Annotated in this window: 39 protein-coding genes (1 of these 39 running past the window's edge); 17 read left to right on the top strand and 22 right to left on the bottom strand. The window is 71.8% G+C overall.

What is annotated here, in order from left to right:
- Nucleotides 1-788: 788 nt before the first annotated feature.
- Together AB0D01_RS22500 and AB0D01_RS22495 are read left to right on the top strand one after the other, a co-directional pair.
- On the top strand, nucleotides 789-1,331 hold the full coding sequence (locus AB0D01_RS22500; RefSeq protein WP_363057897.1) for a PH domain-containing protein: 543 nt from the start codon (nucleotides 789-791) through the stop codon (nucleotides 1,329-1,331).
- On the top strand, nucleotides 1,328-2,905 hold the full coding sequence (locus tag AB0D01_RS22495) for a PH domain-containing protein (RefSeq protein WP_363057895.1): 1,578 nt from the start codon (nucleotides 1,328-1,330) through the stop codon (nucleotides 2,903-2,905). The genes AB0D01_RS22500 and AB0D01_RS22495 overlap by 4 nt, the downstream gene beginning before the upstream one ends.
- Nucleotides 2,906-3,033: 128 nt before the next feature.
- Here the strand turns inward: AB0D01_RS22495 and AB0D01_RS22490 are convergent, their stop codons facing one another.
- Nucleotides 3,034-4,245 (bottom strand): pyridoxal phosphate-dependent aminotransferase, encoded by a 1,212-nt coding sequence (locus AB0D01_RS22490; RefSeq protein WP_363057893.1) that lies wholly within the window; start codon nucleotides 4,243-4,245, stop codon nucleotides 3,034-3,036.
- A 115-nt stretch (nucleotides 4,246-4,360) separates the two neighbouring features.
- Here AB0D01_RS22490 and AB0D01_RS22485 point away from each other — a divergent pair, with 115 nt between their 5' ends.
- Complete coding sequence (locus AB0D01_RS22485; RefSeq protein WP_363057891.1) at nucleotides 4,361-5,011, top strand: helix-turn-helix domain-containing protein; 651 nt, start codon at nucleotides 4,361-4,363, stop codon at nucleotides 5,009-5,011.
- Nucleotides 5,012-5,215: 204 nt separating this feature from the next.
- Here the strand turns inward: AB0D01_RS22485 and AB0D01_RS22480 are convergent, their stop codons facing one another.
- Nucleotides 5,216-8,005: a tetratricopeptide repeat protein gene (locus tag AB0D01_RS22480; protein WP_363057889.1), complete on the bottom strand. Its 2,790-nt coding sequence runs from the start codon at nucleotides 8,003-8,005 to the stop codon at nucleotides 5,216-5,218.
- 177 nt (nucleotides 8,006-8,182) lie between these two features.
- On the opposite strand from AB0D01_RS22480, the gene AB0D01_RS22475 reads away from it, so the two are divergent.
- The 6 genes from AB0D01_RS22475 (at nucleotide 8,183) to AB0D01_RS22450 (ending at nucleotide 14,525) form a co-directional block, all read left to right on the top strand.
- Nucleotides 8,183-8,383, top strand: coding sequence for a hypothetical protein (locus AB0D01_RS22475; RefSeq protein ID WP_363057887.1), 201 nt, complete (start codon nucleotides 8,183-8,185; stop codon nucleotides 8,381-8,383).
- Nucleotides 8,384-8,563: 180 nt separating this feature from the next.
- Entirely contained in the window at nucleotides 8,564-10,210 is a 1,647-nt protein-coding gene (locus AB0D01_RS22470) for a glycosyl hydrolase family 18 protein (protein ID WP_363057885.1), read from the top strand.
- Between the two features lie 317 nt (nucleotides 10,211-10,527).
- Entirely contained in the window at nucleotides 10,528-11,460 is a 933-nt protein-coding gene (locus AB0D01_RS22465; RefSeq protein WP_363057910.1) for an endonuclease/exonuclease/phosphatase family protein, read from the top strand.
- A gap of 38 nt (nucleotides 11,461-11,498) precedes the next feature.
- Complete coding sequence (gene cseB / locus AB0D01_RS22460) at nucleotides 11,499-12,257, top strand: two-component system response regulator CseB (RefSeq protein WP_363057883.1); 759 nt, start codon at nucleotides 11,499-11,501, stop codon at nucleotides 12,255-12,257.
- Between the two features lie 15 nt (nucleotides 12,258-12,272).
- Complete coding sequence (locus AB0D01_RS22455; RefSeq protein ID WP_363057881.1) at nucleotides 12,273-13,559, top strand: HAMP domain-containing sensor histidine kinase; 1,287 nt, start codon at nucleotides 12,273-12,275, stop codon at nucleotides 13,557-13,559.
- 162 nt (nucleotides 13,560-13,721) lie between these two features.
- Nucleotides 13,722-14,525 (top strand): alpha/beta hydrolase, encoded by an 804-nt coding sequence (locus tag AB0D01_RS22450; RefSeq protein WP_363057879.1) that lies wholly within the window; start codon nucleotides 13,722-13,724, stop codon nucleotides 14,523-14,525.
- Between the two features lie 108 nt (nucleotides 14,526-14,633).
- Here AB0D01_RS22450 and AB0D01_RS22445 read toward each other — a convergent pair whose 3' ends face one another.
- From AB0D01_RS22445 to AB0D01_RS22435, 3 genes are all read right to left on the bottom strand, one after another.
- Entirely contained in the window at nucleotides 14,634-15,893 is a 1,260-nt protein-coding gene (locus tag AB0D01_RS22445) for a DUF6357 family protein (protein WP_363057908.1), read from the bottom strand.
- Nucleotides 15,894-15,980: 87 nt separating this feature from the next.
- Nucleotides 15,981-16,997, bottom strand: a complete 1,017-nt coding sequence (locus AB0D01_RS22440; protein ID WP_363057877.1) for a DUF6357 family protein — start codon at nucleotides 16,995-16,997, stop codon at nucleotides 15,981-15,983.
- A complete protein-coding gene (locus tag AB0D01_RS22435) occupies nucleotides 16,895-18,361 on the bottom strand; it encodes an NUDIX domain-containing protein (protein ID WP_363057875.1) in 1,467 nt (488 codons plus the stop codon). Before AB0D01_RS22435 ends, AB0D01_RS22440 begins: the two co-directional genes overlap by 103 nt.
- 1,434 nt (nucleotides 18,362-19,795) lie before the next feature.
- Between AB0D01_RS22435 and AB0D01_RS22430 the strand changes: the two genes are divergently transcribed.
- Nucleotides 19,796-20,128, top strand: a complete 333-nt coding sequence (locus AB0D01_RS22430; protein WP_363057873.1) for an NPCBM/NEW2 domain-containing protein — start codon at nucleotides 19,796-19,798, stop codon at nucleotides 20,126-20,128.
- Nucleotides 20,129-20,876: 748 nt separating this feature from the next.
- Here the strand turns inward: AB0D01_RS22430 and AB0D01_RS22425 are convergent.
- From AB0D01_RS22425 to AB0D01_RS22415, 3 genes are all read right to left on the bottom strand, one after another.
- Complete coding sequence (locus tag AB0D01_RS22425; protein ID WP_363057871.1) at nucleotides 20,877-21,569, bottom strand: hypothetical protein; 693 nt, start codon at nucleotides 21,567-21,569, stop codon at nucleotides 20,877-20,879.
- A gap of 335 nt (nucleotides 21,570-21,904) precedes the next feature.
- Nucleotides 21,905-24,112 (bottom strand): ABC transporter permease, encoded by a 2,208-nt coding sequence (locus tag AB0D01_RS22420; RefSeq protein ID WP_363057869.1) that lies wholly within the window; start codon nucleotides 24,110-24,112, stop codon nucleotides 21,905-21,907.
- Nucleotides 24,109-24,783 carry an ABC transporter ATP-binding protein gene (locus AB0D01_RS22415; RefSeq protein ID WP_363057867.1) on the bottom strand — a complete coding sequence of 225 codons (675 nt, stop codon included), beginning with the start codon at nucleotides 24,781-24,783 and terminating at the stop codon, nucleotides 24,109-24,111. Before AB0D01_RS22415 ends, AB0D01_RS22420 begins: the two co-directional genes overlap by 4 nt.
- 574 nt (nucleotides 24,784-25,357) lie before the next feature.
- Here AB0D01_RS22415 and AB0D01_RS22410 point away from each other — a divergent pair.
- Nucleotides 25,358-25,957 (top strand): ferredoxin, encoded by a 600-nt coding sequence (locus AB0D01_RS22410; protein WP_363057865.1) that lies wholly within the window; start codon nucleotides 25,358-25,360, stop codon nucleotides 25,955-25,957.
- Nucleotides 25,958-26,039: 82 nt separating this feature from the next.
- Here the strand turns inward: AB0D01_RS22410 and AB0D01_RS22405 are convergent, their stop codons facing one another.
- Both AB0D01_RS22405 and AB0D01_RS22400 read right to left on the bottom strand, forming a co-directional pair.
- Nucleotides 26,040-26,744: a response regulator transcription factor gene (locus AB0D01_RS22405; protein ID WP_363057863.1), complete on the bottom strand. Its 705-nt coding sequence runs from the start codon at nucleotides 26,742-26,744 to the stop codon at nucleotides 26,040-26,042.
- Complete coding sequence (locus tag AB0D01_RS22400; protein ID WP_363057861.1) at nucleotides 26,741-28,477, bottom strand: histidine kinase; 1,737 nt, start codon at nucleotides 28,475-28,477, stop codon at nucleotides 26,741-26,743. The genes AB0D01_RS22405 and AB0D01_RS22400 overlap by 4 nt, the downstream gene beginning before the upstream one ends.
- A gap of 134 nt (nucleotides 28,478-28,611) precedes the next feature.
- Between AB0D01_RS22400 and AB0D01_RS22395 the strand changes: the two genes are divergently transcribed.
- Together AB0D01_RS22395 and AB0D01_RS22390 are read left to right on the top strand one after the other, a co-directional pair.
- Complete coding sequence (locus tag AB0D01_RS22395) at nucleotides 28,612-29,559, top strand: ABC transporter ATP-binding protein (protein WP_363057859.1); 948 nt, start codon at nucleotides 28,612-28,614, stop codon at nucleotides 29,557-29,559.
- A gap of 5 nt (nucleotides 29,560-29,564) precedes the next feature.
- A complete protein-coding gene (locus tag AB0D01_RS22390; RefSeq protein WP_363057857.1) occupies nucleotides 29,565-30,401 on the top strand; it encodes an ABC transporter in 837 nt (278 codons plus the stop codon).
- A gap of 149 nt (nucleotides 30,402-30,550) precedes the next feature.
- On the opposite strand, the gene AB0D01_RS22385 is transcribed toward AB0D01_RS22390, so the two are convergent.
- Nucleotides 30,551-31,207 (bottom strand): HD domain-containing protein, encoded by a 657-nt coding sequence (locus AB0D01_RS22385; RefSeq protein ID WP_363057855.1) that lies wholly within the window; start codon nucleotides 31,205-31,207, stop codon nucleotides 30,551-30,553.
- A gap of 146 nt (nucleotides 31,208-31,353) precedes the next feature.
- On the opposite strand from AB0D01_RS22385, the gene AB0D01_RS22380 reads away from it, so the two are divergent.
- Complete coding sequence (locus AB0D01_RS22380; protein ID WP_363057853.1) at nucleotides 31,354-32,301, top strand: DJ-1/PfpI family protein; 948 nt, start codon at nucleotides 31,354-31,356, stop codon at nucleotides 32,299-32,301.
- Nucleotides 32,302-32,766: 465 nt separating this feature from the next.
- Here the strand turns inward: AB0D01_RS22380 and AB0D01_RS22375 are convergent, their stop codons facing one another.
- Nucleotides 32,767-34,245, bottom strand: a complete 1,479-nt coding sequence (locus AB0D01_RS22375) for a phospholipase A2 (protein ID WP_363057851.1) — start codon at nucleotides 34,243-34,245, stop codon at nucleotides 32,767-32,769.
- A gap of 81 nt (nucleotides 34,246-34,326) precedes the next feature.
- The gene (locus tag AB0D01_RS22370; RefSeq protein WP_363057849.1) at nucleotides 34,327-35,235 is read right to left on the bottom strand and encodes a hypothetical protein; all 909 of its coding nucleotides are present in this window, start codon (nucleotides 35,233-35,235) and stop codon (nucleotides 34,327-34,329) included.
- Between the two features lie 198 nt (nucleotides 35,236-35,433).
- On the opposite strand from AB0D01_RS22370, the gene AB0D01_RS22365 reads away from it, so the two are divergent.
- Nucleotides 35,434-37,002, top strand: a complete 1,569-nt coding sequence (locus tag AB0D01_RS22365) for an RICIN domain-containing protein (protein ID WP_363057847.1) — start codon at nucleotides 35,434-35,436, stop codon at nucleotides 37,000-37,002.
- A 236-nt stretch (nucleotides 37,003-37,238) separates the two neighbouring features.
- Nucleotides 37,239-37,634, top strand: coding sequence for a hypothetical protein (locus tag AB0D01_RS22360; protein WP_363057845.1), 396 nt, complete (start codon nucleotides 37,239-37,241; stop codon nucleotides 37,632-37,634).
- A gap of 61 nt (nucleotides 37,635-37,695) precedes the next feature.
- Here the strand turns inward: AB0D01_RS22360 and AB0D01_RS22355 are convergent, their stop codons facing one another.
- The 3 genes from AB0D01_RS22355 to AB0D01_RS22345 form a co-directional block, all read right to left on the bottom strand.
- Entirely contained in the window at nucleotides 37,696-39,435 is a 1,740-nt protein-coding gene (locus AB0D01_RS22355; protein ID WP_363057843.1) for a GTPase domain-containing protein, read from the bottom strand.
- A complete protein-coding gene (locus AB0D01_RS22350) occupies nucleotides 39,425-40,672 on the bottom strand; it encodes a hypothetical protein (protein ID WP_363057841.1) in 1,248 nt (415 codons plus the stop codon). The genes AB0D01_RS22355 and AB0D01_RS22350 overlap by 11 nt, the downstream gene beginning before the upstream one ends.
- A gap of 129 nt (nucleotides 40,673-40,801) precedes the next feature.
- Complete coding sequence (locus tag AB0D01_RS22345) at nucleotides 40,802-41,347, bottom strand: alpha/beta hydrolase (protein WP_363057839.1); 546 nt, start codon at nucleotides 41,345-41,347, stop codon at nucleotides 40,802-40,804.
- Nucleotides 41,348-41,470: 123 nt separating this feature from the next.
- Between AB0D01_RS22345 and AB0D01_RS22340 the strand changes: the two genes are divergently transcribed.
- Complete coding sequence (locus AB0D01_RS22340; protein WP_363057837.1) at nucleotides 41,471-41,926, top strand: Lrp/AsnC family transcriptional regulator; 456 nt, start codon at nucleotides 41,471-41,473, stop codon at nucleotides 41,924-41,926.
- Nucleotides 41,927-42,686: 760 nt separating this feature from the next.
- Here the strand turns inward: AB0D01_RS22340 and AB0D01_RS22335 are convergent.
- The 6 genes from AB0D01_RS22335 to AB0D01_RS22310 all read right to left on the bottom strand — a co-directional run.
- Nucleotides 42,687-43,139, bottom strand: coding sequence for a hypothetical protein (locus AB0D01_RS22335; RefSeq protein WP_363057835.1), 453 nt, complete (start codon nucleotides 43,137-43,139; stop codon nucleotides 42,687-42,689).
- 65 nt (nucleotides 43,140-43,204) lie between these two features.
- The gene (locus AB0D01_RS22330) at nucleotides 43,205-44,029 is read right to left on the bottom strand and encodes an efflux RND transporter periplasmic adaptor subunit (protein ID WP_363057833.1); all 825 of its coding nucleotides are present in this window, start codon (nucleotides 44,027-44,029) and stop codon (nucleotides 43,205-43,207) included.
- 54 nt (nucleotides 44,030-44,083) lie between these two features.
- On the bottom strand, nucleotides 44,084-44,536 hold the full coding sequence (locus AB0D01_RS22325) for a hypothetical protein (protein WP_363057831.1): 453 nt from the start codon (nucleotides 44,534-44,536) through the stop codon (nucleotides 44,084-44,086).
- A gap of 10 nt (nucleotides 44,537-44,546) precedes the next feature.
- Nucleotides 44,547-45,800: an ABC transporter permease gene (locus AB0D01_RS22320; protein ID WP_363057829.1), complete on the bottom strand. Its 1,254-nt coding sequence runs from the start codon at nucleotides 45,798-45,800 to the stop codon at nucleotides 44,547-44,549.
- Nucleotides 45,797-46,483, bottom strand: coding sequence for an ABC transporter ATP-binding protein (locus AB0D01_RS22315; protein ID WP_363057827.1), 687 nt, complete (start codon nucleotides 46,481-46,483; stop codon nucleotides 45,797-45,799). Before AB0D01_RS22315 ends, AB0D01_RS22320 begins: the two co-directional genes overlap by 4 nt.
- On the bottom strand, nucleotides 46,480-46,948 hold the final stretch of the coding sequence (locus tag AB0D01_RS22310) for an efflux RND transporter periplasmic adaptor subunit (RefSeq protein ID WP_363057825.1). It continues 659 nt past the right edge of the window; 469 of the gene's 1,128 nt are visible here — the last part of the coding sequence; the start codon falls outside the window, past its right edge; the stop codon is at nucleotides 46,480-46,482. The genes AB0D01_RS22315 and AB0D01_RS22310 overlap by 4 nt, the downstream gene beginning before the upstream one ends.

Below are 46,948 nucleotides of genomic sequence, written 5' to 3'. Positions count from 1 at the left end.
CCGGGCCTGAACAGCACGAGCGAAACCTCCGACGACGAAGCTACATGCCTGAACCGAGTCCCGCTCACAGAGCTCGTTTACGGGACAGCCCTTAGCGACCCCTGAGCCCGAGGGCCTCGACGTTTTGATCACCCAGGCCGGTCGTCACCAGTCTCTCGTCGTGTACCAGTGGTTGGTCAGCCACCAGCCCGAGGGGCACTGGGCCGCCGAGGCGGCGTTCCAGGCCACCCAGGGACCGACTGTTCCGAAGCCGCGCGGTCCGCCGTTGGAGCAGGTGATACTGACCCGGTGTGAGCCCCCGGTCCAGCGATCCTCACACTGGCTGAGCGCGAAGTTCGCGTAGCCGGTCGACCAACAGCCCGACGGAAACGCGGATGCCGACTGCGGTACCGCGATCGCGAAGGCGGCCAGTGCTCCGAGCATCCCTGCGACTGCGGTGATTCTTCGACTCACGTCAGTGCCTCCGGAAGGTACGAGATCGGCTTGGGAACCACGGCTGACACCCTGCGATGCCCGGCCACTCACGGGCAGGACCCCTTGGAGCGACTCCAGAGCATAGATACGGAACGAGGGGTGCGGCAGTGGCGTACCAGCCAATGCCTCGCGGCCTCGGAACGCCCGCGGGCCGCGGCCCCGGCGCGGGGAAGGGCTGCTCGCGCCGGATTGCCCCCGGTAGGCTGTCGACGTTTCGGTGCATCCAACTGGGCGCCCCTTGCTGTCCTGTTGGCGGTCCGGCGCCCGCTTCCCGAACCGCATTCGGCGACCACCCGACCTCCTCGGAGCTGAAGATGGCCGACCCCGCCACCGACGCGCAGCCCTCGTCGACCGACGGACCCGCCGACGGCCGGCTCGTGCTGAGACCGCCGAGTCGTCGGGTGGAGCGTCGTGCCATCGGCTGGTGGGCGGCGCAGGCCGTCGCCGTCGTACTTCCACCGGTCTTCGTGCTGGTGCTCCTCGCCGTGCTGATCACACCGGCCCGTCCGTGGCTGCTGCTGTCCGCTGCCGTGATCGGGGTGCCGGGCCTGCTGATGATCCTGGTGATGCCCTACTGGCGCTACCGGGTGCACCGGTGGGAACACACCGACGACGCGGTGTTCACCCGGGCGGGGTGGGTGCGGCAGGAGTGGCGAATCGTTCCGCTGGCCCGCGTCCAGACCATCGACACCGTACGCGGCCCGCTCCAGCAGATGTTCGGGCTGGCGACGGTCACCGTCACCACCGCCTCGGCGGCCGGCCCCGCCAGGATCGACGGCCTGGACCACGCGTTCGCCCGCGACCTGGTCGAGGAGCTGACCCGGATCACTCAGGCCACGCCGGGGGACGCGACGTGAGCACCGACCGGATCGACGCGGAGTCGGCGGGGGCCGACCGGGCGCCCGGGGGCGGCGACGTCGCCTGGCGGCGGCTCGACCCCCGCGTCATCGCCGCCGTCGGCATCTGGTGCCTGCTGGTCGTCCTCGCGGCGGCCGCGGTCATGTGGTGGCGCGACGCCCCCTGGTGGCTGCACGTCTGCGTACCCGCGCCCGTGCTGGGGGTGCTCGGCTACGAGGTGCTGCGCTGGACCAAGACCTTCTACCGGCTGACGCCGGAGCGCATCGAGCTGCGAACGGGCGTGGCCGTGCGAAGCCACCGCTCGATCCCGCGACAGAGGGTGCGCAGCGTCGACGTGACGGCGGAGCCGATCCACCGGATCCTGGGGATAGCGACCGTCAAGGTCGGCACGGGCCACCGGATCACCTCCTCGACGAGCGCCGCCCTCACCCTGGACGCGCTGACGGTCGAGGACTCCGAGACGCTGCGCGAGGAACTCCTGCGCCGCCCCGGCGACCCGGACGCGGACGGCGCCCGGCCGGAGACGCGGCCGCAGGCCGCGATCGACTGGCGCTGGCTGCGGTACGCGCCGCTGTCGGTGTCCGTGCCGCTGCTGGGCCTCGCGTTCGTCGGCGCCGTGTACGAGTGGTCGGACATCCTCGGCGCCGACCCCGACACCGTCGTGATCCCGAAGCTGATCACGTGGCTGAGCACGACGGAGCACCTGTGGGCCGTCGTGGCGGCGGCGGTCGTCGCGGTGGCACTGGCCGGAACCGTGGGCTCGCTCGGCCTGTTCGTCGAGATGTGGTGGGGCTTCCGACTGACGCGCGAGCCCCACGGCACGCTGCGGACGGTGCGGGGCCTGTTCGTCACGCGGTCGGTCACGCTGGAGGAGGCGAGGCTGCGCGGCGTGGAGATCGCGGAGCCGCTGTCGCTGCGCTGGGGAGGCGGCGCTCTCACGTACGCGGTCGCCACCGGCTCGGGAACGGCCGAGGAGGAGATCGGCGTCGGCAACACCAGCGCGCTCCTGCCTCCGGCCCCGCTCGCCGAGGCGCACCGCGTGGCGGCGGCCGTGCTGCGCGAGGAACGCGATCCGACCGAGGCGGTCCGCCTGCTGCCCCACACACGGCACGCGCTGCACCGCCGGCTGCGCCTGGTGTTCCTCGCGGGCACCGCGCTCGGCGGAGCACTGGTGGCGCTCGGCACGCTGCTCACGCCGGTACCGGTCCACATCGGCTGGGTGACGGCACTGGTCGTGTACGCGGGAGGCTGCTGCTTCGCCGTGGACGCCTACCGCAGCCTCGGGCACGGCATCACGGGACGCCACCTGGTGACCCGGCACGGCTCGCTCAAGCGCCGCACCATCGCGCTGCGCCGCGACGGGGTGATCGGCTGGCGGATCGGCCAGTGGGCGTGGCACCGGCGGTCGGGACTGTGCCGGGTCACGGCGACGACGGCGGGCGGACGCGGCGCCTACCACGTGAAGGACGTACTGCTGCCCGAGGGACTGCGCTTCGCCGACGAGGCGGTACCCGGTCTGCTGTCACCGTTCCTGGTCGACCGCGGCGAGGCACCCCAGGACGGCACGGGGTGAGGAGACCGGGAAGGTGAGAGGGCGCCCTCCGAGATGCGGGCCTCCAGGCGGAGGGCGTATGACGGGAGCGCCGCTCACTGTCGGGAGCGGCGCTCTCGTCGGTCTCCGGGCGGGTCGCCCGGTCCCGCTTACTGGCGGTACCCGCTCAGGAAGCGGCCGATCCGGCTGATCGCCGCGTCCAGGTCGTCGGCGTACGGCAGGGTCAGGATCCGGAAGTGGTCGGGGCGGGGCCAGTTGAAGCCCGTGCCCTGGACGACCTGGATCTTCTCCCGCAGCAGCAGGTCGAGCACGAACCGCTCGTCGTCGTGGATCGGGTGCACCTTGGGGTCGATGCGCGGGAACGCGTACAGCGCGCCCTTCGGCTTCACGCAGGACACGCCGGGGATCTCGTTCAGCTTCTCCCAGGCGCGGTCGCGCTGTTCGAGGAGCCGGCCGCCCGGGGCGGTCAGCTCCTTGATGGACTGGCGTCCGCCGAGCGCGGCCTGGATGGCGTACTGGGCCGGGGCGTTGGCGCACAGCCGCATGGAGGCGAGCATCGTCAACCCCTCCAGGTAGCTGCGCGCGTGCTGCCGGGGGCCGCTCACCACCAGCCAGCCGGACCGGAACCCCGCCACCCGGTACGTCTTGGAGAGCCCGCAGAAGGTGAGGACGACCAGGTCGGGCGCGAGGACGGCGGCGCTGTGGTGGACCTCGTCGTCGTACAGGATCTGGTCATAGATCTCGTCGGCGAAGACCATCAGGCCGTGGCGCCGGGCGAGTTCGAGGATGCCCTCCAGGACCTCCCGGGGGTAGACGGCGCCCGTCGGGTTGTTCGGGTTGATGATGACCACGGCCTTGGTGCGGTCCGTGATCTTGGACGCCATGTCGTCGAGGTCCGGGTACCAGTCGGCGGACTCGTCGCAGACGTAGTGCACGGCCTTCCCGCCCGCGAGGGTGGTCACGGCGGTCCAGAGCGGGAAGTCGGGGGCCGGGATGAGGACCTCGTCCCCGTCCTCCAGCAGCGCCTGGACGGCCATGGAGACCAGCTCGGAGACGCCGTTGCCGAGGAAGACGTCGTCCACCGTCACATCGGTCAGGCCGATGGCCTGGTAGCGCTGGACGACGGCCCGCCGGGCGGAGAGCACGCCGCGCGCGTCGGTGTACCCGTGGGCCTTGGGGAGCATCCGGATCATGTCCTGGATGATCTCCTCCGGCGCCTCGAAGCCGAAGGCGGCCGGGTTTCCGGTGTTGAGGCGCAGCACGCTGTGGCCCGCCTCCTCCAGCGCGTTGGCGTGCTCGATCACCGGGCCCCGGATCTCGTAGCAGACCTCGCTGAGCTTGCTCGACTGCCGGAACTCCATGCCGTGCCCTCCCTGTTCCCGTTGTTGCCGCCACTGTTCCCGTACTCCGGACTTGCTGCTTGGTTTTACCAAGTTCGAGCTTGGAAAGTCCAACTTCCTGTCTAGACTGCGCTGCATGTCACCTCGTCAGCCACGTCGTCGAAGCTACGACCAGTACTGCGCCTCGGCCCGCGCCCTGGACGCGGTAGGGGACCGCTGGACCCTGCTCATCGTCCGGGAGCTGCTGGCCGGCCCCCGGCGGTACACCGACCTCCACGCCGACCTGCCCGGCGTCTCCACGGACGTACTGGCCGGCCGGCTCAAGGACATGGAGGCGCAGGGCCTCGCGACCCGTCGCAAGCTGCCGCCGCCGTCGGCCGCGACCGTGTACGAGCTGACCGCGCGCGGCGCCGGACTGCTGCCCGTGCTCACGGCACTCGCCGAATGGGGCGCCCCCGACCTCGCCGAACGCCGCCCCACCGACGCGCTGCGCGCCCACTGGTACGCCCTCCCGCTACTGCGCCGCCTCCCGGCGACCGGGAGCCCGGGCGTGGTCGACGTGGTCCTCGACGAGGGCGTGTTCCACCTCCGCCTCGGCCCGACCCCGGGGGACGGGCCCGTCTACGGGGACGGCCCCGCCGACGCGGCGGACGCCCGCCTCGTCCTCGACGCCGACACCTGCCGGGAGCTCGGCGAGGGCGCGCTCGACGTGGCACAGGCCGTCAGGGCGGGCCGCCTGGAGGTGCACGGCGAGGGCCCGTTGGCCGCGGCGCTGCGCGGGAACTGACCTCGGGCGGACCGGCGGGCGCCTCATCGGCTCCGGATCAGCGTCCGGCTCCGGGTCAGGGTCCGTCGGGCTCGGGGTCCGTCGGGCTCGGGGTCCGGCTCCGGTCCGTCGGGCTCGGGTTCGCGTAGCCAGGGGGCGAGCCACCAGGGTTCCCCGACGGTGGTCCCGGTGGGTTCGCCGATCCGCACACCGTCCGTACGGGCGCTACCGCGCCGAATCGTTCCCCAGGAGGCCGGCTTCGCGGTGGCGTCCGAGGTGGTGGTAGACCGCGGCGAGGGTGGTGCGGGCGAGGACGGTGTTCGGGTGGTCGGGCCCCAGGAGGCGCTCGCGGTCGGTGAGGACCGCCTCGTGGAGCGGGAGTGCTTCGTCGTGGCACCCGAGGTTGCTGTAGGCGACGGCGAGGTTGGCGCGGGCGAGGAGGGTGCTCGGGTGGTCGGGCCCGAGGAGGCGTTCGCAGTCGGTGCGGACGGCTTCCAGGAGGGGGAGCGCTTCGTCGTGCCGTTCGAGCTGGTGGTAGGCGGAGGCGAGGTTCGAGCGGGCGAGGAGGGTGAGGGGGTGATCGGCCCCGAGGAGGCGCTCGCGGTCGGTGAGGACGGCCTCGTGGAGCGGGAGTGCTTCGTGGTGGCGCCCGAGGTCGCTGTAGGCGACGGCGAGGTTCGCGCGGGCGTCGATGGTGTGGGGGGCGTCGGTTCCGAGAAGGCGTTCGCAGTCGGCGAGGGCGGCCTCTTGGAGGGTGAGCGCGTCGTGGTGGCGTCCGAGCCGGTGGTAGGTGACGCAGAGGTTGGTGCGGGCGCTGATGGTGTGGGGGTGCTCGGGGCCGAGGAGGCGCTCGCGGTCGGCGAGTACGGCTTCCTGGAGGGTGAGGGCGTCGTGGTGGCGTCCCAGCTGGTGGTAGGTGGCGGCGAGGTTGGAGCGGGCGTGGAAGGTGGTGGGGTCGTCGGTTCCGAGGAGGCGTTCGGAATCGGTGAGGACGGCTTGTTCGAGGGTGAGGGCGTCGTGGTGGCGCCCGAGGTTGCGGTACGTGTCGGCGAGGTTCGCGCGCGCGTGGAGGGTGGTGGTGTCGTCGGGTTCCAGGAGGCGTTCGCAGTCGGTGAGGACGGCCTCCTGGAGGGTGAGCGCTTCGCGATGGCGCCCCAGCCGGTGGTAGGTGACGGCCAGGTTGGTGCGGGCGAGGAGGGTGTCGGAGTGGTCGGCCCCGTAGAGGCTTTCGCAGTCGGTGTGGACGTCTTTCTGGAGGGTGAGGGCGTCGTGGTGGCGTCCGAGTTCGTTGCAGGTGGTGGCGAGGTTGGCGCGGGCGCTCATGGCGCCGGGGTGGTCCGGCCCGAGTGAGCGCGCGGCCGTTTCCGCGACCGACGTCCAGTGGTCGTACGCGTCCTGGTGGAGGCCGCCGGCCCTGAGGCTGTGCCCGTTGAGGAAGATCACCTCGTGGATGCCGCCGCCCTGCCAGAGGTGCTTCTCGGCGTGCCGGCGCAACGTGGCGGCGTTGGCCCGCAGGGTTTGTGCGAGCTCCCGAGGGAGATGGGTCGGCGGCCAGCTCTCGACCAGGGCGCCGGCGGCGGTGACGGCGAGAGCGGCGTGCCGGTCGGCGGGGGTGGCTTCCCGCACGGCACGGCCGGTGAGCGCGTGCATCCGGATCTGCCGGTGCGGGGTGTGCGGGTCGGTGCTGATCAGCGCGTACCGGCGGAGAACCCGTAGCCCGCGCACCACCTCGTCCGCAGTGGTCGGCGGCCCGTCGCCCCCTCCCCGGGCCTCGGTGAGGAACGCGGTGACGGACGGGGTGGTCCACAGGGATTCCGGTTGGCCGTCCGGGTCGAGCAGCGCCACCAGCCGGACGAGGGGCGTGATGACGCCCTCGGGGCCGGCCTGTTCGGCCGCCTCCAGGGAGAGGAGCAGGGCGGCGGCCACCTGCCGCTGATAGCCCTCGGTGTCCGCCCACTCCGGCAGTACGTCGTTCAGCCTCAGCGCCCGGTCGGCCAGGCGGGTCAGGTACGCGGCGCAGTGGAGTTCCTCGGCGAGGAGGTACGCGGCCGCGTGGCCGAGTGCGAGCGGGAGGTGGCCGAGCGCGCGGGCGACCTCGGCCTCCCGGCCGTCCAGGAGGTGGCCGCCACCGTCGCCGGCGACCCGTTCCCGGAGGTAGTCGACGGCTTCCCGCGGGGTGTAGACGTCGACCTCGATCCGGGTACGGCCGCCGCCGGTCAGGCGCGGGTCGTGCAGGCGCGTCGTGGCCAGCGTCCAGCCGGTGCCGGGCCGGGCCGGCGGCCACCACGGGCCGACGACGCCCGGGTCGTCGACGTCGTCCAGTACGACGAGCCAGGACCGGTCGGTGGTGGCCAGCCACTCCAGGAACGCGCGCGCGTCCTGCTCGGGATCCTCCCCGCTCGCGCCGGGCGCCCCGACCCGCGAAGCGGCCTGCGCGTAGACGGCGATGATCTGCGCGCTCTCGCCGGCCGGTACCCACACCACCAACCCGGTCGCCTCGGCCACCGCCCGGTGGGCGTACTGGGCGGCGAGCTGGGACTTGCCGACCCCGCCCATCCCCGACAGCACCCCGGCCGACGCCGGCCTGGCCTGCGTCAACACCACCGAGCCCCCGGCGCGCGCGGCATCGACGCGTGCCCGCAGCCCCTCGCGGGGCTGGAACGCCGAAGCCTCCAGCGGCGGCGCCCCGACCAGCAGACCCCGCAGCCCCGTCGCCGCCCTGCCCGAAGAGCCCGGAACGACCGACTCCGCCCCGCCCCGCGCACCCGGCCCGCGATCCTGAGCCGCTTCCGCTTCCGCTACCGCTACCGCCTGTCGCCGCAGCTCCAGCAGGCTTTTTCCGTCGAGCCGCAACGCCCGCGCCAAAGCGGCCACGGTCCGCGCACTCGGTACGGACGGCTTGTGCAGGGCGTTGCTCACGCTCGTACGCCCCACGCCGGCCCTGCGCGCCAGCAAGGTCACCGTCTCGTCACTCGAAGCCAGTGCGTCGGTGAGCTGCGCCTGCAACCGGGACAAGGCCCCAGTGGCCTCGTTTTCAGGGTGCCGTTCCTGATCCACGGTGCTCATGGTTCCCCCCGGCCGGTGTGCACGCCGTTGTTCGGCAACGTTCAACTTTGCCCGGCTGAACCCCGTCGCACACCCGATTCGGGAGAGTCGGTCCATCAACCGACGCTTCCTTGCGAGGAGTTCGACATGTCCGTTCTGACGGTGGTGCTGTTCACGATCTGCCTGGTCCTGATCGGGGGCCTGGCCGTGGCCGCGGTGGCCGGGAAACTCGCCCGCCTCGACGGCGCCACTTACCCGGCCGCCTGTCTGCGCGCCGCCGCCGCCTTCGCGGCGTTCCTGACCCTGGCCGCCGCCGTCACCGCGGCCCTGGCCGCGGTCCTGTCCTGACCGGGCGACGACCTCCGTTCCCGCCGGCTCCCCATTGGTCCATACCTATTGACCGACCCCTGCGGCCCCCATACGATCCGGACCGGCACAGCCCCACCTGTCCCCACCTCACCCGGAGCCGGGCGTCGCACCCCCACGTGTAGGTCATGTCCATGACGTCCAGCGGGAAGGGAGCACTCCATGTTCCGTCGGCGTTCGCACGTTCCACGCCACAGCGGTGATCTCCACACCAGTCCTCGTCCCACCCGCGCCCGACGCGGAGCGTCCGCCCTGGTGCGTTCGCTGGCCGGAGTGGGCGTCGCCGCCCTCGTCAGTGCCGGTATCGCGGTCTCCGGGACCGGCTCGGCCGGGGCGGTCACCGCAGAGCTGTTGACCAACTCCGGTTTCGAGGACGGGCTTTCCGGCTGGACCTGCTCCGGCGGTTCGGGCGTCGCCGTATCCGCCCCGGTCCGCTCCGGTTCCGCCGCGCTGAAGGCGACCCCCACCGGCTCCGACACCGCCCGGTGCACCCAGACCGTGAGCGTGCAGCCCAACTCCTCGTACACGCTCGGCGCGTACGTCCAGGGCAGCTACGTGTACCTGGGCGCCACCGGTACCGGTGTCGGCGGCGCGGGTTCCACCTGGACCCCGAACAGCCCCTCGTACGGCCTGCTCAGCGTCGGCTTCACCACCGGCCCGAGCACCACGTCGGTCACCGTCCACCTGCACGGCTGGTACGGACAGCCCGCCTTCTTCGCGGACGACGTGTCCCTCTCCGGCCCCGGCGGCAGCACGCCCACCCCGACGCCCACGCCTACCCCCACCCCGACGCCCACCCCGACGCCCACGCCGACCCCCACCCCCACGGTCACGCCCACCACCCCGCCCACCGAGACCTGCCCCACGAAGCCCAAGCCGTCCGGCAAGGTCCTCCAGGGCTACTGGGAGAACTGGGACGGAGCCGCGAACGGCGTCCACCCCGGCATGGGCTGGATCCCCATCACGGACAGCCGGATCTCCGCCCACGGCCACAACGTGATCAACGCCGCCTTCCCCGTGATCCTCTCCGACGGCACCGTCCTGTGGGAGGACGGCATGGACGCCGGCGTCAAGGTCGCCACCCCCGCCGAGATGTGTCGGGCCAAGGCGGCCGGAGCGACGATCCTGATGTCCATCGGAGGCGCCACCGCCGGCATCGACCTCAGCTCCAGCGCCGTCGCGGACCGCTTCGTCGCGACCGTCGTCCCGATCCTCAAGAAGTACAACTTCGACGGCATCGACATCGACATCGAGACGGGCCTCACCGGCAGCGGCAACATCAACACCCTCTCCGCCTCCCAGTCCAACCTGATCCGGATCATCGACGGAGTCCTCGCCCGGATGCCCGCCGGCTTCGGCCTCACGATGGCCCCCGAGACCGCCTACGTCACCGGAGGCAGCGTCACCTACGGTTCGATCTGGGGCTCCTACCTGCCGATCATCAAGAAGTACGCCGACGACGGCCGGCTGTGGTGGCTCAACATGCAGTACTACAACGGCAGCATGTACGGCTGCTCCGGCGACTCCTACCAGGCCGGCACCGTCCAGGGCTTCGCCGCGCAGAGCACCTGCCTGAACAACGGCCTCACCATCCAGGGCACCACCATCAAGGTCCCCTACGACAAGCAGGTCCCCGGCCTCCCCGCCCAGCCCGGGGCCGGCGGCGGCCACATGTCCCCGAGCCTGGTCGGTCAGGCGTGGAACGCCTTCGGCGGCTCGCTCAAGGGCCTCATGACCTGGTCGATCAACTGGGACGGCTCGAAGGGCTGGACCTTCGGCGACAACGTCAAGTCCCTCCAGGGACGCTGACCCGCCCGCGCACCCACCACCCGGGGCCGCACCCACCACCCGGGGCCGCCGCGACCGACCGGTCGCGGCGGCCCCGTACCGACCACCGACCGATACCCAGTCGAAACACAACCGGAGGGCCCTCGAAGGGCTCTCCTGACGCCCCGGAAGCGCGCCCCTCCGATGCTGTGCCGGTACCCGATCACCGGTGTACGCGACATCGGAAGGCGAATGCCGTGCAGAGCAGCACCCCGTACCGCTCCGAGACCAACGCCGAAGAGGAACCGCCGAGCCCGCTCCCGTCCCTCGCCGACGACCGCTCCCGCGCACTCACGTTCATCGACGGGGGCTCGGGCCGGGGCCGGCTGATCGCCGCCGGCGCGGTGTGCGCGGCCCTGACGATGGCCCTGCACACCTGGATCCCGAACGCCGTCCTCAACCTCGGCAGCCTGTTCCAGACCTTCCTCCCCTGGGCCGGGCTGAGCGTTCCCGTCCTCCTCGTGGCGGCGGCCGTACGCCGCTCCCGGCTCGCGGCCGCCGCCACCCTCGCCCCCGTGATCGTCTGGGGCTGCCTCTTCGGCGGAACCCTCGCCGACAAGCGGTCCGAACCGTCGGGCGGCGCGCACCTCACGGTGGTCAGCCACAACGTCGACGAGGCGAATCCCGATCCCGCCGGGACCGCCCGGGCGCTCGCCGCGTCGGGCGCGGACGTGCTGGCCCTGGAGGAGATGTCCCCGAAGGCCACGCCCGTCTACGAACGCGAACTCGCGGCCGCCTATCCGTACCGCTCCGACACCCTCGGCGTCCGACTGTGGAGCAAGCACCCGCTGAGCGGGGTGGAAGCGGTGCCGATCATGCCGTGGACGCGCGCCGTACGGGCCACCGTCGAGACCCCGGGCGGCCCCGTCGCGGTCTTCGCCACCCACCTCGCCTCCGTACGCGTGACCCCCGACGCCGGATTCACCACCGCCCGCCGCAACGACGCGGCCCGCAGGCTCGCCGAGGCCGTACGGGCCGAACCGCTGGCCCGGGTCGTGGTGATGGGTGACCTCAACGGGACCGTCGAGGACTCCGCCCTGCGACCGGTGACCTCCGGGCTGACCTCCGCGCAGCGCGCGGCGGGCGCCGGCTTCGGCTTCACCTGGCCCGCGTCGTTCCCCGTGGTCCGCATCGACCAGATCCTCGTGAAGGGGATGGACGTGACCTCCTCGTGGACCCTTCCCGCCACCGGCAGCGACCACCTCCCCGTCGCCGCCACCCTCCGGCTGTGACCCCACCGCGGGCCCACTCCCTAGACTGGACTCCGTAAATGTCCGCATCCGAGCAGGTAGGTGGCGTGTCGGCACCCCGGGTCCCGGACCCCGTCAGCGTCCTCGTCGTCGAGGACGACGCCACCATCCGCCGCGCCGTGCAACTGTCGCTGGAACGGTACGGCTATCAGGTCGCGGTGGCCGCGAACGGACTCGACGGCCTGGAGGCCTTCCGGGCCGGCGGGCACGACCTGCTGATCCTGGACGTGATGCTGCCCGAGCTCGACGGCATCGGGCTGTGCCGCCGCATCCGCGAGGTGAGCCCGGTACCGGTCCTGATGATGTCCGCGCGCGGGGACGCCCTCGACGTGGTGTCCGGACTGGAGGCGGGCGCCGACGACTACGTCGTCAAACCCGTCGACACGCCCGTCCTCGTCGCCCGCATCCGCACCCTGCTGCGCCGCGCCACCTTCAAGCCCGCCGAACCGGCGCACCGGGCGCCCGCCCCCGAGGAGGCCGCGGCGCACCCCGGCCGGCTGGTCTTCGGGGACCTCTGCGTGGACACCCTCGGACTGGAGGTGCACCGGGGCGGACGACCCGTTCCGCTGACCCCCACCGAGCTGCGGCTGCTCCTGGAGTTCGCGGCGGCCCCCGGCATCGTCCTCGACCGCCGCCGCCTCCTGCGGGACGTGTGGGACTACGGCTGGGAGGGCGACACCCGGGTCGTGGACCTGTGCGTGCTGCGGCTGCGCAAGAAGATCGGAGCCGGACGCATCGAGACCGTCCGGGGCTTCGGCTACAAACTCGTCCGCGACTGAGGGACCCCCGCACCCATGGCCCTGCTCAACCCGCGCGCCCTGCGCTGGAAGATCGCCGCCCTGACCGCGACGGCCTGCTGCGCGGTGGCCGCCGTGATCGGCGTCCTCGTCCACGGGGCGATGGCCGAACGCGGCGAGCGCGCCGGCGACGAACGCCTCGCGGCGAGCCTGGCGGCCGCGGAGCGCGAGTACACCCGCACCGGCAGCGCCCCGCTCGGCGTCGAGGTCCTCACACCGGAGCGGCTCGACCCGCCGCTCGCACGGGCGCTCGCCGCCAAGGACCCGGCCGCCCTGTACGCGACCTGGGACGACCGCAAACCCCCCAACTGGTACTGGACCTGGGCGGCCATGCCCGTCGAGGGCGGTCGGGTGCTCGTCGCCCGGACGGACATGAGCTCCGAGGTGCGCGGCCTCCAACTCCTGGACCGCAGCATCGTCAAGGCCGTGCTCGCCGCCCTCCTGGTCGTCGTACCGCTCGCCGCCCTGGCCACCGAACCGATGAACCGCAGACTGCGCCGCGGCTCCCGCACGGCCCGCGCCATCGCCGACGGAGACCTCGACGCCCGCATCGGTCCGGGCGGCCGGGCCCGCGACGAGATCACCGAGATGTCGGCGGCCGTGGACGAGATGGCCGCGGCCCTCCAGCGGAAACTGGAGGACGAGCGCCGCTTCACCGCCGACGTCGCGCACGAACTGCGCACCCCGCTGATGGGCTTGTCCACGGCGGCCGGGCTCCTCCCGGAGGGCGACGAGGTGGCCGAACTCGTCAGGGACCGCGCCCGGGCCCTGAACGGGTTGGTCGAGGACCTCCTGGAGATCTCCCGGCTCGACGCCGGAGCCGAACGGCCCCGGACCGACGCGGTGCCGCTCGGCGAACTCGTCACCGACATCGTCCGTCGCACGGGCACGCCGACGGCCGTGACGGTGTGCGGCGAGAGCATCGACGGGAGCGTCGTGGAGACCGATCCGCGTCGGGTGGAACGGATCGTGGTCAACCTCGTCACCAACGCCCACCGGCATGGAACCGGCCCCGTCGAGGTCTCCGTGGAGGCCACCGCCACGGGCGCCCGGATCCGCGTACGGGACCACGGGCCCGGCTATCCCGCCGCCCTGCTCACGGAGGGCCCGCAGCGCTTCCGTACGGGAACCCCCGAGCGGGGGCGCGGCCACGGACTCGGACTGACCATCGCGCTCGGGCAGGCGAAGGTCCTGGGCGCCGAACTCACCTTCGCGAACGCCCCGGACGGCGGTGCGATCGCGTCCCTGGCCCTCACCGACGCGGGCGGCCCGTCCGGCAGCTGAGACGGCGTCGCGGGGACCGTCGGTACAACCCCAAAGGGCGCCCCCATGGACCCCGGAAAGTACTGGACTGTCCAGTACTCAAACGAGTACTGTACCGTCTAGTTCCGTACGGGGGAGGCTTCCCGACCCTGCGCACACCGACCCGATGTGGAGTGGCTTCTCATGAACAAGGTGTTCTCCGCGGACGGCACCGCCATCGCCTACGAACAGCAGGGCTCGGGCCCCGCCGTGGTGCTCGTCGGCGGCGCCTTCATGACGCGCGGCGACTCCGCCGGACTCGCCGCCCTGCTGGCCGAGCACTTCACCGTGATCACGTACGACCGCCGGGGTCGCGGCGACAGCGGGGACAATGCGCCGTACGACGTGCGGCGCGAGATCGAAGACCTGGACGCCCTGATCGCACGGGCGGGCGGCGAGGCGATGGCCTTCGGCATGTCCTCGGGCGCCGTGCTGGCGCTGCGGGCCGTGGCCGGGGGCAGTGCCGTCTCCAGGCTCGCCGTGTACGAGCCGCCCTTCATCACCGATGACAGCCGCCCGCCGCTGCCCGCCGACTACGTCGCCCACCTGACCGCACTCGTGGAGCAGCGGGAATTCGGCGACGCCGTCGCCTACTTCATGACCGCGGCCGTGGGCATGCCCGCCGAGGCCGTCGCCGGAATGCGCCAGGCGCCCTTCTGGGCCGGCATGGAGGCCACCGCGCGCACCCTGCCCTACGACGGCCGGATCATGGGCGACACCATGTCCGGGCAGCCGCTCCCCGTCGACCTCTGGCAGTCCGTGACCGTGCCCGTCCTCGTCGGCAGCGGGGACGCGGGCGCACCGCACATGCTCACCGGCGCCCGCGAACTCGCCGCGCCGGCGGACAACTTCGCCCTGCACGTCTTCCCCGGCCAGGACCACAACATCGCCCCGGACCTCCTCGCCCCCGTCCTGACCGGCTTCTTCACCTCCGGGCAGCGGGCATGAGCAGGTCCACGCCGTCGCCGCGGCCGCCCCGGGCCGCCGACCGGTCGCGGAGCCACGCCGCGGACGGTCCCTGACCGGTGCGGTACTGAAGGGCGGCATGCGAAGGCGTCAGCGGGCTCCCCGCCGGGCTCGGCGGGCGCGTTCGAACTCGGCGACGTCCGACATCCAGGGACCGAACGGGTCGAGTGCGGCGCAGCCGCCGCGGGTGAAGGCGCGGACCAGGTTCCGGTACGCGCCGAGCCCGTCGACGAGGCCGTACTCGACCCGGTACTCCGGATCCCGCCCCTTCCTCCCCGCGCGGGTCGTCGTGATCCGGGCGACGGAGTCCGCGTAGAAGTGGAGCTGGATCCCCTCGCCCCGCTGCTCGTCCTCGATGGTGAACACCTCGTTGTCGGCGGCGGACCGATCGCCGACGAACTGCCAGAACTCCGCCGAAGCACTGCGCGGGCCGCCCCGCAGCCACTTCCTCTCGACGCCCTTGTCGTCGGTGAACGACAGGGCCGTCTTCCGGTCGTCATCGGCCTCCGCGCCGTCGGCCCCCGCGTCGTCGGCCTCCGCGGACGTGTTCCTGGAGCGGGCCGCGGTCTCCGTGCACATCAGGAAGCCCACCGTACGCACCGCGTCGTCGACGAGCGCCGGGTGCGCGCCACGCACGGCCGCCTCGACCGCCGCCGTCACCCGGTCCCACTCCTGCTTGTCCGTGGCGCGGTTGCCCCGACGCGGATCGAGGCCGATCCGCATCCCCGCGCACGCCCGCTCCGCGGTGGCGATCACCCGCATCACCTCCGGCAGGAGCGCGGCGTCGACGGCCTCGGGCAGCCGGCGGGGGACCGCGCCGCCGTGCACGTACCGGCCCGTGTACCGCAGCAGCGCGGCATCCAGCGGGCCGAGGACCGTTCCGCGCTCGGCGCGCCGTCGGTCCGCCTGATGCTCCCGGGCCCGCTTCTCGTTTGCCGTCCCGGTCGCTGACCGCATCGCCGCGCAGACCCGTCCGCGTGCGAGCAGGCCGAGGTCGGCGCCGTGGGCGACGAGCCGGCTCCTGTCCCACCGGACGCGTCGGAAGAGCGCGTCGACGTCCGCGGGCGGGGCGAGGAGGATCGGGTCGAGGAGGGCGACGGCGGCGTCCTCGTCGAGCGGGCCGCCGGTTCCGGCGTCGTCGCACAGCGGGAGGACGGCGCTCCACAGGAGCAGGTGCCGGGGCAGGTCGTCCCGGATCACCGCGAGATGGGCCTCCTCGACGGGGAAGGTGAACGTACGGGGATCGTGGTTGGCGTCGGCTCCGGCACCGAGCATGAGCCTCAGCCCGCCGTCCTCGCGGATCACGACCGGCAGCCAAGCGCTGCCGCGGGTGAACACGACGTCTCTCACGGTCATGGGTTCAGGCTCCCTACGCAGCGGCTCGGGTCGGCTCGGCACGGCTCGGCACGGGCCGGACGCCGCCGGCGCGGGGCCCCTTCACGCCCACCGCGCACACGCGGCGTCGAGGCGTGCGTCGGTACGCACCCAGACCTCACCGCCGGGGGAGCCGTCCGGAGCGTCGACCCGTTCGATGCCGAGGAACGCGATGAGCGCGAGCAGCTCGGCGCGTTCGGCTCGGTCGTCGTCGAGGTCCTGCGAGTCGAAGAAGACGTGGAACCGGTCGCTCGGGTCGACGATGCCCGAGTCCGCCCAGATCCGGGCGACCTCTTCGAGCGCCGCCGCCTCCGTCGTGAACGCGGCGGCGCGGGCGGCGCCCCGGATCTCCGGGGGCGCGTCGAGGTCGGAGAGGTCCCCGAACCACTGGCCGAAGTGGTCCAGGCCCGCGTGGCCGTTCTCGAAGAACAGCATCGCGCTCGGCAGGTATCGGTTCGCGCGGTCGACCCGGAGGTACTCCGACCGAGGGCGGTCCGCCCCATCGACCCGGGCGATGACACCCCGGCCGGGCATGAGGACCAGACGCTGCCCCGCCTCCTCGTCACCGATGGTGAAGGTGCTGACGGCGGCGTCACCGTCCCGGCTCCGGAAGAACAGGGAGAACGCCTCGTAGGCCTCCTGCGCATCGGCCGCGGAAACCTGCTGATTGCTGCCGTCACCGGCGCCGAAGACGAACCGCTTCGCTCCGGCAGGGTAGGGGCGGGCCATGGCTGTCCTTCGCTCGCACGGTAAATCCCGGCAGCCTAGTCCACCCGGAGCGCCCCCCTGACAGCCCCTCCCACCGGCCCGCCTGCCGGGCAGCCGCCGGGCCGGGTCCCCCAGCCGGACGAGGCCCGGGGAGCAAGGTGGTCGGGGGACGGACCTTCGGGCTTTCAGATGCGGGCGAGGTGGGCGAGCACGGCCTCGCGGGTCCGGCCCGCGGTGAGGTCGCCGGTGTCGATCACCAGCGCGGGCGGTCAGGTCCAGCCGAGCTCGGTGTAGGGGCGGCCGGCTCGGATGCCCTCGATCGCCGCGCGGGCGTAGGGGACGATCGGCTCGGGGAGGGCGTCGTAGGGCCACCAGCCCCAGGAGACGCACCGGTCCGGCTCCCGGACCTCGGGTGTTCCCGTCCACTGCCGAGCGCGGAAGACGAACCCGATCCTGGGCTGGTCCCCGGGCTCGTCCACCATGTGCACGACGTGCGCGAGCTCGACGTCGGCCGGGTCGATGAGCAGACCGGCCTCCTCCCGCGCCTCGCGGACCAGGCAGGCCACCGCGGACTCCTGCTCGCAGTGCCCGGCCAGGAAGTGGTGGGTGCCGCCGGCGAACGCGGAGTCGGGGTGCCGCAGCCCGAGCAGCACCTGGCCGCCGCGTTCCAGGTAGAGGTGGACGCCGACGATGTGCGGGACGCTCGTACTACCCGCCTGCGGCCCGTCCGGCCCGTCCGGCCCGTCTGGCCCGCCGGTTCCGCGGGCCGTGTGCCGGGCGTGTCGGCGTACGAGGTCCAGGGTCGAGGGGCTGAGCCTCAGGCGGGCCATGGTGTCGGGGTGGAACCAGGCGAGCATCACGCCCTCGCTGAGCGGCAGGTCGGCGGGGTCGCCGTTCCACCGGGCGGTGAACACCTGGATCGGCACGGTCAGGCCGTCGGTACCGGTCGCGAGCTCGACGGCGTACGGCTCGACGACGCCCGGTTCGAGCCCGGCCTCCTCGCGCAGTTCTCGTCGGACGGTCTCCTCGAGCGAGGCGTCGCCCGGCTCACGGCCTCCGCCGAGCAGGGCCCAGGCCCCGGGCTCCCAGATCCCGGGAAGGTCGTCGCGCAGGTGCATCAGGTAGCGGCCGTGCCCGTCGTGGACCAACGCCGAGGCGTCGACCGGCTCGATGCGGCCGTCGAGCCCGGAGGCGCGGAGCTTCGCCCGCAACTGCGGGGCCGCGACCTCGTCGAAGGGACGCCACTCGGCGGCGGAGACCTCCTCCGTCCGCACCGTGACCTCGACGTCCCGGTCCACCGCCTGGAAGACGAAGCGGAAGTCCCAGTGCCGGTGGGCGCCTTCGCCTTTGGCGGGGTTGGCGTCGACGTCGAAGACGTCGATGTCGATGGGCAGCAGACCGTACGCGGCGGTGGCACACAGGGCGCCTGGCGGGATGCCGGCCTCCTCGTGGACCTCGCGCAGCGCCGTCGCCGACAGCGTGCGATCACCTGCCTCGACGTGCCCGCCCGGTGCGAGCATCAGCCCGAAGAGGTTGTGGTGGACGAGCAGGACACGGCGGTCGTGGTCGACGACGACCGCGCTGCACGTGATGTGCCCCGGAGTCGTCGAGCGACTTGTGGGCTCGGCGTCCTCGTCCAGCATCCGTAACAACGGCGCGAGCGCGGGCGCTTCGGCCGGATGCCGTTCCAGGTAGGCGGTGACGAGCTCGTGGATGTGCGAGCGTGCGGGTGGCAAGAGTGGCCTCACAGATCGGTGGGACGGGGCAGGGCGGCGTCGGCGACGTTCACCGGCGTGGCGAGCGCTGATCGGCGGTGGCAGAGGGTACGGGCGGACCGACGAGGGCCCTGGGGGGTCGGGCGGCGGATGTGGGCAGCCGCTGTTCGAATTCACAAGGCCGATGGGCGGGAGCGGGTTCGGCGTTCACTATGTCCTCCATCCGGGAGGCTGGTTGGCACTGGTGCTCTAAGAACGCCCCGAACGGACGGCCGTAACGGCCTCGAACGTGCGAATGTCTCGCACGCGAATGCGATTCTCCCGGAGAGGGCAAGAGCTGCTTGCCTGGTCGGTTTTGAACTCACACGTTCGAGTGGTTGCCGAGGTGCGGCACCCGATCAGGGGCTTGTACGGTCGTGTGACGGCGATTCATGACCGGGTTTCGCTGGAATGTCACCGGGCCCGCGCAGGGTCGAGCCGAAGGAGCCGACCGCCGAGATACTGCGCGTCCTGAGTGGTAGTGGTCCTTGGAGGCGGCGAGGTTCAGGGTGGCCTGGACCGCCTCGGATCAGTGGGCGGGCGGCACAGTGCGGGGCGCACGACGCGGACGTGAACGTGACCGACGGAGTGAGCCGCCGTTGCCCCCTGCTCGTGATGGGTGCGCAGCCGGACAGTCGGCCGTCGGCTCGGCGGCGCGCCGCATCACCGCGGTGGTCACGTCCGCGTCGACGACACTACTGTCACGAGACCGCCGACCCTATGCCTGACCAGCGAGAACGCAGTTCTCAGGCTTCGAAAGGACAACCACCTCCAAGGACGTGTCGTGCCTCGCGGCGACCGTTCTGAGGCGGCCTGTCTTTACGGATGTCCTGAGTGCGTTTCGTGTATCCGACCGCGAAGGGGGTCGGCGCTTGGCTCTCCAACGGTGGGGGCGGTGTGGCTCAACACGTTCGGAACGGTCCAGAAGGCCTTTCGCCGGGGCGGACAAGCATCGTTTAATGCAGGCCATCATCACCTGAACTCACGCCCATGGAGCCCGAGTTGTCGACAGATGTGCCTTCGCCGGAGGAGCCCACCGTCCCACCCCCGCCACCAGGCCCACCAGCCCTCCCGCTCCCTCGCAGGCGGCACAGCGTCGCCGAGATAGCCGGGGCGGTCTCGGCCCTGGCCGCCGTGATCGGGGTGGTGATCGCACTGTTCAGCTTTCTCTCCGGAGGCCGTACGGCATCAGCGCCGGCACCCGCCGCGCCGCCGGTCGCCGAAACTCCGACCACCGCGCACCCCGCGAAGTCGCCAACGCCGATCCCTCCGCCAACGCCGACCTCTCCGCCAACTCCGACGCCTGCGCCGACGTCGCCCGGTCCGGCCACGACTCCGCCGGCGCCCGCGCTACCGAGCCCCGGCTCGACGGTCTCCTTGACCAGCCTCACTCCCATCAAGGAGCGGGAGAAGTCCTTGGACATCGGACCTCAGACAGTCAACCTCAAGAGCTACCCCTTGACGATGTACTCGTCCTGCTCTCACACGACTTGGCAGTTGGACCGGAAGTACGCAACCTTCACCGCCACATATGGTGTGACCGACGACTGGGACAAGGTGCCCGAGCAGTTCACGATCTGGGTAGACGGCGCAGAACGGCTGCATGCGACCAAAGACGCGGGCAACACTCCGGGGACGGTCACCTTGGACGTCAGCAACGCCTTCCGGATCACGCTGCAAACTTGGCCTTGCTACCCGTACGACCCTGGATTCGCCGTGTGGATCGACCCCACCCTGACGGCCAAGTAGGTGCCCACCAGGTGTATTGCGCTCTTCTCGACCAAAGCCTCTGGGTAGCCCGGACCACGCGTCAACCGAATGCGCGACGGCTGCGAAGGTGGCCCAGCGGCCGGACCATCGGCCCGTCGGTGGTGGCCAACCCGGCCACCTCCCTGAACCCACTGCCGGGACCTGGCACATCCCAGACGCCACACCCCATTCGACCACCACAACGGCTCGGTTCTCGCGTGAATACCTGAAACGCCGGAGCCGTTTCGGTACGACGAATGAGCCGGTCACAGCAGTATCGCGTCGGCTTCGCCGGCTCCATTTCGTCGTTGAACCGTCAACGATGAAACCGACGCCAACCGGGACGGCCACTGCGCCCGCCGATCCGCCCTTCCGGCTGCCTCCCTCTGCCCGCACCACCACTGCCCAGGGCAGGATCGCAGCGAGCCGGACTGGCCATGCCGTGGACGGAGGCGCCGGTCGCGTCCGGGGCCTCGCCGGTCGCGGCGGTGGGCGCGGGTATGCGGGTGACGCGTGCGCCGTCGCCGTCGACGGTGAGGCGCCAGGAGAGGCCCGGCCGTGCAGCATCTTCGGGCATCGCCGCAGAAGCTCTGCAGGAGGTCTCTTCAAGGACCGCAGCTGCCGCGTCGGCGGCCTGATGGAGCGCACAGACGTCGACACCACATCGAGTTCGATTCGTAGCACCGCAACGGTGGGCTTCTGGAACCGTGCTGGTGTGACTGATCAAGTGGTGCGCCGATTGATCTTGTCAGTCCGATGCCGACGGCGGCCTGTGCGTGCAGCGTTCCAGGAGCCGGCGATACCGTTCAAGGTCTGCCTCGATGATGAGCCTGGCCTTCTCATGGCTGTCCCGGAGTCCGGTGGGGTAGTCCGCCGGATCGAGACTGAGGTCCAGCGAGAGGTCCTGGCGCGTCTGTGGGTCTTCGCAGACCAGGAACGCGGAGAGGCAAGCCGATCGGTAGTCGCTGCGGAGGTCGGCCAGCGCCTCTACTGCCGCTTTGTTCTCCTCTGTCGGCACTCCCCGGCGAAGTTCCTCCATGGAGGCGTACCGGAGCCCCGGGTTAGAGAAGTACCAGGCCATGCTGGCACCGATCCTTTCGGGGTCGGAGCCGGTCCGCATGTAGTCGATGATCGCTGCCTGGACCTGGCGGTGGCCGCAAGCTGCCACCAGGGGATGGATGAGTTGCCGTATTCCGCTTCGGCATTGATCGTGCACGGCCGCATGCAAGAGGAGGTCGGCGTGCTGCCGTGTCGCCGCGAAGTCCTGGGCTGCGGCCTCACCGAGCTGGTATCGCTTCACCTCGTTGCGGTGGTGCTGGTGCTCGCCTTCCATGATCGGCGGCAACTCCCAATCCGGGCAGAAGATCGCAAGGAGCTCGTCCAGCAGGGGTTCGAAGTCGACTTCGCGCCCGGCTCGGTGCGGGAGCATCTCTACCGCCATTCCGTGGCCTCCTTGGTTTGTTACGTCGCGGGCCGATGAGAGCCTCGGCTCAGGCTAGGCGTCGGACCGGGCCGAGCACCGACTATGCCCCGGACATCGACGACGTCGTTCAGGTCGAGTTTGCCGCCGGCGCCGCTGCCGACGCCGGGGAGGCCGTGCCGTGCGAAGCCGTCCTGATGGTGCCCAGCGCCAGGTGCTGCGAGACCTCAACAGCCTGTATCAGGCTGAGCCGGCCGAAGGCGACCGAGCCGTACGCGGCCAGTGGGCCACCGCCGGGTGAGATCGGGGTGTTCGGGCTTTGCGCCTCTGGGTCCGGCGCTGATGAGGGGAACGGTCTATTCCCCTCGGGGACGCCAGAGCGTCGCTTGCCGCACCGAGACCGTCGCTCCCCAGATCCACGCGACGACGCCCACCAGGGCCACCACCGCGGCGCAGCCGACGAGGAGGCCGTCGGTGATGTACGAGGCGCCGCTCGCGGTCTTGGGGAAGGCGAGCCACGCGCCGATGACGCAGCCGGCGATCCCGGCGAGGCAGAGTGGCGCGAGGACGCTCACAGCCGCGGTCGCCCAGTGGATGCGCCGGTTGCCGGCCAGGCCGGTCAGCGGTGCGAGCGCTCGGCCGTTGCGCAGGAACTCCGCGAGCGAGCCGAACGCGGCCGCCGAGGCGAGGACGCAGATGCCGAGGAGACCGAAGAGGGTGATCCAGCGGCCTTGGACGCGGTTGACTTCGGCGGCGGTGAGCCATTCGCCGCCGATGGAGTCGACGTCCGCGCCGAGGGGGAAGGCCCGATAGGCGGACTTCTTGGCGTCCGGTACGGAGAGATCGGAGCCGGAACCCGAGACCAGGACGGTCTGGGTCATGCCGCCCTGGGCGACGTCCTGTCCCCAAGGGTCCGCCTGGTGGACGGTGAAGCCGCCGGTGCGTTCGCCGTACCAGCCCAGGAGTTCGCGCATCCGGGGGTCGGCAGGCGCGTCGGCCGGCGTTCCGGAAGGCGAGGGGCAGCCGAGCCCCAAGACCCGCAGTGCCGGGCACCGGCCGTGCACCGTGAGCCGATCGTCCTGTGGGGACGTGGTCAGCGAAACCATGTGGACGTCCGGGGGCAGGCCGGCGGCGTAGGCGGTGAGCTGCTCCGCGGTGGCTCCCCTCGGGCGGATGACGAGAGCGCTGTTCCCGACGCGGTCCACGGTGGCGCGCGCGGCGCGGGCCGCGTCGCCGAGTTGGCCCTGCCAGGCCACGACCTGCAGCAGCAGACCCACGGCCACCACGACCCCGGCGGTCATCCGTGCGATCGGCGCGGGGTGGGCCGCGGCACGGTGGCCCGCCACCAGGAGCCCGGGCCGGCCCCATCGCCGCCCGAGGCCGCCGACGCCTCGCCCGAGGGCCGAGGTGACCACGGCGACCGCGGCCGGCAGGGTGGCCAGGGTGGCGGCGACTCCGATCCAGTTGGTCATGACGTAGGCGGTGGTTCCGGGCTCGAAGAGCTCCGGGCCACGGACCGCGATCAGCAGCATGACCGGGCACGACAGGGCCCAGCGGACCGGCGAACGCCCGGCGGCGCGCGGTCGGTTCCCCTCCCGGTGGCGTCCGCCGCTCAATCGGTCCGTGGCGGTCACCGCGATCAGGACGACGACGGCCGCGGCGATGACGGTGAGGGCCAGGGCCCACCACCACCGGGCCAGGTCCGCGGCCGCGACGACGTGCCCGGTCAGCGGGAGCGGAACGTCCGTCACGCAGCCGGTGGCGACGGCCGCGAGCGCCAGGGCCGCTCCGGTCGTGACGGCGGTCAGGGCCTCTCCCGTCACGATGAGCGCGCGGTGCCCGGGCGTGCCCCCGAGGACCTCCACCAGCGCGGCGCGCCTGTCCCGGTGATGCGCCCCGGACCGCGCCGCCACCATCAGCAGGACCGTCGCGGGCAACAGCAGGAGGAGCAGCGGCATGATCTGGAAGGTCCACTCGGGCTTGGCGTACTCGCTCTGCCCGATGAAGCGGTACGCGGGCCCTGCCTGCGGGCCGTAGCCCACGATGGGCTGCATCGCCCGGGGCGCGGGGGCCGTCGCGGGCCGGACGTAGGCGAGGAGCTCGTCGGGTGACTGCAGGGCATCGGGCGAGATCGCGCCCGCGTCGCGGCCGTAGCGCCGGCCGATGTCCTCGGTCCCGGCACGTGCGCGCAGGGCGGGGGAGAGGATCGCTTCGCCCGGCCCCGGCCATCTCCGCACGCCGGGAGGCAGCGGTGCGTCCTCGGTCAGGGGCAGGATGAACTGGACGGCGAACGGACCGCTGCCGCTGATGGAATCGTTGGCCACTGCCCAAAGGGCGCGGGCGGGCCGTTCCCCGGCATCCTCATGGAGGACGGGGGTGCGGTCGAGTCCGCGGGCGGCCTGCCCTTCGTAGGTGGCGTGCGTCGCGATGAGGGAGGACAGCGCCAGGGCCGTCATCACCGTCGCGGTCAGCAACGCGACGAAGCGGATACGGCCGGCTTCGGCCTGCTTCCCGGCCTGCCGGCCGATGCGGAGCAGCCGGCGTCGCAACCCCGGCGTGCTCATCGGCCGGCCGCCGCGTCGCGGCCGGCGGGAACGAGGACACCGTCGGCCAACGCCAGGACACGGTCAGCGCGTTCCGCCACCGCCGGATCGTGGGTGACGACCAGGAGCCCGCACCGGTACCGGGCGGGCATGGCGAACAGGATGTCGGACACCTTCTCGCGGGTGGCGGCGTCCAGGGCGCCGGTCGGCTCGTCGGCGAGGAGGAGAGCCGGCGCGTTGACCAGTGCGCGCGCCACCGCGGTCCGCTGGCGCTCGCCCCCCGAGAGGTCCTCGCTGGAGGCCGCCGTCGGAACTCCGAGCTCGGAGAGCAGCTCCCGCGCCCTGGCGTAGGCGGTGTGCCGGTCGGTGCCGGCAAGAAGCGCGGCCAGCGCGACGTTGTCGAGAGGGGAGAGTTCCGGCAGCAGCTCCCCGAACTGGAAGACCATGCCGATGCGGGCGCTGCGGTGGCGCGCGAGCGCGGCGCCGCGTAATCGCGTGATGTCGGTCCCGGCGACGTGGACCGTCCCGCCGGCCGGGCGAACAAGGCCCATGACGCAGGAGAGCAGGGTGCTCTTCCCGGAGCCGCTGGGCCCGGTGATCGCCAGCGAGGTACCGGAGGCCAACTCCAGCTCCAGGGAGTCGAACAACGCCCTGCCCGCTACCTCGCAGTCGAGCTCACGGATACTCAGCACCGACTCGATCACGGCACCCCTACTCTCGGCCCGGGCGGGGACACGCCCGGACGGTGTCTGACACGGCGGGTACGGCACGGGGGCGGCACGCGGAGAGTGCCGCCCTTGCCAGAGTCAATCACCCGGGCGTGCCGCCGGTCAGGGGTACGGCCAGGCCCAGTACTTGTCGGGCCGGCAGTTGATGGCCACACAGGCCCGGTGCGCACGAACGTAGCCGTCCGAGTCGGACGGCCGAAGACCGTCGGTCGTGCCAGAGCCGCCGGCGTTGCGCAGCTCGCGGTCGTTGGTGCGGCGACGGTGGTTGTCGGCTCGACCACCCCTGCCGCCGTTGCGGTCGCCTGGGCGGCGAAGCGGAAGACCGCCAAGAAGCGGACGCGGTCACCTCGTTGGTGACCTTCCCTTAGGCAGGCTGTGGCGTTCGCCGAGTGCATGGCAGTGGACGACATCACTGTCGACGCCCCAGCTGGGTCCAAGTAATCTCGACCCACCGGCACGTGCCTCGGGTGGAATGCCATCGCGCCCGACTGGGCGACCTTAACGCTTATTGACGCCGAGTGGTTGGACTGAAGGAATTGTGACCGAAATGTACTGGGATCCGACGCCTCATATCAGATCTTCTTCCGGTGTCTCCGTCGAGTACGGGAGTGGCGTTTTCGAGCTGCCCAGCCCGGAGTCCTATCTTTTCGGGTCGTGGGAGAATCGCGATTGGAGGAACGTGCCGGGACCGTTCTACGGGGCCGAGACCGACACCTGCATGATGGGGAGGGAGATCGCCCCCTTGAACATTCTCTACGGGGACGAGATGGACGAGTTCGTCTTCCGGCAGCCCAGAAATCCTCTTGAGGTTCACAAGGTTCTGTTTGCCGCATTAAATGATCCGTATGGCGCCTACGCCTCCGATGGCGATCAATATTGGACGGTGGCGGGAGTTCGGGATTGGTGGAGAAGTCGAGAACGCGTGCGGGAATGGATTCATTCCGCGTCTTGCGGCTTGGCGCATCGAAAAAATCCAACAGATCACGATCTGGTGTCTGGATTGCGCGACTATCTCGAATATATTGACGGCGATTTGGAGCGCGACCTCAGGGTGTACATGTTCCACTTGGATAATGGTGAAGCGCCTGAAGTCGACGTCATTCTGCCCGACCTCTGGCACTCCAGCCGCAGATCTTGATGTTTACGGCCGGGCGGCGGATTTCCTGCGGTGACGAAGGGCGGCCGGGGCGGAGAGAGGGCCGCACCGGCCACCCGGGTGGCTAGGAACTCCCCGGGCCCGGAGGGTCGTTCTCCACGAGGCCCGCCCTGTAGGCGATGATCGCCGCCTGCACCCGGTTGCGTACGCCCAACCGGGTCAGGATCGCGCTCACGTACGTCTTGATGGTGCCCTCCACCAGGTGGAGCCGCTCGGCGATCTGCGCGTTCGACAGGCCGGCCCCGAGCATCCCGAGGACCTCCCGCTCGCGTTGCGTCAGCAGGCCGGTGAGGCCCTCCGCCTCGCCGCCGCGCTGCGCGGGCGCGCGGCGCAGGTCGGTCATCAGCCGGCGGGCGACCAGCGGGGACAGGCACGAGCCGCCGTCCGCCACGGCTCGGACTCCGGAGATCAGCTCCCTGGGGTCCGAGGCCTTCAGGAGGAACCCGGCCACGCCCTGGTCGAGGGCCCGCTCGATGTACTTGTCCTCCCCGAAGGTGGTCAGCATGATCACCCCCGTCTCCGGATTGGTACCGCGCAGTTCCCCGGCGGCCGTCAGGCCGTCCATCTCGGGCATCCGGATGTCGAGGAGGGCGACGTCGGGCCGGTGCATCCGGGCCAGTTCGACTGCCTGGCGTCCGTCGGAGGCCTCGGCCACCACCTCGATGTCCGGGTCGGTGGTCAGGATGGCGCGGACCCCCACCCGGATGATCATCTCGTCGTCGGCGAGCAGTACGCGCACCGTCGTCCGTTCCTCGAATCCCGTTGTCACAACATGTCCTTGGCCACCAGAAGATCGTCCTTGAAGCACAGACGGTACATGCGGTCGCTGATCCGCAGGAGGCTTCCCCCGGTCCGGTAGTACTCGCAGGCGGCCCCCGGCGGTACCGGAGGTTCGGAGAGGATCGGGGGCGGCTTGCTGATCGAGCGTTCCGGCAGGAGCGTCGCGAGTTCCGTGCGCTGCCGGCCCGGCTGGATCCTCGCGTAGTCCTCGGGATCGAGCGAGGTGAGCGCGGAGGTGAAGACGTAGAAGCCCACCAGGAGGGTGGCGAGCCCCGCGCCGACGAACACGGGGATCCGCGCGGCCCGCCCCACCTCACGCCTGAGGGCGGCCCGCGCCCGGACGAGGGCCGCCCGTACGTGACCGGGACCCGGCAGCGCCTCCCCCTCGGGGCGCGAGCCGGCGTCGGCGTCGGTACCGGTACCGGGGAGCGGGTAGGGATCCGCATCCGGATACGGGTACGGATACGGAGCAACCGTGTCCGCCCCGTCCCCTCGGCCTCGGGGCAGCCGCGCCAGGACCTCGAACCCGCCCGACGCGGGACCGGCCCGCAGCGAGCCCCCCGCCAGCCGGACCCGTTCGTCCAGCCCGATCAACCCGGACCCGCTGCCGACGGCGACCGGCGCGTCCGCGGCGTCCGCCCCGCCCGCCGGCTTGTCGAAGACCCACACCACGGTCTCGCGCGCCCGGTGGGTGACCCGTACGGTGACGGCCGAACCCGGCGCGTGCTTCGTCGCGTTGGTGAGCGCCTCCTGCACGACCCGGTAGGCAGCCCGATCGGCGAGCAGGCCGAGCGGCGGCAGGTCCCCGCCCTCCTCCACGTACCGCACGGCGCCCGTGGCGGAGCGTTCGAAGCGGCGTACGAGATCGACGATCGACTCGTCGGACGGGGTGAGCGGGGACGAGCCGCCGCCCTCGTCGCGGAGCAGCCCGATCACCTCGTGCAGCTGCTCGGAGGCCCGCGTGCACCGCTCGCGCAGCTGCGCCACCGTCGCCCGGTGCTCCTCGGGCATCCCTCGGGCCAGTTCGAGGGCCCCGGACAGCAGGGCCATCACGCTCAGTTCGTGGCCGAGGGAGTCGTGGATGTCCTCGGCGATCCGCGAGCGTTCCTTCAGCCGCGCCTGCTCGGCGACCTGGCGCTGCCTCCACTCCAGGCGTTCGGCGCGCTCCCATCCGGCGTGCATGAGCGCTGCGCGCCGGCTCCACCAGTAGCCGACCCACCACGGCAGCACGGCGGTCGCGAAGCCGACGACCAGCACGCTGAGCCAGTCCTTCGGCTGTGCGAACCCGGCCGTCAGGGGCAGCCCGCACAGAGCCACCCCGGCGAACACGAGATGCGCCCGCGCGGGTGCGGAGGGGCCCTGCCGGGTGCCCGCGAGGAAGCTCAGCACCAGGGCCGCGAAGGCGGTCCACACGCTGCTGCCCAGCCAGGGGTAGAGCAGGGACAGCGAGGCCGCGAGCAGCAACGACAGCAACGGGACGGTACGTTCGACCGCGACCGCCGCGACGATCACCAGCAGGGCCGCCAGGCAGGGGGCGGGCGCGGACGCGAGCCGGCCGGCCTCCCCGACCCCGGGCGCCAGCAGGACGCCGAGCAGCCCCAGGGTGCCGCGTTCCCCGAACGGGCGGGCCCCCGGGCTCCCGGACACCCGCTCGCCCCACCGTCCGCCCCACCGCTCGCCCCACCGCTTCGTACGCCGTCCAACGGCCCCCCATGGCTGCATTCCCGCAAGCTACAGAAGAACCGGGGGTTCCAGGACCTGACGAAAGTCGTGTGGGGCGTTGCCGATCGACGGATGTGGGCGCGTCCACGCGGTTCCTAGCCTTCGGGCAAGCCCTCGGAAGGAGCCGGCAGGCCATGATCACTTTGAACGGACTCACCAAGCGGTACGGCGACAGGACCGCGGTGTCCGACCTTTCCTTCGAGATCAACCCCGGCAAGGTGACCGGGTTCCTCGGCCCCAACGGCGCCGGCAAGTCGACCACCATGCGGATGATCGTCGGCCTGGACGCGCCGACGACGGGCCGGGCGCTCATCAAGGGCAAGCCGTACGGTGAGCTGACCCACCCCCTGCGCGAGGTCGGCGCCCTGCTCGACGCCCGTGCCGGTCACCCGGGGCGCACCGCCCACCACCACCTCCTCGGCATGGCCCGCAGCAACGGCATCCCCGCCTCGCGGGTCGGCCGGGTACTGGAGACCGTCGGGCTCACCGAGGTCGCCAGGAAGCGGATCGGCTCCTTCTCGCTCGGCATGGGCCAACGGCTCGGCATCGCTGCGGCGCTCCTGGGTGACCCCGAGGTGTTGCTGTTCGACGAGCCGGTCAACGGCCTGGACCCCGACGGGGTGCGCTGGGTACGGGAGTTGATGCGCGGGCTGGCCGCGGAGGGCCGTACGGTCCTCGTCTCCAGCCACCTGATGAGCGAGATGCAGGAGACCGCCGACCACCTCGTGGTCATCGGCCGGGGCACGCTCATTGCGGACGCCCCCATCGAAGAGGTCATCGCGGGCAGTTCCCTCAACGCGGTGAAGGTGCGCACCCCGCAGCCGGACGTCCTGCGGCGGGAGCTGGCCCGCCTCTCGATGAGCGTCGAGCAGGGCGACGGACCGCGCTCCGACGAGCTGATCGTCGTCGGCGGCAGCCTGGAGCGGATCGGCGACGTCGCCTTCCGGAACCGGGTGCCCGTGCACGAGCTGAGCCTGCGCAAGGCCAGCCTCGAACAGGCCTACATGGAACTCACCGCGGCGACCGTCGAGTACACCACCCCGGCTCCGGCCCTCTCCGCCCCCACCCACCGGAAAGCGTGATTCCCATGACGACGACAACGACAACGACGACGACAACGACGACGGCGGCGGCAGAGGCGCTCGCCGAACACGCGGCACCGAGGAGGAGTGGCGGCGGCCTGCGCGGGGCCCTCGCCTTCGAGTGGACCAAGCTCTTCAGCGTCCGGGCCACCTGGTGGAACCTCGCCATCGGCCTCCTCCTGACCGTCGGATTCGCCACGATCGTCGGGATGTCGGCCTCGGCCAGCGCCGCGAAGGGCGTGGACGTGGCTTCCCCGGCCCCCCACGCTGCTGCCCAGGCCTTCCTGATCTCCCAACTCGCCGTGATCGTCTTCGCCACGCTCGCGCTGACGAGCGAGTACTCCGGCGGTTCCATCCGCACCACGCTCCAGAGCGTGCCCTCGCGGGGCCGGATGCTGCTGTCCAAGACGGGCGTGGTCGCGGGGGTCGCGGCGGTCGCCGGGTTCGTGTTCAGCGTGCCGGCCTCCCTGACGACCGCCGCCTTCATGGGCGAGTACGGCGCCTACACCGCCGGCGACCTGTTCGCGACGGCCCTGGGGGCGTCCGTCTACCTCGGCGCGCTCGCCGTGATGTCCGTCGGGATCGGCGCCGTCCTGCGCAGCGCGGCGGGCACCATCACCACCCTCATCATGATCGTGCTGGCCCTGCCGCAGCTGATGACCGTCATCGGCGCCAAGTGGCTGGCGACGGCCGGTGAGTACATGCCGACCGTCGCCGGTACCGTCCTGATGACCCAGGACACCGAGCCGTACGGAACCGGTACGGCACTGCTGGTCCTGCTCCTGTGGGCCCTCGCGGCGGCCACCGCCGGCCACACCGTGCTCCGCCGGCGCGACGCCTGACCCCGACGACGCGACCGCGCACGCGGCGGTCCGCACCGTTCCGGGGAGACGGAGCCCGGGAGACGCAGCCCGGGAGACGGGGCCCTAACCCGGGCCCCGGACCCCGGGCTTCCGCACGCACCCGCCCCGCCGCGCCGTCCGTCCCCCGCTCACTCCTCCCATTGGGAGGCGCGGACCGCCTCCACGAAGTCCGTGGGCTCGAACCCCGGGACGAAGTGCCGCAGCACGTCGGACTTGACGTTCCCGAACGCGGTCTGCGGCTTCGGCGCGACGCCCTCCGCGAACGAGGTCAGGATCCGCTCCTTGAACCCGGGCCGGGGATGCAGCGCCGTCACCGCCCGGCGGGTCTTCGCGTCCACCTCGTCGAAGCCCAGCCCCAGCACGTCGTACTCCACCCCGGCGGTCACCAGCGCGACCTCCGGTTCCATGAACTCCGGGATCCCCGGCGTGGTGTGCAGGGCGATGGCCGTCCACACCCTCCGGATCCCCTCCTGCGGCACCCCTCGCTCCGCCAGGAACCGGCGCGCCTCATCGGCCCCGTCCACCTCGAACCGGCGCCCACTGTCCCGGAACGGCTCCCCGAGCCCCAGATCGTGGAACATCGCGGCCACGTAGAGCAGTTCGGCATCGAAACCCAGCCCGCGCCGCACCCCGCGCAGGCTTCCGAACCAGTACACCCGGCGCGAGTGATGGTAGATCAACTCGCTCGCGGTGTCCCGGACCAGCTCGGTCGCCTCGACGGCCAACCGGCTGTCCGGCACCGCCACCCCGCCCGGCGCGTGCTCCCGTACGTCCTCGCCACCCATGGCACTCCCCGCTTTCCCGAACCGTGCTCCGTGCTCCGTGCTCCGTATGCCGTAAGCATCCGCCGAGCTCCGCCCCCGCCACCACGTCCCGGAAGACAGGTACCCCACGGATACGGACACGCCGATCCGGCCGCTACCGTGACCGCATGCCACCCCAGCGACACACGATCACCGTCCTCGCCTTCGACGGCGCCCGACTGCTGGACGTGGCCGCCCCGCTGGAGGTCTTCACCACCGCCGGCCACTACACCGTCCGGGTGTGCACACCCGACGGCGGCCCCGTGCGCACCTCCACCGGACTCCGGATCGACGCCGACCTGTCCGCCGGGGCCGTCACCACGACCGACACCCTGGTCGTCCCCGGCCCCGCCGACCTCTCCACGCTGGTCCGCCACCCCTCCCTCGTACGTGACGTCGGCGCGCTCGCCGCGCGCGCCCAGCGGGTCGCCGCCGTCTGCACCGGGGCGTTCGCCCTGGCCGCGGCCGGCCTCCTCGACGGCCGCCGGGCCACCACCCACTGGGAACACGCCGCGGAACTCGCCCGCTCCTACCCGCGCACCACCGTCACCCCCGACGCCATCTACGTGCGCGACGGCCGCGTACTGACCTCCGCCGGAGTCACCGCCGGGATCGACGTCTGCCTCGCCATGGTGGAACAGGACCACGGCCCCGACACCGCCCGCAGGGTCGCCCGCGACCTCGTCGTCTTCCTCCAGCGTCCGGGCGGACAGTCGCAGTTCTCCGCAGCCTCCCGCACGACGCCCACCCGGGACCCCGTACTGCGCCCCCTGCTCGACGCGATGGCCGCCGACCCGGCGGCCGACCACGGCCTCCCGGCACTCGCCCGCCGCGCCGGCCTGAGCCCCCGTCACCTGTCGCGCCTCTTCAAGGCCCACACGGGCGTCACCCCGGGCGCCCACCTGGAAACACTGCGCCTGGAGGCCGCCCGCATCCTCCTCGAACAGGGCGAACCCGTCACCTCCGCCGCCCGCCGCAGCGGCCTCGGCACCGACGAGTCGCTCCGCCGCGCCTTCGCCCGCCACCTGGGCACGACCCCCTCCGCCTACGCCGCCCGCTTCCGCAGCACGAACTGACCGCCCGACGCCGCGCCGGCGGGGGACGGAAGACGACCGCGCAAGCGGTGCCCACCGGGCACCCTTCGACACGGACTACTGCGCCCGGCCCGGCCGAGGCCGGCTTCGGCAACGGCAGTGCCGGAGCCTCGGCAAGCACGGGCCGAAGCCTCTGCACCGTGCGGTGACACCATCCAGGACGGACAGGGCGAGGCGTCTCACCCTCCGGTGCCAGGGGGCTGGGGCCCGGGCGGCCGCCGGAGCGAGCTTGCGACGCGATGCGCGCCCCGGGCGGCTACCCGTTGGCCGGTAGATCGGTGCGGTGCTGCCGCAGGTCGGTGACACCGTCGAGGTCCACCACCACGGTGTACCGGGTCCTTCGCGAAGCCCCAGCTGCCGCCGGTGGCCGGAGGCGGTGCTTGGGGAGGGCGGAGGGCAGACAGGGAGCCCGGCAGAGCGGGTGCGCTCTGCCGGGCTTGGATCAGGTCATCGGCCCGTGCCGGGCCAGCTCATGAAGCCCTTGATCCATTCCTTGGCGCCGGGGACGTGGTCGCCGGTGATCGCGGCGATGGCCGGCTCCCCGTACTTGACGCCCTCGTAGAAGGTCTTGGCGGTCGCCATGCAGGTGGCGATGGTGACGGGATTGTGTTGGCGCGCCTGCTGCCCGCAGACGTGGTTCATGTCCTGGAGGAAGATCTCGTCGATGCGCGCCTTGCCGTTCGGGTTGGAGCGGAAGTCCTTCTCGCCGTGCAGGTCGCGGTAGTTGCGGTAGCCGAAGTCGTGCCGGACGCAGGCGGTGGTGAAGTCGTAGCCGGCGACACGGTTCCTGGCGGGGAAGTTGCATTGGTTGTTCGTCCATCGGAACTCGTACGGGTCCGGCGCGCCCTTGCGGTGGGCGTCGGCGGTACGGAGCCAGTCGGCGGTGGCTTCCGGGCCGAGCTGGGTGAGGGCGGTCAGGCGGGTGGTCTTCTCCGTGTACGCGGCCGGAACCGCGGGGGAGCCGAGCTCGCGCCACACGTCGTTCGCACCGTTGCCGTTGTACCTCTGGACGGAGCGTTGGTCGGCGGCGAGCCGGTAGAGGTAGTGGCCGCTGGCGGTGAAGCCGGCCGCCGGGCCGCCGATCCGGTCCCAGCCGTCGGGGCTGCCGTTGTACTTGTGGAGGTCGCCCGTGCCGCGCATGACCTTGTACAGGGTGTTGGCGGCGAAGATGTTCTCGGCGGGTCCGCTGATGCGGTCCCACCTCTTCTTCTTCGCGTCGTACTCCTCGACGGCCCCGCGGTCGGGAGTCAGGCGGTAGAGGTTGTTGTCGGTGACGGCGAACGTGGCGCCGTCACCGTTCACGGGGGTCCACTTTCCGTCGTAGCGGAAGAGCTTCTTGTCGTCGGGATTGGTCACGTAGACGGCGTCGTCCGGGCCCGCGTAGAGGCTCTCGGAGCGCTCGCCGACCTTGTCCCACTTGTCGTCGCGGCCGGTGTACCTCCAGAGCCCGGACCGGTCGGGGCTGACTCCGTAGAGGTGCTTGGAGGTGGCGGCGAAGGTGAGTCCGGGGCTGCCGATGCGCTGCCACCCGCCGGTCTTCGGGTCGTACTTGGAGATGTCGCCCGCTCCGCTGTGGCCGGCTTCGATCGCGTAGACGTTGCCGCCGCCCGCGTAGAGCTTCTGTGCGGCGCCCTTCACCCGCCGCCAGTTCTCCTGGTGCTCGGACCATTCGTAGACGCCCTGATGGTCGGCGGACAGGGCGTACACCGTGGTCCCGACCGCGACGATCTGCTCCAGGGTGATCGGGGCCGGGCCGGAGGCCCGTCCGACCTTGCGTTTGGCCGGAGCCGCGTTGGCGGCGACGCCGAGGGCGATGACGCCGATCATGAGGAGGCACAGGAGGCGGATGCCGCAGTGGATCCGACCCCAGAGGGCGGAGGCCCGATTCGCGGCCTGCCCGCCGCTTCGTGGCGTGACGGTCTGCATGGTGATCCCTTTCCGGGACGTCGACGGAGTTGAGCGCATGGCGTGCTGTGGGGCGGGCGGGCGGGTGGGACGTACGGTCGGTCAGAAGCTGAAGATCCAGGCCCAGAAGGAGACCTGGCGGCCGGACTGGCAACCCTCGCCGGGCGGGGGAGCGGGGGCGGCCGGCTGTGCGGCGGTGACGGTGGGGCCGGGCGCGGCGCCGGCCGGCGGCTTCGTGGTGGAGGGCGCGGGCGCGGCCGGGGCGGTAGTGCTCGGCGTCCGGCCCGGCGTCGCGGTGGCGCTCGGCGTCGGCTTTTGGCCCGGTGCCGCCGTGGTGCTCGGCTTCGGCTTCGCCGGGGGCGTGGTCGACGCGGAGGGCGCGCGGGTGGCCGTCGGGACGGGCTGTGCAGGTGCGGTCGCCTGGGCGGTGGCGAGCTGCTTGAGGCGCAGGGGGATGTAGGAGGTGCGGGGGTGGCCGGCGATGCGGTGGTCGTGGATGTTGGCGGTGTCCTTGCGGGCGGGGCGTCCGGGACGGCTTTCGCTGTAGTAGACGAAGTCGCCCTTGGCCTTGTCGGTCCAGCCGCCGAACAGCACGGCGTGGGCGGCCGGGTTGTCGAGGGCGTCGCCGGGCTCCAGCTGGTCGAAGCCGGGCAGGCGGTTCGCGACGGAGGGCAGGGAGGCGGTGGTCAGGCTCTCCCGCAGCTGCCAGGCCATGGAGACGAAGCCGGAGCAGTCCTGCCGGTAGGAACCACCGGTCGTCTCGTCCTTCCACCAGCGCGTCTGGCTGTACGGGACCGCCCGCTCCACCCAGTGCCGGGCCCGGGCGATGATCTGCTCCCGGGTGACCGGCCCCCCGGGCGCCGCGTCCTTGCCGAGGGTTCCGGTTGTCATCGGGCGCTCGTAGCGCGGCGTGCTCTGGGCCTGTGCGGGGATGACGGTCAGGCCGACGGCCATCGCCAGTCCCGCCAAGGCCGCGAGGGCCTTGGGCCGCCGGAGGAACGGTCGCTGCACGGTGGTCCCCTTCGCTGTGGTGGTTCCGCCGGCTGGTTGGCCGAAGCGGTGGAACACCACGCTGGAACCTGATCTGATTGTTCGCTGGGGTGTTCCTGCGTTCGCGCAGGTCACAGAGGTGTGGACGGCGAAGAACCGCGAACGTTCGCGAAGTTGAGCGAACTTCCGGCAGACGTGCCGGGCTGTGGAGGGGGAGAAATGAATCGATCAGGGCGTCTGCCCGGCCCGTTGAAGGGCCGCACGGCCGAGGCGAACGCGCTCGCGACGTTCCTGCGGGAACTGACCGCGGACCGGACGGGTCGGCAGCTGTCGGAGCGGTACAGCCTGAGCCCGAGCGTGTGGAGCGAGTACCGCTCCGGCCTGAAGATCATTCCGTTACCGCGCCTGAACAAGATCATCGAGGACCGCTACGCCCGCGACGGCCGCACGCGAGCCGACAAGCTGCGCGACGCGCGCCTCCTCCACACGGCGGCCACCGCAGCGGCCAACACGGCCACCACCGCTGCCACCGAAGCCGTGCCCGCCGCTTCGCGGACGCCCACGGTCTCCGGAACGTCGACACCCGCCGCGCACCCGACCGAGCCCGCGGACTCCGCCGCGGCGCCGGCCGTCGTCGGGCCCCCGGCCGAGGGTTCGGCGGAGCCGGACCCGCAGCCTTCCGTACCCGGCCCGGACGCGACCTCCACCCCCGCCCCGACCGCCGACCCCGCGCCGGCACCGACCGTGCCGGCCCCCGTCGAAGGGCCGCCGGTCGAGACTTCCGGCCCGCGCGGTGACGGTTCCGCCCCCGCGGGCCCGCCGCCTTCGGCCCCGGCCGCCGCACCACTGACCCCGGCAGAGGCGGCCACCGAAGCTCCGCCGTCCCCGAGCCCCCGTGCCGAAACCGGGACCGCGACCCCCGCCGAGGGACTCGGCCCGGCGAAGGCGTCCCGCCGGCCGGCTCCACGACGGGGCCGCTGGCGGGTGCCCGCTCAGTGGGCGGCGCTCGCGGCACTGGTCGCCGTACTCGTCATCGCGAACCAGAGCGACCGTGCCAAGGACCCCTCCGACACGGCCGCACCCGGTGATCTTCCGGACGACCGGCAGATCACCGCGCCGGCGGACCCGGGCGCCCACGCTTCCCCGCCACCGACGCCCGACCCCTCCGCCACCGGACCCACGACCCCGGTGTCCCCGCCCCCCTCGGACTCCACGACCCCCGACCCGGCCTCTTCCGAGAAGGCCTCCACCCCGGACGCCACCCCACCCGCCGCGGCCCCGCCGGCTCCGCCCGCCGCCGGGCAGGGGCGTGCCGAGGGCAGCGTGGGCCCGCTCTTCATCCGCAACGACCGCACGGGCAAGTGCGTGGACATTCCCGGCCTCGGCGGGGCCGTGAACGGTACCCCGGTCAACCAGTACACCTGCGACACCTCGGCCGCCGACAACCAGCGCTTCTTCGTCGACTTCCGGGGGAGAACCTCGTCGGGCTGGCAGATCTTCACCATCCGCAGCGCCAAGGTCACGAACATGTGCCTCGACCCCGTGGGTGTGGGCAGGCCGGGGGTCAACGAACCCCTGCAGATGTGGACCTGCGTACCGGGTACCTCTGACAACCAGCGCTTCTACGAACAACCCCTGCCCGACGGACGCGCCTGGATCGTGAACGAGGCCAGCGGCCTGTGCCTGGACGTCGCCGGACTCAACGCGGGCAACGACGCCCGGCTACAGCTGTACCCCTGCGTCGACGGACCCTCCGACGACCACAACTGGTCGCTGTTGGGGGCGTAGCCCCAGCGCTTCGACGGGCGCGCGGCCGTGCGCTCGACCAACCTCCGACAAGGCGAGGCGACGAACCCGGTGGCATCCCCACGATCGGGTGGACGCGCGCCGTTGAGGAAGAGGTCGTAGCGGGTCCACGCAGAACCGGCCTCACACCCCTTCGGGTGTGAGGCCGGTTCTCGCCGGGCATGACCGCGTGGGGGTGGGAGCCGTGAGGGGTGCCCACGAGCGGGACGGAGGGCTCGATGGCCGAAGAGTACGCGTCGGACGAGGGGTTGCTGGATACCAGTACGGAGACGAGCTACATCGACGACGGTCTTGTGGACGACCTCTTCGGTCTGGAGGACGACTTCACTCCCGACCTTGACATCGTCGAGAAGGATCCGGACGCATTGTCCTTCGACGCCGGGGCGCAGCACATCGAGACCAGCTCGATCTCCGACGGGACCACGACGGACCGCGACACCTACAAGGGGCATCTCTCGGTGGATCTGCCGGATGCCTGGGTGTCCAGCGACAAAGTGCAGGACGACGGCGTGTACGGCGTGAAGGGCGAGGCGTACGTCGAACAGAGCAAGGCCATCAAGGACGGGACCGTGACGCAGACCAAGACCTGGGGAGCAAGCGGTAGCGTCGAGTGATCCGACCGTGGGGCGGGCGCAGACCCGGAAGGGCAGCGCCCGCGCCACGCTCACCCCACGTTCACCCCTCGCCCCCGAGCGCGTGGATCAGGGCGGCAAGTTCCGCTCGGGCCTCGTCCAGCCGCTCATGATCGCGCCGGAGCACGGCCCGGGAAGCCTCCGTGGGGTTCTGGGCCGTCCGGGCCCGTTGGTCGAGGCGGTCATGGGCCGCACGGGCGAAGCGCCGGGCCGACTCCTCTCTGATGCGCAGGAAGAAGTGGGGCGGGCCGTCGCTCGCGTCGAAGATGTCGGCTATATGGTGCCGCAGCCGTCGCATGGCGATCCGGTTCTCGGTCCGCTGCGCGAACGCCATGCCGGCGAGGGAGATCTTGCGCGCGAGGCGCCGGTCGATCTCGCGAGCCTTCTGCGACAGCTCCAGTTTGACCTCGGAGGCTTGCGGACGCTCGTACGGCAAGGGGGCGAATTCGGCGGGGGTGAGGCCGGAGGGTACCCGTGCCTCCAGCCGGGCCTCCTGCTCCCGGCCGATCACCTGCAGTCGCTCCTCCAACAGCCCGAGGTACTCCTGGTGCAGGGCGGTCATGCGATCGACCCCCTCCATGATCCTCCGCTCGTACTCGGCCATGTCTCCGTTGGCCCGCGACAGGAATCCGTCGTGGGACTCGGCCCAGGCGTAGGTGGCATCCCATCGGCGGTACTCCTCCTCGACCCTCCACCGGTAGGGCTCCCAGTCCGCCCCTGCATGGCGGGCGGTGTCCGCCTGGTAAGGGTCGGGCCGTGCGGCGCCGGACCCGGGCTCTTCCGGCCAAGCCGCTGCCGCTGCCGCGTGCCGCCGGATCTCCTCGGGCCCGACACGGCCCGCCAAGACGAGCGCCACGCGCTCGACGCGTCGGTGCAGCGCCCCTTCCAGCGCGACCGTGGCCTCGGCGGCGGCACGGGAGGCCTCGGCGCGCCGGGCCCGCCCCGCCTCGGCAACGAGGCGGGCGCGCAGTTCGTCCACGGCGTCCGGTTCGGGATGCTTGAGGTCGATCTCGTGGAGGGTCGCCTCCGCGAGTCCCAGTCTTCCTCCGGTATCGCGCGGCAGGAGGTAGGTGTCCACGCTGCGGCGGCGCATCGCCAGGCTTTCCGTGCGCTCCTGCGCGCTGAGCGATTCCAGGTCGGCCTCGTTGAAGACGATGGCCGCGATCCTGGCCGGCCGTGCCTGCGCGGCCAGTTCACCCACGATGTCGGCGAGCTGGGCAAGGCTGCTGCGCCCCTGGCAGACCAGGACGACGGTGAAGGCCCCCTCGGCAAGGTCCCGCGCCGTCCGCTCGGCGATGCCGGCCGAGAGCCCGGCGAGGCCGGGCAGGTCGACGATGCGCAGGCCGTCGCGCAGCACGTCGGAGCGGATCGCGACCTCACCGCGCACCACCCGTTTCGCGTTGTCGGCGTTGTGCCTCTGAAGCATCCAACGGTCGAGGCCCGGACGCCCGGAGGTCTCCTCCCACACTTCTCCGTTCCCCGTGCCCGCTTCGGCGCGCAGGACCCGGAAGCGGGGCTCGGCCCGGTCGTGATGGAGCACGTACAGGGGGGCGACGGTGCCGGGCACGACCCGTTCCCTGGGTGCCACGTCGGCGTCCAGCAGGACGTTCACGAGGGTGGACTTGCCGACCCCTTCCGGTCCCACCACGGCGAGGTGGGACCGGTCCAGGCAGAGCTGAAGCGTCGCGAGCGCGCTGGTCACGTCCTTGTCGGGCAACGGGAGGAGGGCATGGACGCGGTTGAGGACGGTGACGGCGGCGGCCGGATCGAAGTCACTGGTCACGGAGGACCTCCCGCGCGATGGCCAGAGGTTCGGGCAGGTCCGCGGCGTCCAACCGGCCGGGACCCTCCGCGGCGTCGACGGCCTCGACCGTGGACCGGAGTGCCTCGGTGTACGCGGGGTCGGCAGCGCGGAGCGCGGCCGTGGTCGCGGCACGCGACGGGTACGGTGGCCCGGCAGAGGCGTAGTCGGGGTGGACCAGGGCCGCCAGAGAGCCCGCCAGCGCGTCCACGGCCCGGTCCGGCTTGCCACGTACCGCCTCGCGGCGCGCGACGGTGAGCAGGTGGTGGGCCGGGTCGGCGACCTGGGTGAGGGGTATCCCCAGGTCTGTCGGGATGTCAGGCAGATCGGTCAGTCCCAGCAATGCCAGGGCGTCGTCGAAGCGCTGCCGGTAGCGCACGGCGCTTCCGAGCCAGTACGTGTCGACGGCGGAGGTGACGACGACGGTGACGGCCCGCGCGGCCATCTCGATCTCCAGGCGGTCGTGGGACGCCGTGTCGCCCGGCACCTCGAGGGCATCCGACGCCGGGGCGGCGCTGTTGACCGAGGCGATGGCTTCGGCCGTCCAGTGGCCGGGCGGGCGGCGGCGGTGACGGTAGATCGTCCGCATCGGGCTCGCGGGCGCCTGGCCCAGGCCCGTCGTGAGATGGCAGCCGCCGATGCCCACGTCGATGGTGTCGCGGAACTGGGTGACCTGCACGATCAGACAGGGCAGCCCGTACAGGTCGTTTCGGTACAGCTCGGCGTGGGGCCAGACCATCGCGCGCAGACCGTCCTGGACCTCCACGAGGCCGTCGGTCCCCAGGCGCCGTCGCAGCGCCCCGGTGAGCGCGGGGCGCAGTCCCGACCAGTGGTTCTCCGTGACGCCTTGGAACGTCGGCAGCAGGAGCAGCGGAGGCAGGTCGGCCAGTTCGTCGGCGAGCAACCCCAGGGCGGCCCTGAGTCTGCCGGGGCCCTCAGGGACGGGGTAGGTGTCGAACAGGGTCTTCTCGCTGAGGGCGCTGAGCGCCTCGGCGGTGCGCAACTCCGACTGGAGCACGGTGAGCTCGGTCTGACGGAGGTGCCGGATCGCCTCCAGCTGGAGTTCCCGGCCGAACCGGTCGGCGGCCTGCGCACGGTCGAAGTCCTGCTTCGCGACGGCGGCCCGCTCGGCGGCCGCGATCCGAAGATGGGCGGTGATGACCGAGGCCGCGGCCGCGGCCGCGGAGCCGAGGCCCGGTATCGGGGAGGGGGCGACCATGGGCGCCCTTTCTGTCGGTCCGCACGGAAGGTTCCGTCTGCGGATCTCTCCACACCCGGATGGCGCGAAACCACGCGGGAGGCGTCGGAGCGCCCGAGATCCAGTGCCGGCGGTGGTCGCAGTGGCCTCTCAGCAGTCGACCAGCCCGCGAAGGAGGTCCAGGCCCGTCTGCCAGTCACCGAGGTCGCTGCCGGAATTGATGTGGCCGCGGCTTCCGACGAGATGGCCCCGCGCCTGCCACGCGCGCGCGAGGGAAGCGGACGCCGTCGGGTCGCAGTAGGGGTCGTCATCGCTGGCCACCATGCTGCTCGGGCACGGCAAGGGGCGAGCGGACAAGCCCAGGAACGTCGATGCGGCCTCACGTGGGAACGCCGGTCCCCGGACATCGGGAGGCGCGACCAGGAACGCCGCCACCCTGTCGGGCCGCGCCTCCTCCAGCCACTGGGCAGCCGCCCAGCAACCCAGGCTGTGAGCCACCAACACCACCTGGCTGTCATGCCGGGATGCGATCTCGTAGGCGGTCCGGATCGCGGCAACCCAGTCCGACAGGTCCGGCCTGCTCCACGAGGCCGGTGCGATCCGGACCGCTGACGGCCCCCATCGCTTCTCCCACAAGCTCTGCCAGTGCCGCTCGTCCGAACCATCGATACCGGGGATGATGACGTACGCGACCATCGCCCACCGCCCTTCCGATCGCGGCCCCTACGCATCACAGAGGCGCTCTGGGGCGATTCTCGATGGCTCAGCGGCAACGATCAGGCTCAGCAAGTGATCTCAAAGAAAGTGGGGGTGACAACGATGGAATCACTCGACGAGATCGACCGTGCCATCCTGGAACTGCTCCAGACCGACGGCCGGCTCACCGGAGCCGAGGTCGGACGCCGAGTCGGACTGTCCCAGCCGGCGGCCGGCGCCCGCATCCAACGCCTGGAGAAGAACGGGATCATCACCGGCTACCGTGCCGTCGTCGCCCCCGTCGCAGTCGGACTGAACATCCACGCAGTGGTCCGGCTCCGCACCACCCACGCGCAGTTGTCCCAAGCGCTCGCCCTTGCCGCCCGGACGCGCGAAGTCGTCTCGACCCTGCGCGTGACGGGCGAGGACTGCCTCCTGCTCGACGTCCACTGTTCTCACGCCGAACGCCTTGAACAGGTCGTGGACTCCCTCGCCCGTTACGGATCGGTCACCACCTCGCTCGTCCTGCGCAGCTACCCGCCCAAAACGTTGCCGACGGCACCGCCGGCAACGTCCTGACCCGCAACGGACAGGCTCCGCACCGCCCGACGGCCCGACCGTTGCGTGGCAGCCGATCTCGTCCCGGCGTCCCCGCAGCGAAGCTTGACCGAGGCGTCCGACCGGGATGATCCTGGCGCTGTGGAAGATGCCGTGGAACGAAGACTTGCCTGCTCGATCGCGGATGCGGACTCTCCGGCATGGGCGGTCAGGGCCGCCGCGGGCCGACGGTTGGCGACGGCGCCCCGGATCGAAGGTGTGGCTGGGGTCCTGCACCGTCTCCTCCTGGATGCCCAAGACACGGGAGTGACTGCTGATACTGCAGCGGCTCTGCTTGCCCGAAGGGACCTGGCCGGCCTTCGGGCCGTGCTTGCGGCACGTGCGGTGGCGTCCGACGACGGCACGGCTGACCAGCTCGCTGCGGAACTCGACTGCGACCCGCGCTGGGCTACCGGAGAGGGCGGCGCCGAGTTGCTCACACAACTTCGGACACTGACGTCGGATCCGAACCCTGGCGTCCGCGACGAAGCCTTGTTGCGGCTCTCGCGCCTGCGCTGAGTCGAGAGGCGGGCAGCGATCAAGCCGACGACCCGCGACCCGCGACCCGCGCAGCTCAAGCATGCCTGGCCGGCGCGCAGCGGGACGGGCCTGTGGGTGGCCATCGGCATCAAAGGCTGGAAGTGCCCGACACGCCATGCTGGTCGTGCTGTGTGAGGCCGGCGGTCGCAGCAGAGTGGCGTTTCGCCGGTCGAGGACCTCGCCGTCGCGGCGAGCGGCCCGTTCACCGAGGAATGACCGGCCCGGACGTGCCCCGTCCGCGCTCCGCCCGGGGGGCGGAGGACGGGGCCGTCCGGAGCTCGTCCCCGGTCTTCAGGGTGACGGTGCCGCCGTCGGACGTCTGCACGGTGACGGAGTCGCCGTTCACCGCCGTGATGGTGCCCTGGACGAGTCCGGCGTTCGGCCGGGCCCCGCCCGGCACCTGCTGCCTGGGAGGCTGCCCCTGGCCGAAGCGCCCGGTGGGCGCCCCGGGACCGGCCTCGGCGTACTCCCGTCCCCAGGTCCGGTCGACGTGGATGCCGGCGACGAGGCCACCGACGGCCAGGACGCCGACGGCCAGGAACACCGTGAGCAGGGGCACCTCGGCGCGCGGCGGATGGGCGGCCAGCGCCTCTTCGAGGGTGCCCTCGAACGACGAGGTCCTGAGGATCTCGTGGGGGTCGGTCTGCTCCGGCATGGGCGCGAGCATCGCCGACTTCCCTGTGGATCACGTGGCCGGGAGCTGTGAATGCGCTGAGAGACTCAGACCCGGACCTCGACGGTCACCGTCTGGCCCGCCCGGATCGTCTCCGGAAGGCTGTCCAGCGAGATCAGCACCGTGTACCGGACGACCTGCGTCGAGGATTGCATCCCGCCCCCGCCCCCGCCGCCGCTGGTCGAACTCATCGACGTGACGGGGACGGGGGATACGGAGGTGACGCTCCCCTCGACGCTGGTGCTCAGGGAGTCGAGCGTGACCGTGGCCTTCTGACCGCTGTTCAGCCTGACGACGTCGGCCTCGGTGAAGTCGGCGCTGACCTGGAGCGCCGACAGGTCGGTGAGGGTGAGCACGGACGCGCCCCGGGACACCGACTGGCCCGCCGCGACGTCGAGTGCGGTGACCGTACCGGCGAACGGGGCGGTGATCTTCGCTCCGTCCACCGCGCGCTGGGCCTTGCGGTACGTGTTGCGGGCCTTCACGTAGCTCGCGTACGCTTTCCGGTAGCCCTCGGTGCCGCTTTCGAGCTCGGCCAGGGCGTCGGAGGCGGCGAGATAGGACGCGTAGGCCGCCGAGCGGCTCTCGACGGCCTCGGTCGAGTCGAGCTCGGCCAGTACGTCGCCCTTCTCGACCTTCTGGCCCGCCTTCACCTTGAGCGTCTTGATCGTCCCCTCGGTGGTGAACGACAGTGACCTGGAGTCGAGGCTCTCGATCGTGCCCGACGCGGACGGGCCGGTGCCGACCTCCACGTCGGGAACGCTCGGGGCGGCCTCCTCGGCCGACGGGGAAGGGGAGCCGCCATCGGCGTGCGCGGGTATCACCCCGCTGCCCATCAGGACGGCCCCGAGCACCCCGTACACGGCGGCCATCCTGCGGCCGCCTCCCGGTGCCGCTGCGCGGCGCCTCTTGCCTGTCGCCACGGGTCAACCTCCGTTCTGCCGGCCGTCGTCGTTGCCGGGCTGGGTCCGGGACCGGAGCAGGACGGTGTCCCCGGGCTTGATCTCGACGGTCTTTCCGTCCTGGGTCGTGAGCTCCACCACCCCGTCCTTGATCTTGCTGATGGTTCCGGAGGACATGCCCTGCCGCCCCTGGCCTCCGGCCCCGCCACCGCCGCCGGGCATTTGTCCGCCGGGGGCCATCTGTCCGCCGCCCGGTATCTGTCCCCCTGAAGGGCGGGCGCCGGAGGTGTCGTCCCCGGTGCCCTTCTCCACGTACACGCCGCCGATGAAGCCGCCCACGGCCACGACGCCCGCGGCCAGGAACAGCGCCACGCCCGGAAGGCGCCGGCGTGCCGGTGCGGCCTTGAGTTCGGCGTCGAGGTCCCCGGCGAAGGGGGAGTCGGCCAGTACGTCGTTGCCGTCGGTGTCTTGGTTCACTGTTCTGTCCTCACTCATGGCGCAGCGCCTCGATGGGGCGCAGGCCTGCGGCGCGGTTGGCCGGGTAGCTGCCGAAGAAGAGGCCGATGGCGACGGAGACGCCGAGGGCGAGGCCGATCGACCAGGGGGCGATCACCGGCTGGACGCCGACGATCTTGAACTGGCCGCCGACGACGCCCGCGACCACCCCGAGCACCCCGCCGATCAGCGACAGGATCGTGGCCTCGGTGATGAACTGGCCCAGGATCGCCCCGCGCGGGGCGCCGATCGCCTTGCGGATGCCGATCTCCCGGGTCCGTTCGGTGACGGTGACCAGCATGATGTTGGTGACGCCGATCCCGCCGACCAGGAGACTGATCGCCGCGACCGCGCCGAGGAGCACCGTGAAGGTCTCGCTCGACTCGGCGACGGCCGACTGGAGGCTTGCCTGGTTGAAGACCTGGAAGTCGGTGCCGCCGTGCCGCTGGTTCAGCACCGCGGTGACCTCGGCCTGCGCCGCGTCGACCGCGTCCGCCTTCTCGGCCTGGACGACGATCTGGCTGAGCGCGCCGTAGCTCGTGAGCGTCCCCTGCACGGCGGTGTAGGGGGCGACGGCGATGTCGTCGGCGTCCTGGAACCCGCTGGAAGACGAGCCGGACTTGGCCAGCACCCCGGTCACCGTGAAGAAGGCGCCGCCCACGTTCATCTTCTTGCCGATCGGGTCGACCCGGCCGAAGAGCTGCTCGGCGACGCTCTGCCCGATGACCGCGACCTTCGCGCCCGTCTTGACCTGCTCGGCGGTGAAGAGCGAACCGCGCTCGATCGTCTTGTTGCTCGCCTTGAAGTAGGCCGGGTCGCTGCCCACGAACTGGGCGATGCTGTGGCTGGTCGTCAGGTAGGTGGTGGTCTGGGAGCTCGCGTTGACCACCGGTGAGGCGCTCTCGACCGAGGGCGCGTTGACCGGGTCGACCAGTGCCTTGGCGTCCTCCACGGTGAGCTTCTTGGCCTGCGTACGCGGTCCCGTGCCGCCGGACTGCTGCTGTCCGCCGGGGCCGGCCTGGCGGGATCCGCCGCCCTGCCCGGTCGTCGACGTCGACACGGTCAGCGCGCCCGCGCCGAGGCGGCTGATGCTGTCCTGGATCTGCCGGGAGGAGCCGTTGCCGACCGCCACGAGCAGGATGACCGCGCCGACACCGATGAGGATGCCCAGGGTGGTCAGACCGCTGCGGAGCTTGTTCGCGCCCAGGCCGCGCAGCGCGAACCTGAGGATCTCGAAGGGGTTCACTGTCTGCGGTCCTCCACGATGTCGCCGTCGACCAGGCGGATGACCCGCTTGGTGCGCTTGGCGACCTCGTCCTCGTGGGTGATCAGGACGATCGTCCTGCCGGACGCCGAGAGTTGGTCCAGGACGTCCAGGACGTCGAGGGTCGACTTGCTGTCGAGGTTGCCGGTCGGCTCGTCGGCCAGCAGCAGGGCGGGCGCGGTGGCCAGGGCCCGCGCGACGGCCACGCGCTGCTGCTGTCCGCCGGAGAGCTCGTTCGGCTCGTGCCCGGTCCGTTCGGACAGCCCGACCATCTCCAGGGCCGCGAGCGCCCGCCGGCGTCGCTCGGCCGGCTTGACCCCGCCATAGGCGAGTGGCAGTTCGACGTTGGCCAGGGCCGTCATCCTCGGAATCAGGTTGAAGCTCTGGAAGATGAACCCGATCTTCCTGTTCCGCAGGATCGACAACTGCCGCTCGCTGAGCCCGCCGACGTCCGTACCGTCCAGGAAGTAGTCGCCGTCCGAGGGCACGTCCAGGCAGCCCAGGATGTTCATCAGCGTGGACTTGCCCGACCCGGACCGGCCCATGATCGCCACGTAGTCGCCCCGCTCGACGGTCAGGTCGGTGCCGCGCAGCGCGTGGACGGTGGTCTCGCCCTGCCCGTAGGCCTTGGTGAGGCCGCGGACCTCGATGACGGGGGTGCTCATCGACCGCCACCGCCGCCCGGTGCGCGACCGCCGCCGCCCATGCCACCGCCGCCCATGCCGCCGAAGCCGCCGCCGGGCATCTGCGAACCGCCCGTGGTGCCCGTGCCCGTGGCCACGGTGAGCTGGACCTGCTCGCCCTCCTCCAGGCCGGACTTGATCTCCGTGCCCGCGTTGCCGGCGATCCCCACGGTCACGGTCTTCACCACCGGCTTGCCGGCCTCCAGCACCGTCACCGTGCTCTGGCCGCCCGCGCTCTTGACCGCCGCGGTCGGCACGTACAGGGCGTCCTTGACCTCGGAGACCGTCACGGTCGCGTTGGCGGTCTGCCCGATGCGCACCTGCTCGGGCTTCTCCTTCAGGGTGATCGTCACCGCGAAGGTCACCACGTTGTTCTCGGTGGTGGGCGCACTGTCGATCGCGGCCACGTCACCCTGCGCCGTGACGCCCGAGAGAGCGGCGAAGGTG

The sequence above is a fragment of the Streptomyces sp. NPDC048606 genome (assembly GCF_040650855.1).
Classification (GTDB): Bacteria; Actinomycetota; Actinomycetes; order Streptomycetales; family Streptomycetaceae; genus Streptomyces.
Note: the sequence above shows the minus strand (reverse complement) of the source record. Positions and strands in the feature narration are given on the sequence as shown.

What these genes read in the sequence shown, in the direction of transcription:
- AB0D01_RS22500 (WP_363057897.1), top strand. Translation starts at nt 789, where the DNA reads ATGGCCGACCCCGCCACCGACGCGCAGCCCTCGTCGACCGACGGACCC.
- AB0D01_RS22490 (WP_363057893.1), bottom strand. Translation starts at nt 4,245, where the DNA reads ATGGAGTTCCGGCAGTCGAGCAAGCTCAGCGAGGTCTGCTACGAGATC.
- AB0D01_RS22485 (WP_363057891.1), top strand. Translation starts at nt 4,361, where the DNA reads ATGTCACCTCGTCAGCCACGTCGTCGAAGCTACGACCAGTACTGCGCC.
- AB0D01_RS22475 (WP_363057887.1), top strand. Translation starts at nt 8,183, where the DNA reads ATGTCCGTTCTGACGGTGGTGCTGTTCACGATCTGCCTGGTCCTGATC.
- AB0D01_RS22470 (WP_363057885.1), top strand. Translation starts at nt 8,564, where the DNA reads ATGTTCCGTCGGCGTTCGCACGTTCCACGCCACAGCGGTGATCTCCAC.
- cseB (WP_363057883.1), top strand. Translation starts at nt 11,499, where the DNA reads ATGTCCGCATCCGAGCAGGTAGGTGGCGTGTCGGCACCCCGGGTCCCG.
- AB0D01_RS22455 (WP_363057881.1), top strand. Translation starts at nt 12,273, where the DNA reads ATGGCCCTGCTCAACCCGCGCGCCCTGCGCTGGAAGATCGCCGCCCTG.
- AB0D01_RS22450 (WP_363057879.1), top strand. Translation starts at nt 13,722, where the DNA reads ATGAACAAGGTGTTCTCCGCGGACGGCACCGCCATCGCCTACGAACAG.
- AB0D01_RS22425 (WP_363057871.1), bottom strand. Translation starts at nt 21,569, where the DNA reads ATGGCGGTAGAGATGCTCCCGCACCGAGCCGGGCGCGAAGTCGACTTC.
- AB0D01_RS22420 (WP_363057869.1), bottom strand. Translation starts at nt 24,112, where the DNA reads ATGAGCACGCCGGGGTTGCGACGCCGGCTGCTCCGCATCGGCCGGCAG.
- AB0D01_RS22400 (WP_363057861.1), bottom strand. Translation starts at nt 28,477, where the DNA reads ATGCAGCCATGGGGGGCCGTTGGACGGCGTACGAAGCGGTGGGGCGAG.
- AB0D01_RS22395 (WP_363057859.1), top strand. Translation starts at nt 28,612, where the DNA reads ATGATCACTTTGAACGGACTCACCAAGCGGTACGGCGACAGGACCGCG.
- AB0D01_RS22390 (WP_363057857.1), top strand. Translation starts at nt 29,565, where the DNA reads ATGACGACGACAACGACAACGACGACGACAACGACGACGGCGGCGGCA.
- AB0D01_RS22385 (WP_363057855.1), bottom strand. Translation starts at nt 31,207, where the DNA reads ATGGGTGGCGAGGACGTACGGGAGCACGCGCCGGGCGGGGTGGCGGTG.
- AB0D01_RS22380 (WP_363057853.1), top strand. Translation starts at nt 31,354, where the DNA reads ATGCCACCCCAGCGACACACGATCACCGTCCTCGCCTTCGACGGCGCC.
- AB0D01_RS22375 (WP_363057851.1), bottom strand. Translation starts at nt 34,245, where the DNA reads ATGCAGACCGTCACGCCACGAAGCGGCGGGCAGGCCGCGAATCGGGCC.
- AB0D01_RS22365 (WP_363057847.1), top strand. Translation starts at nt 35,434, where the DNA reads ATGAATCGATCAGGGCGTCTGCCCGGCCCGTTGAAGGGCCGCACGGCC.
- AB0D01_RS22360 (WP_363057845.1), top strand. Translation starts at nt 37,239, where the DNA reads ATGGCCGAAGAGTACGCGTCGGACGAGGGGTTGCTGGATACCAGTACG.
- AB0D01_RS22350 (WP_363057841.1), bottom strand. Translation starts at nt 40,672, where the DNA reads ATGGTCGCCCCCTCCCCGATACCGGGCCTCGGCTCCGCGGCCGCGGCC.
- AB0D01_RS22345 (WP_363057839.1), bottom strand. Translation starts at nt 41,347, where the DNA reads ATGGTCGCGTACGTCATCATCCCCGGTATCGATGGTTCGGACGAGCGG.
- AB0D01_RS22340 (WP_363057837.1), top strand. Translation starts at nt 41,471, where the DNA reads ATGGAATCACTCGACGAGATCGACCGTGCCATCCTGGAACTGCTCCAG.
- AB0D01_RS22335 (WP_363057835.1), bottom strand. Translation starts at nt 43,139, where the DNA reads ATGCCGGAGCAGACCGACCCCCACGAGATCCTCAGGACCTCGTCGTTC.
- AB0D01_RS22330 (WP_363057833.1), bottom strand. Translation starts at nt 44,029, where the DNA reads ATGGCCGCCGTGTACGGGGTGCTCGGGGCCGTCCTGATGGGCAGCGGG.
- AB0D01_RS22315 (WP_363057827.1), bottom strand. Translation starts at nt 46,483, where the DNA reads ATGAGCACCCCCGTCATCGAGGTCCGCGGCCTCACCAAGGCCTACGGG.